General features: G+C 62.9%; 50 protein-coding genes and 1 tRNA gene (1 of these 51 only partly in view). 25 read left to right on the plus strand and 26 right to left on the minus strand.

Going from position 1 to position 56,575, the window contains the following annotated elements; all coding sequences use genetic code 11:
- Positions 1–101: the 5' portion of an ATP-binding protein gene (locus ACK4FH_RS07645; protein WP_409812373.1), read on the minus strand. The gene continues 2,437 nt to the left of window position 1, outside the view; 101 of the gene's 2,538 nt are visible here — the first part of the coding sequence; it begins with the start codon at positions 99–101; its stop codon lies beyond the left edge, outside the window.
- A gap of 278 nt (positions 102–379) precedes the next feature.
- Here ACK4FH_RS07645 and ACK4FH_RS07650 point away from each other — a divergent pair, with 278 nt between their 5' ends.
- Positions 380–3,064: a GNAT family N-acetyltransferase gene (locus ACK4FH_RS07650; RefSeq protein WP_409812375.1), complete on the plus strand. Its 2,685-nt coding sequence runs from the start codon at positions 380–382 to the stop codon at positions 3,062–3,064.
- 50 nt (positions 3,065–3,114) lie between these two features.
- On the opposite strand, the gene ACK4FH_RS07655 is transcribed toward ACK4FH_RS07650, so the two are convergent.
- Positions 3,115–3,579, minus strand: coding sequence for an Hsp20 family protein (locus tag ACK4FH_RS07655; protein WP_409812377.1), 465 nt, complete (start codon positions 3,577–3,579; stop codon positions 3,115–3,117).
- Positions 3,580–3,787: 208 nt separating this feature from the next.
- Between ACK4FH_RS07655 and ACK4FH_RS07660 the strand changes: the two genes are divergently transcribed.
- From ACK4FH_RS07660 to ACK4FH_RS07685, 6 genes are all read left to right on the plus strand, one after another.
- Positions 3,788–5,005 carry an amino acid ABC transporter substrate-binding protein gene (locus ACK4FH_RS07660; RefSeq protein ID WP_409812379.1) on the plus strand — a complete coding sequence of 406 codons (1,218 nt, stop codon included), beginning with the start codon at positions 3,788–3,790 and terminating at the stop codon, positions 5,003–5,005.
- Between the two features lie 12 nt (positions 5,006–5,017).
- Complete coding sequence (locus ACK4FH_RS07665; protein WP_409812381.1) at positions 5,018–5,920, plus strand: branched-chain amino acid ABC transporter permease; 903 nt, start codon at positions 5,018–5,020, stop codon at positions 5,918–5,920.
- On the plus strand, positions 5,917–6,867 hold the full coding sequence (locus ACK4FH_RS07670; RefSeq protein ID WP_409812383.1) for a branched-chain amino acid ABC transporter permease: 951 nt from the start codon (positions 5,917–5,919) through the stop codon (positions 6,865–6,867). Before ACK4FH_RS07665 ends, ACK4FH_RS07670 begins: the two co-directional genes overlap by 4 nt.
- A complete protein-coding gene (locus ACK4FH_RS07675) occupies positions 6,864–7,607 on the plus strand; it encodes an ABC transporter ATP-binding protein (protein ID WP_409812385.1) in 744 nt (247 codons plus the stop codon). The genes ACK4FH_RS07670 and ACK4FH_RS07675 overlap by 4 nt, the downstream gene beginning before the upstream one ends.
- Positions 7,607–8,464, plus strand: coding sequence for an ABC transporter ATP-binding protein (locus tag ACK4FH_RS07680; RefSeq protein WP_409812387.1), 858 nt, complete (start codon positions 7,607–7,609; stop codon positions 8,462–8,464). Before ACK4FH_RS07675 ends, ACK4FH_RS07680 begins: the two co-directional genes overlap by 1 nt.
- 136 nt (positions 8,465–8,600) lie before the next feature.
- The gene (locus ACK4FH_RS07685; protein ID WP_409812389.1) at positions 8,601–9,032 is read left to right on the plus strand and encodes a hypothetical protein; all 432 of its coding nucleotides are present in this window, start codon (positions 8,601–8,603) and stop codon (positions 9,030–9,032) included.
- Positions 9,033–9,086: 54 nt separating this feature from the next.
- Here the strand turns inward: ACK4FH_RS07685 and ACK4FH_RS07690 are convergent, their stop codons facing one another.
- Complete coding sequence (locus tag ACK4FH_RS07690) at positions 9,087–10,643, minus strand: acyl-CoA carboxylase subunit beta (RefSeq protein ID WP_409812391.1); 1,557 nt, start codon at positions 10,641–10,643, stop codon at positions 9,087–9,089.
- A gap of 90 nt (positions 10,644–10,733) precedes the next feature.
- On the opposite strand from ACK4FH_RS07690, the gene ACK4FH_RS07695 reads away from it, so the two are divergent.
- Both ACK4FH_RS07695 and ACK4FH_RS07700 read left to right on the plus strand, forming a co-directional pair.
- Positions 10,734–11,144, plus strand: coding sequence for an SCP2 sterol-binding domain-containing protein (locus ACK4FH_RS07695; RefSeq protein ID WP_409812393.1), 411 nt, complete (start codon positions 10,734–10,736; stop codon positions 11,142–11,144).
- Positions 11,141–12,082 carry an alpha/beta fold hydrolase gene (locus tag ACK4FH_RS07700; protein WP_409812394.1) on the plus strand — a complete coding sequence of 314 codons (942 nt, stop codon included), beginning with the start codon at positions 11,141–11,143 and terminating at the stop codon, positions 12,080–12,082. Before ACK4FH_RS07695 ends, ACK4FH_RS07700 begins: the two co-directional genes overlap by 4 nt.
- Here the strand turns inward: ACK4FH_RS07700 and hisN are convergent.
- From hisN to typA, 3 genes are all read right to left on the minus strand, one after another.
- Positions 12,073–12,873 carry a histidinol-phosphatase gene (gene hisN / locus ACK4FH_RS07705; RefSeq protein ID WP_409812396.1) on the minus strand — a complete coding sequence of 267 codons (801 nt, stop codon included), beginning with the start codon at positions 12,871–12,873 and terminating at the stop codon, positions 12,073–12,075. The genes ACK4FH_RS07700 and hisN overlap by 10 nt on opposite strands.
- A 33-nt stretch (positions 12,874–12,906) precedes the next feature.
- The gene (locus tag ACK4FH_RS07710) at positions 12,907–13,917 is read right to left on the minus strand and encodes an amidohydrolase family protein (protein WP_409812398.1); all 1,011 of its coding nucleotides are present in this window, start codon (positions 13,915–13,917) and stop codon (positions 12,907–12,909) included.
- Between the two features lie 73 nt (positions 13,918–13,990).
- Entirely contained in the window at positions 13,991–15,847 is a 1,857-nt protein-coding gene (gene typA / locus ACK4FH_RS07715; RefSeq protein WP_409812399.1) for a translational GTPase TypA, read from the minus strand.
- Positions 15,848–16,080: 233 nt separating this feature from the next.
- On the opposite strand from typA, the gene ACK4FH_RS07720 reads away from it, so the two are divergent.
- Positions 16,081–17,337 carry an MFS transporter gene (locus ACK4FH_RS07720; RefSeq protein WP_409812401.1) on the plus strand — a complete coding sequence of 419 codons (1,257 nt, stop codon included), beginning with the start codon at positions 16,081–16,083 and terminating at the stop codon, positions 17,335–17,337.
- A 9-nt stretch (positions 17,338–17,346) separates the two neighbouring features.
- Positions 17,347–17,895: a pyridoxamine 5'-phosphate oxidase family protein gene (locus ACK4FH_RS07725; RefSeq protein WP_409812402.1), complete on the plus strand. Its 549-nt coding sequence runs from the start codon at positions 17,347–17,349 to the stop codon at positions 17,893–17,895.
- A 78-nt stretch (positions 17,896–17,973) separates the two neighbouring features.
- Here the strand turns inward: ACK4FH_RS07725 and ACK4FH_RS07730 are convergent, their stop codons facing one another.
- On the minus strand, positions 17,974–19,050 hold the full coding sequence (locus ACK4FH_RS07730; protein ID WP_409815203.1) for a glycosyltransferase family 4 protein: 1,077 nt from the start codon (positions 19,048–19,050) through the stop codon (positions 17,974–17,976).
- A 124-nt stretch (positions 19,051–19,174) separates the two neighbouring features.
- The gene (locus ACK4FH_RS07735) at positions 19,175–20,152 is read right to left on the minus strand and encodes a UDP-2,3-diacylglucosamine diphosphatase (protein WP_409812404.1); all 978 of its coding nucleotides are present in this window, start codon (positions 20,150–20,152) and stop codon (positions 19,175–19,177) included.
- A gap of 226 nt (positions 20,153–20,378) precedes the next feature.
- Between ACK4FH_RS07735 and ACK4FH_RS07740 the strand changes: the two genes are divergently transcribed.
- From ACK4FH_RS07740 to ACK4FH_RS07760, 5 genes are all read left to right on the plus strand, one after another.
- The gene (locus ACK4FH_RS07740; RefSeq protein ID WP_409812406.1) at positions 20,379–21,050 is read left to right on the plus strand and encodes a response regulator; all 672 of its coding nucleotides are present in this window, start codon (positions 20,379–20,381) and stop codon (positions 21,048–21,050) included.
- Positions 21,047–22,435, plus strand: coding sequence for an ATP-binding protein (locus ACK4FH_RS07745; RefSeq protein ID WP_409812408.1), 1,389 nt, complete (start codon positions 21,047–21,049; stop codon positions 22,433–22,435). The genes ACK4FH_RS07740 and ACK4FH_RS07745 overlap by 4 nt, the downstream gene beginning before the upstream one ends.
- Before the next feature lie 73 nt (positions 22,436–22,508).
- Complete coding sequence (locus ACK4FH_RS07750; RefSeq protein WP_409812410.1) at positions 22,509–24,224, plus strand: phosphoethanolamine transferase; 1,716 nt, start codon at positions 22,509–22,511, stop codon at positions 24,222–24,224.
- On the plus strand, positions 24,221–24,946 hold the full coding sequence (locus ACK4FH_RS07755; protein ID WP_409812412.1) for a phosphatase PAP2 family protein: 726 nt from the start codon (positions 24,221–24,223) through the stop codon (positions 24,944–24,946). Before ACK4FH_RS07750 ends, ACK4FH_RS07755 begins: the two co-directional genes overlap by 4 nt.
- 97 nt (positions 24,947–25,043) lie before the next feature.
- Positions 25,044–25,925, plus strand: a complete 882-nt coding sequence (locus tag ACK4FH_RS07760; RefSeq protein ID WP_409812414.1) for a diacylglycerol/lipid kinase family protein — start codon at positions 25,044–25,046, stop codon at positions 25,923–25,925.
- On the opposite strand, the gene ACK4FH_RS07765 is transcribed toward ACK4FH_RS07760, so the two are convergent.
- The 3 genes from ACK4FH_RS07765 to ACK4FH_RS07775 form a co-directional block, all read right to left on the minus strand.
- Positions 25,922–27,511 carry an FMN-binding glutamate synthase family protein gene (locus ACK4FH_RS07765; protein ID WP_409812416.1) on the minus strand — a complete coding sequence of 530 codons (1,590 nt, stop codon included), beginning with the start codon at positions 27,509–27,511 and terminating at the stop codon, positions 25,922–25,924. The two genes, ACK4FH_RS07760 and ACK4FH_RS07765, sit on opposite strands and share 4 nt — an antisense overlap.
- A 30-nt stretch (positions 27,512–27,541) precedes the next feature.
- Positions 27,542–28,507, minus strand: a complete 966-nt coding sequence (locus ACK4FH_RS07770; protein ID WP_409812418.1) for a lytic transglycosylase domain-containing protein — start codon at positions 28,505–28,507, stop codon at positions 27,542–27,544.
- Positions 28,508–28,924: 417 nt separating this feature from the next.
- On the minus strand, positions 28,925–29,779 hold the full coding sequence (locus ACK4FH_RS07775) for an N-formylglutamate amidohydrolase (protein WP_409815205.1): 855 nt from the start codon (positions 29,777–29,779) through the stop codon (positions 28,925–28,927).
- A 323-nt stretch (positions 29,780–30,102) separates the two neighbouring features.
- Between ACK4FH_RS07775 and cpdR the strand changes: the two genes are divergently transcribed.
- From cpdR to ACK4FH_RS07795, 4 genes are all read left to right on the plus strand, one after another.
- The gene (gene cpdR / locus ACK4FH_RS07780) at positions 30,103–30,465 is read left to right on the plus strand and encodes a cell cycle two-component system response regulator CpdR (protein WP_409812419.1); all 363 of its coding nucleotides are present in this window, start codon (positions 30,103–30,105) and stop codon (positions 30,463–30,465) included.
- Between the two features lie 141 nt (positions 30,466–30,606).
- Positions 30,607–30,681 (plus strand) — tRNA-Val (locus ACK4FH_RS07785).
- Between the two features lie 217 nt (positions 30,682–30,898).
- Positions 30,899–32,029 (plus strand): efflux RND transporter periplasmic adaptor subunit, encoded by a 1,131-nt coding sequence (locus tag ACK4FH_RS07790; RefSeq protein ID WP_409812421.1) that lies wholly within the window; start codon positions 30,899–30,901, stop codon positions 32,027–32,029.
- Between the two features lie 14 nt (positions 32,030–32,043).
- Positions 32,044–35,115, plus strand: coding sequence for an efflux RND transporter permease subunit (locus ACK4FH_RS07795; RefSeq protein WP_409812423.1), 3,072 nt, complete (start codon positions 32,044–32,046; stop codon positions 35,113–35,115).
- 3 nt (positions 35,116–35,118) lie between these two features.
- Here ACK4FH_RS07795 and ACK4FH_RS07800 read toward each other — a convergent pair whose 3' ends face one another.
- The 5 genes from ACK4FH_RS07800 to ACK4FH_RS07820 all read right to left on the minus strand — a co-directional run bounded on the left by ACK4FH_RS07800 (position 35,119) and on the right by ACK4FH_RS07820 (position 41,225).
- Positions 35,119–36,312 (minus strand): hypothetical protein, encoded by a 1,194-nt coding sequence (locus ACK4FH_RS07800; RefSeq protein ID WP_409812424.1) that lies wholly within the window; start codon positions 36,310–36,312, stop codon positions 35,119–35,121.
- 126 nt (positions 36,313–36,438) lie between these two features.
- Positions 36,439–37,260, minus strand: a complete 822-nt coding sequence (locus ACK4FH_RS07805) for an outer membrane lipoprotein-sorting protein (RefSeq protein WP_409812426.1) — start codon at positions 37,258–37,260, stop codon at positions 36,439–36,441.
- 80 nt (positions 37,261–37,340) lie between these two features.
- Entirely contained in the window at positions 37,341–38,186 is an 846-nt protein-coding gene (locus ACK4FH_RS07810; protein ID WP_409812428.1) for a TauD/TfdA dioxygenase family protein, read from the minus strand.
- A gap of 20 nt (positions 38,187–38,206) precedes the next feature.
- Entirely contained in the window at positions 38,207–38,815 is a 609-nt protein-coding gene (locus ACK4FH_RS07815) for a glutathione S-transferase family protein (RefSeq protein WP_409812430.1), read from the minus strand.
- 49 nt (positions 38,816–38,864) lie between these two features.
- Positions 38,865–41,225, minus strand: a complete 2,361-nt coding sequence (locus ACK4FH_RS07820; protein ID WP_409812432.1) for an efflux RND transporter permease subunit — start codon at positions 41,223–41,225, stop codon at positions 38,865–38,867.
- Positions 41,226–41,361: 136 nt separating this feature from the next.
- Between ACK4FH_RS07820 and ACK4FH_RS07825 the strand changes: the two genes are divergently transcribed.
- Positions 41,362–42,750 (plus strand): DUF1329 domain-containing protein, encoded by a 1,389-nt coding sequence (locus ACK4FH_RS07825; protein ID WP_409812434.1) that lies wholly within the window; start codon positions 41,362–41,364, stop codon positions 42,748–42,750.
- 82 nt (positions 42,751–42,832) lie between these two features.
- Here the strand turns inward: ACK4FH_RS07825 and ACK4FH_RS07830 are convergent, their stop codons facing one another.
- The 4 genes from ACK4FH_RS07830 to ACK4FH_RS07845 all read right to left on the minus strand — a co-directional run bounded on the left by ACK4FH_RS07830 (position 42,833) and on the right by ACK4FH_RS07845 (position 45,749).
- Positions 42,833–43,519, minus strand: a complete 687-nt coding sequence (locus ACK4FH_RS07830) for a VOC family protein (protein ID WP_409812436.1) — start codon at positions 43,517–43,519, stop codon at positions 42,833–42,835.
- A 17-nt stretch (positions 43,520–43,536) separates the two neighbouring features.
- A complete protein-coding gene (locus tag ACK4FH_RS07835; RefSeq protein ID WP_409812438.1) occupies positions 43,537–44,679 on the minus strand; it encodes a thiolase C-terminal domain-containing protein in 1,143 nt (380 codons plus the stop codon).
- Between the two features lie 4 nt (positions 44,680–44,683).
- Positions 44,684–45,097, minus strand: coding sequence for a Zn-ribbon domain-containing OB-fold protein (locus ACK4FH_RS07840; RefSeq protein ID WP_409812440.1), 414 nt, complete (start codon positions 45,095–45,097; stop codon positions 44,684–44,686).
- A 130-nt stretch (positions 45,098–45,227) separates the two neighbouring features.
- Positions 45,228–45,749 (minus strand): hypothetical protein, encoded by a 522-nt coding sequence (locus tag ACK4FH_RS07845; RefSeq protein WP_409812441.1) that lies wholly within the window; start codon positions 45,747–45,749, stop codon positions 45,228–45,230.
- A gap of 198 nt (positions 45,750–45,947) precedes the next feature.
- Between ACK4FH_RS07845 and ACK4FH_RS07850 the strand changes: the two genes are divergently transcribed.
- On the plus strand, positions 45,948–46,295 hold the full coding sequence (locus ACK4FH_RS07850; RefSeq protein WP_409812442.1) for a hypothetical protein: 348 nt from the start codon (positions 45,948–45,950) through the stop codon (positions 46,293–46,295).
- 9 nt (positions 46,296–46,304) lie between these two features.
- Here ACK4FH_RS07850 and ACK4FH_RS07855 read toward each other — a convergent pair whose 3' ends face one another.
- Entirely contained in the window at positions 46,305–46,976 is a 672-nt protein-coding gene (locus ACK4FH_RS07855) for a nitroreductase (RefSeq protein ID WP_409812444.1), read from the minus strand.
- Positions 46,977–47,090: 114 nt separating this feature from the next.
- On the opposite strand from ACK4FH_RS07855, the gene ACK4FH_RS07860 reads away from it, so the two are divergent.
- Both ACK4FH_RS07860 and ACK4FH_RS07865 read left to right on the plus strand, forming a co-directional pair.
- Positions 47,091–48,212 carry a glutathione S-transferase family protein gene (locus ACK4FH_RS07860; RefSeq protein ID WP_409812446.1) on the plus strand — a complete coding sequence of 374 codons (1,122 nt, stop codon included), beginning with the start codon at positions 47,091–47,093 and terminating at the stop codon, positions 48,210–48,212.
- Positions 48,209–49,963, plus strand: coding sequence for an arylsulfatase (locus ACK4FH_RS07865; RefSeq protein ID WP_409812448.1), 1,755 nt, complete (start codon positions 48,209–48,211; stop codon positions 49,961–49,963). Before ACK4FH_RS07860 ends, ACK4FH_RS07865 begins: the two co-directional genes overlap by 4 nt.
- Here ACK4FH_RS07865 and ACK4FH_RS07870 read toward each other — a convergent pair.
- Complete coding sequence (locus tag ACK4FH_RS07870; RefSeq protein ID WP_409812449.1) at positions 49,958–51,193, minus strand: acyl-CoA dehydrogenase family protein; 1,236 nt, start codon at positions 51,191–51,193, stop codon at positions 49,958–49,960. The genes ACK4FH_RS07865 and ACK4FH_RS07870 overlap by 6 nt on opposite strands.
- Before the next feature lie 214 nt (positions 51,194–51,407).
- On the opposite strand from ACK4FH_RS07870, the gene ACK4FH_RS07875 reads away from it, so the two are divergent.
- Complete coding sequence (locus ACK4FH_RS07875) at positions 51,408–52,763, plus strand: MFS transporter (protein WP_409812451.1); 1,356 nt, start codon at positions 51,408–51,410, stop codon at positions 52,761–52,763.
- Here the strand turns inward: ACK4FH_RS07875 and ACK4FH_RS07880 are convergent.
- From ACK4FH_RS07880 to ACK4FH_RS07895, 4 genes are all read right to left on the minus strand, one after another.
- Positions 52,760–53,548 (minus strand): CPBP family intramembrane glutamic endopeptidase, encoded by a 789-nt coding sequence (locus ACK4FH_RS07880; protein ID WP_409812453.1) that lies wholly within the window; start codon positions 53,546–53,548, stop codon positions 52,760–52,762. The genes ACK4FH_RS07875 and ACK4FH_RS07880 overlap by 4 nt on opposite strands.
- 23 nt (positions 53,549–53,571) lie before the next feature.
- A complete protein-coding gene (locus tag ACK4FH_RS07885) occupies positions 53,572–53,772 on the minus strand; it encodes a hypothetical protein (RefSeq protein ID WP_409812454.1) in 201 nt (66 codons plus the stop codon).
- A complete protein-coding gene (locus ACK4FH_RS07890) occupies positions 53,769–54,764 on the minus strand; it encodes an alpha/beta fold hydrolase (protein WP_409812456.1) in 996 nt (331 codons plus the stop codon). Before ACK4FH_RS07890 ends, ACK4FH_RS07885 begins: the two co-directional genes overlap by 4 nt.
- A gap of 117 nt (positions 54,765–54,881) precedes the next feature.
- On the minus strand, positions 54,882–56,336 hold the full coding sequence (locus tag ACK4FH_RS07895) for a sensor histidine kinase (protein ID WP_409812458.1): 1,455 nt from the start codon (positions 56,334–56,336) through the stop codon (positions 54,882–54,884).
- Positions 56,337–56,575 lie beyond the last annotated feature (239 nt).

Genomic DNA, 56,575 nt, shown 5'->3' on the forward strand with positions numbered 1-56,575 from the left:
ACCACCAGCAACACGAACATCTTGAGGGCAAGGGCGCGCGCCGTCGGCCCTGTCAGCGAGCGCAAGTGGCGATAGTCGAATGCACGGAATATCGCGCGCATGGCCTCGTCGTTTCCGCCGGATGCAGCACCGGCCAGCCCAGATTTCCAGGGCCCATCCGGCCCCTGGCCATCCGCCCGGATGGTGATTTTTCATAACAGGTGGCGGGTTAAGAGGTTGCTAAACCGGGGCGCACACGCGGGGTGTTCCGGCCTAAAAACTGTAACGATTCCAATGTTTTGCCGATTTGTCGCGGGCGCGACAGATGGCCGTTATGTGTTTGCGGTGCAACGCGTTTAGGCTTGGGCCGCAATGAGGCAAGTTTTGAGGCAGTTCCCCCATGTCGATCCGAAATCTCGACCGCATGTATGCCCCCCGTTCCGTTGCGCTGATCGGGGCGAGCAACAGGCCGGGCTCGGTGGGCAATGTGCTTCTCGCCAATCTGCTCGGCGCGCGGCTCAACGGGCCAGTTTGGGCTATCAATCCGAAAGGTGGCGAGATTTTCGGGCAGCGGGTTTTCGCCGATGTGGCGAGCCTGCCGGAAGCGCCGGATCTGGCCGTTATCGCGACGCCGCCACAGGGCGTTCCGCAACTGATCGACGATCTCGGCAGGCGCGGCACCAAGGCGGCCGTGGTCATCACGGCAGGCTTCGGTGAACTGGGCGAAGCGGGGCGAAAGCTTCAGGCGGAGATGCTTGCCGCCGCACGGCCCTATCTCCTGCGCATTGCCGGTCCGAACTGCCTCGGCATCATGGCGCCGGGCAACGGGCTTAACGCCTCCTTCGCCCATGTGCAGCCCGAGAAGGGCCATGTCGCCTTCGTCTCGCAATCCGGCGCCGTCGTCACCGCCGTTCTCGATTGGGCGACGAGCCGCAGCATCGGCTTTTCGTATATCGCCTCGCTCGGCGGCATGTCCGATGTCGATTTCGGCGACATGCTCGATTTCCTTGCAGCCGATCCTCAGACGAAAAGCATCCTGCTCTATATCGAGTCGATCCGCGACGCGCGGAAGTTCATGTCGGCGGGTCGGCAAGCGGCGCGTCTGAAGCCCGTCATCGTCATCAAGGCTGGCCGCCACGAGGCAGGCGCGCGTGCCGCCGCCTCCCACACCGGCGCGCTGGCGGGCTCCGATTCCGTCTATCAGGCCGCTTTCCGCCGTGCCGGCATGCTGCGCGAATTCGGCATCGAGGATCTTTTCGATGCGGTGGAAACGCTGTCCACGCGCTCCGAGCGGCGCCCGATCCTTGGCGAGCGTCTCGGTATCCTCACCAATGGCGGCGGTGTCGGCGTTCTCGCCACCGACTTCCTGATCGACGAGGGAGGGCGGCTCGCAGAGATTTCCGACGAGACGATAGCCATTCTCGACAAGGTTTTGCCGCGCACCTGGAGCCGCGCCAATCCCGTCGATATTATCGGCGATGCCGATGCCGTGCGTTACACGCATGGCATGGAGGCTCTGCTCGCCGACAAGGGAACGGACGCGCTGCTCGTGATGAATTGCCCGACGGCTGTGGTGAACAATCTTTCTGCTGCCCATGCCGTCATCGAGGCGGCGGAAAAATCGAGCAAGCCCGTTTTCACAAACTGGCTCGGCGACAATGGCGCGCGCGACGCCCGTGCAGCCTTTCAGGAAAACGGCATTCCCACATATGATACGCCGACAGGCGCCATCCGCGCCTTCATGCTGCATGTCCGGCACAACCGCAATCAGCGTCTGCTGCTGCAGATACCGGAGGCGCCGGGGCCGGACCGTTCGAAGCATGAGCGCGCTTCGGCGCGGGCCCTCATCGAAAGGGCACTCGGCGAATCCCGCGAATGGCTGAGCGAGGCGGAGGCAAAGTCGCTGCTCGCCGCCTATGGCATTCCCGTGGTCGATACGCGGATCGTTTCGTCGGGCGAGGAGGCGGCCCGGGTTGCAGGTGAGCTCGGCTTTCCCGTCGCGCTGAAAATTCTCTCTCGCGACATCACGCACAAGAGCGATGCAGGTGGCGTGGCGCTCGGACTCGACAATGCAAAGGCAGTTGAGGAAGCTGCCGCGCTGATGCTCGCGCGCATATCCCGTGTTTACCCGGATGCCGCTATAGAGGGTTTCACCGTACAGCAGATGGTGCGCAAGCCCGGCGCCTTCGAGCTTATTCTCGGCATTGTGGACGACGCGACCTTCGGCCCTGTCATTCTCTTTGGGCAGGGCGGCACGGCGGTGGAGGTCGTGCGCGACAAGGCAATGGCGCTGCCACCGCTCAACCGTGTGCTGGCCGAAGATCTGATATCGCGGACGCGCGTGTCGCGCCTTCTGGAAGGTTATCGTAGCCAGCTGCCCGCCGACCGCGAGGCGATCGCCATGGCACTGATGGCGCTGGGCGATCTTGCCGCCGACCACCCGGAAGTCGCCGAACTCGATATCAATCCGCTCTGGGCGGATGCCGATGGCATCGTCGCGCTTGATGCGCGGGTGCGCGTATTGCCGGCGAAATCCTCCGGCACGGCGCGGTTTGCGATCCGGCCTTATCCTGTGTCGCTCGAAGGCGAGCTTCGGGATCGCGATGGCCGCGCCTATCCGCTGCGCCCGATCCGCCCCGAGGACGCACCGCTCACCGACGATCTCCTTGCGAGTACCGACCCCGAAGATGTGCGGCTCCGCTTCCTCTCGCCGCTCCGCAAGCTGCCGCGCCAGCTTGCTGCGCGCCTTACCCAGATCGACTATGACCGCGAAATGGCTTTTGTGATTTTCACCGATGAAACGCGAAAGGAATTTGCCGCGGTGGGCCGCCTCTCCGAAGACCCGGACCGCGAGCGCGCCGAATACGCGATCATCGTGCGCAGCGACCTTCATGGCCAGGGGCTTGGATATGCGCTGATGAAGAAGCTCATCGACTATGGCCGCTCGCGCGGCGTCGGCGAAATCTTCGGCCATGTGCTGCGCGAGAATCGCAGCATGCTCAATCTCTGCGACGATCTCGGCTTCACGCGCCATTCGATCGAGGGCGATCCTTCGCTGGTCGAGACGCGGCTGAAGCTTACTTGAAAACAAAAGGGGCGCCGGTTGGCGCCCCTCGGGTTCAAATCGTCCGCTCGTCAGTCGGCGGCGGTGGCAAGGTTGCCTTCGAGGTTTTTCGAGCCCGGCGCGGTCGAGGAAATCTCGATCCGGCGCGGTTTCAGCGCCTCCGGTACGCGGCGCACGAGGTCGACATGGAGGAGCCCGTTCTCGAGCCGCGCGCCCTTCACCTCGACATGGTCGGCAAGCTGGAAGCTGCGCTCGAAACTGCGGCCTGCAATGCCGCGATAGAGATAGGTTGCCTCTTCCGGCTCGGCGCGCTTGCCCGAAATGGTCAGCAGGTTCTGCTTCACCTCTATATCGAGGTCGTTCTCGGCGAAACCGGCGACCGCCACTGTGATGCGGTAGTCGTTTTCGCTGGTGCGCTCGATATTGTAGGGCGGGTAGGTCGGGGCGCTCTCATGGGTCACCGAATCAAGCAGCGACTGAAGCCGGTCGAAACCGACGGTCGAACGATAGAGCGGGGAAAAGTCGAAATTGCGCATGGGATACATCCTCTTGAAGCGATGTGTTGCCTGCGGACAAACCCTTTTGCCGCCATCTGGCCGGCCTTGCGGATTTCCGCGCCGGGCCCGATCCGTGGCGCCCGGCAGGTGTTATTTGGGAATTTCGCCTTCTCCGTTCAAGATGGGTATAAGGTCCGCGGGAGCGCTGGTTTTGGCCATTTTCGGCCATTTGTTGGGGGACGAGACGATGAAAAACCTGGTTTCGGGTCTTGTTCTGGCCCTGGGGCTCGTTTTCGGTGGGGCAGGCGCACAGGCCGAGCAGCTCCCTGTCATCAAGCTTGGCGCTGCCGTCTCGCTTACGGGAAAATATTCCTCCAACGGCAATTTCACGCGCAAGGGCTATGACCTCGCGGTCAAGCGCATCAACGAGGAAGGCGGCGTCAATGTCGGCGGCAAGCAGCACCTCCTCGACATCACCTACTACGACGATGAATCGACGCCCGCGCGCGGCGCGCAGCTTGTCGAGCGGCTGATCCAGCAGGACGGCGTGAAATTCCTGCTCGGGCCCTATTCCTCCGGCCTCACCGAAGCGATCGCTCCCGTCACCGAGAAATACGGCATCCCAATGGTCGAGGCGAATGGTGCCGCCATTTCGCTTTTCCAGAAGAACTATCGCTATCTCTTCGCGGTGCTGTCGACGACGGACGAATATCTCCGGCCCGCCGTCGATCTTGCCGCCGCGCTGAACGAAGACCCCTCGAAGCTTCGCGTCGCCATGGCTTTCGAGAACGATCCCTTCTCGCAGGATGTGCGCGCAGGCGTCATGGCCGATATGGAGCGGCATGGCATGAGGGTGGTGGTGGACGACAAGCTGCCGCCCGAGCTCAACGACATGTCGGCAACGCTCACAAAGGTAAAGGCGCTCCGGCCGGACCTGCTGCTTGTCTCGGGGCATGACAAGGGTGCCTCGCTTGCCATCCGCCAGCTTGCGGATCAGCGCGTCAATGTGCCGATGCTGGCGCTGACGCATTGTGATTCCGCGCGCATCGCCGAAAATTTCGGCGCCGCCGCCGAATATGCGCTCTGCGCCGCGCAATGGGCCTCGACGCTCAAATATGCCGACCCGCTGTTCGGCAGCGCCTCAGATTATGCGGCGCTTTACGAGGAAACCTATGGTGAGGTCGCGCCCTATCAGGCGGCGGAATCGAGTGCGGCGGTGCAGGTCTTTGCCGATGCTTTCGAGCGGGCAGGTTCGCTCGACCCCGATGCCGTGCGCGATGCACTGACCGAAACCGATATCATGACGTTCTATGGGCCTGTGAAATTCGACGAGACGGGCAAGAACATCAAGAAGCCGATGGTTCTCTTCCAGGTGCAGGACGGCAATTATGTCGTCGTCTATCCGCAGGAATTTGCGGAGGGCGAAATCCGCTGGCCAACGCCCGCCTGGTCCGAGCGGCGCTAGAAGGACACGCGCTTGCTCGATAATCTTTCGCTGCTCGTCGAATTTCCCGCTGTCACGCTTGATGTGGTGCTGAATGGTCTGCTGATCGGCGCGATCTTTGCGCTCGCGGCCTATGGGATGGCGCTTGTCTGGGGTGTGCTCAATATCGTCAACGTCGTGCAGGGCGAGCTTGTCGTACTCGGCGGCTACATCACCTTCGTTGCCGTGCAATATGGTGTCCATCCTCTATTCGGTCTGCCGTTGTCGGCGGGCGTCATGTTCTGCATCGGCTGGCTCATCTATCGCGGCGTCATTTTCCGGGTGGTGGACCGCGACATCTTCATCTCGATCCTCGCGACTTTCGGCCTGTCGATCCTCATTCAGCAGCTTGCCAATCTCGTCTTCGGTTCCGACGTGCGCAGCGTCGATGCGGCGCTTGGCTCCATACATTTCCTCGACGGTATGGTGACGCTTGCCAATGTGAAACTTCTTGCCTTCCTTCTCGCCATCGGTGCCGGCGCGGCCCTCTGGCTCTTTCTGCGCAAGGCGCGTCTCGGCCAGGCAATCCGTGCGACCGCGCAGAACCCGCGCGCGGCGCGCATTCTGGGCATCGACACGGACCGCGTATTCGCGGCGACCTATGGCCTCAATGCGGCGCTTTGCGGCGCGGCGGGCAGCCTCGCCGTCATGGCCTGGACGATCCATCCCTATATGGGCCTTCCCTATACAATCCGCTCCTTCATGGTCGTGGTGGTGGCGGGGGTGGGCAATGTGGGCGGCGTAGTGGCCGCAGGGCTCGGCCTCGGCGCGCTTGAAAATCTCGCGGGCTTCGTGCTCGGCGTCGAATTCCAGATTGCCTTCGTCTTCGCGCTGATGGTGCTCATTCTCGTCTGGCGCAATATCCGCGCCGCGCGCAAGCGGAGCTATCTCGAATGAGGCGCCTCTCCGACTGGCATATCGCGGCCCTGCTCTCGCTTCTCGGGATTGCCGGGCCGCTCCTCCTGCCCGCGCTCGTCACGCAGTTCGCCTTTCTCTGGCTGATGATCGTCTTCGCCGTGACATGGGACATGCTGGGCGGGCGCATGGGCTACAATTCCTTCGGCAATATCGTCTTCTTCGGCATCGGCTGTTACGCCGCCGCGGTCATCCAGCGCGATATGGGCCTTTCCTATTTCGAGGGGCTGGCGCTCGGGCTTGCGGCCGGTGCGGCGCTTGCCGTTTTTGCTGCCGCGCTGCTTGGCTCGGCGCTGCTCGGCATTCGCGGACATTATTTCGCCATTGCTACGCTCGGTCTCACTGTCGCTTCGGGCGAGATCGCCGCCGGGTGGAATTATGTCGGTGCTGGCTCCGGCATGGCGCTGCCGCTCTATCCCGGCGCGCTTGGCGAGAGGGAACACTTCTTCTCCTATTCGCTTTTTGCAGTGGCCGCCTGCTGCTTCCTTCTCTGCCGCTGGCTTTATTCGACGCGCTTCGGTCTCGCGCTCAATGCCATCCGCGACGATCACGACAAGGCGGATGCGATGGGCCTGCGCACTACGCCGATCAAGATATTCACCTGGTGCATCGCCGCCTTCTTTCTCGGCCTGTCGGGCGGGCTCGCGGCCAACATGATCGGCTTCATCGATCCGCGCGACGTCGCCTTTGCGGGCGCCACCTTTGGCGTCTGGATGGTGTTGATGGCGATACTGGGCGGCAAGGGCACGCTTTGGGGCCCGGTTCTCGGCGCGGTCGTCTTTCACATTACGCAGGAAATCTTCTGGACCTACCTTCTGGGCTGGCAGCGCGTTGCGCTCGGCGCGCTTATCGTCGTCATCGTTGTCTTCTTCCCGCAAGGCATCATGGGCTGGTGGGCGGAATGGCGCGCCAGGCGGGAGGCCGCATGAGCGCGCTTCTCGAAGTCAGGAATGTCACCAAATGCTTCGGCGGCGTCGTCGCCAACAGCGGCATCTCGCTCCGTGTCGAGCGCGGCGAGATTGCCGGGCTGATCGGACCGAACGGCTCCGGCAAGTCGACGCTCTTTGGTTGTATCGCTGGCGCCCATGCGGTCGATGAAGGCGATATTTTCTTCGAAGGCGCACCGGTCAAGCATTTGCGTACCGCGCCTATTGCCCGGCTCGGTCTCATCCGGACCTATCAGCAGACGCGCATCTATGGCGCGATGAGCTGCATGGAAAACATGGCGATCTCGGCGCGAGAGGCGCAGGGCGGGATCTTGTCACTCCTGCGCCCTGTGCCGCCCGCCACGCTACGCCGTGCGGAAGACCTTCTCGCATTTGTGGGCCTCCATGAAAAGCGCGAGGAAAAGGCTGCGCGATTGAGCTTCGGCCAGCAGAAACTTCTCGAATTCGCAATGGCGCTGATGAATGAGCCGAAGCTGCTGCTGCTCGACGAGCCGACGGCGGGCATCAACCCGACGCTCATCAACGGTCTTATCGACCGGCTCCGCCGCGCGAACAGCGAGCTTGGCGTCACGCTTCTCGTCATCGAACACAATATGCGCGTCATCATGAACCTCGCTCACCGCATCACCTGTTTGGCGCATGGGCAGGTGCTTGCCGAAGGCACGCCCGAAGAGGTGCGTGACGACGCCCGTGTACTCGATGCCTATCTCGGGGTGGCGTGATGGCTGACGAGGACAAGCGCGCGGGCGGCTATGGCCCGGGCAGCGTCGACACGGTTCTCTCCGCCGGCGATGTCGCGCGCGACGCGGAGGCCATTGCACGCGCCGTGCCGCGTGAGGAAATCCTGGCGCTCGCCAAGGGCGATCCCATTGTTGAGCTCGATGCGCTTCACGCAGGCTATGGCGCGATGGAAATTCTCCACGGCATCGATCTCGCGGTCGGTGCGGGCCAGAGCCTCTGCCTTGTCGGGCCGAACGGCGCGGGAAAATCCACCGTGCTTCACTCGATTTTCGGCTTCACGAAAATCACCGGCGGGCGCGTCGTCGCGCGAGGGCGCGACGTTACGCGGCTCAGCCCGAGCGAGAAACTTCGCGATGCGGGCATAGCCTATATCCTGCAGGACAATTCCGTTTTCCCCGATATGACGGTTGAGGAAAACCTGCTGATGGGCGGCTATCTTCTGGCCGATCAGGCAAAGGCAATGACGGCTGCCGAGCGCATCTTCGCGCGTTACGAACGTCTGGCGAAGCGGCGGCATGAGCGCGCCCGCGTGCTTTCCGGCGGCGAGCGCCGGCTCCTCGAAATCAGCCGTGCGCTCATCATGGAGCCGGAAGTGCTGCTGGTGGACGAGCCTTCCATCGGGCTTGAGCCGCGCATGATCGACATGGTGTTCGAAATCCTCGCCGATCTTCAGAAGGCACAGGGCAAGACGATCCTCATGGTCGAGCAGAATGCGAAGCGCGGGCTCGACTTTGCCGATATCGGCTATGTGCTGGTCGCAGGCCGCGTGGCGCTGGCGGGCGAGGGGCACGCCCTCCTCGAAAACCCGGATGTCGGCCGCCTTTTCCTTGGCGGCTAGTGTCCAAAATCCGCAGAAATCCCTGGTTGAACCTGAACGCCAGATGAACGGAGCGGCCATTAACCGTTCAGTCGGCGGCGCTCATTCTTGCTCTCAAGGGTACATGGATCGAAACAGGTTTTGAAAGGACAGCATCATGAAGAAGCTTGTAATTCTTGCCGGTCTCGCCGCTGCCCTTGGTCTTGCCGCGCCCGCGGCGGCGCAGGCGGTTTCGGTGAAGCCGGGGATCGGCGCGGATGCCCGAAGCGCCGTCGAACTCGTGCATGGCAAGAAGTACCATTACGACCGGCACAACGCGCATCGCCTCTACAAGCGCCATAACGCGCATCGCTACTACAGTCATCGCCCGCCGGTGGTGGTCTATCACCACCATCAGGTGCGGCCGTGGTCGCATTGGCGGCCTTATGTGGTGCGCCACCACTATCACGGCTTCGGTGCGCCGGTTTACTACTCGTCGCACCCGCATTACGGGCCGTACTATCATGTTCGTGCTTATGACCGGTCGAATGTCGCGCTTTGGCTCGGCATCAGTGCGATCACAGGTGCCATTCTCTTCTCGAACTACTGATCCGCGAGGGGAGCGGCGAGGGGAGGGCTCCGCCCGGGCGGAGCCCTTTTCCTTTCAGGGCCGCATCGTCGTCATGTAGGGGCCGAGTGCCACGGCGCGGCGCGGCTCCGTCCAGTCGAGCCAGTCGCAAAGTCTCGCCCGCGTTTCGCGCGGATCGATCAGCTCATGCACGGAGAAGCCTTCGGCGCGAGGAAATGGTGACTGCCCTGCCGCGAGTTTCGCTTCCAGTTCGGCGCGCAGTGCGTCCGGGTCCGGCGCTTCGGCGATCTGGCGGGCAAAGGCGACGGCCACGCCCCCTTCTACCGGCAGCGCGCCCGTTGCCGCGCTTGGCCATGACAGCACATAGCCATCGGGCCCGAAATGCGCCGCACCAGCAACGCCGAAAACCTTGTGCACGATCACACTCGCCCAAGGGACGCGGCTCTGCATCACCGCCGCGATCGCGGCCGTGCCGTGGCGGATCGTTGCAGCCTTCTCCGATGCCGAGCCGATCATGAAGCCCGGTTCGTCCACGAAGGACAGGATGGGCAGGTGGAACGTGTTGCACATGTCCACGAAGCGGCGGAGCTTCTGCGCGGCCTGCGCCGTCATGGCGCCGGCATAGAAGTGACAATCATTGGCGATCACGCCGACGCTTACACCGTTCAGCCGCGCAAGCCCGGTGATGAGGGAGGGGCCGAAGCGTTTCGTCATTTCGAAGAAACTGTCGCGGTCCAGCGCCGCTTTCAGGATTTTCCGCATGTTGAAGGGCTTGCGGCTGTCTTTCGGGACGATGGAGAGCAGCGCCTCGTCGGCCCGGTCGCGCGGATCGTCCGTCGCGATGCGGGGCGGCAACTGCCAGACATTGTCCGGCATGTAGGAGAGGAAGCGCGCGATCTCCTTCAGCGCCTCTTCCTCGTTTGCCGCGACATTGTCGATGACGCCCGAGCGCGAATGAACTTCGGCGCCGCCTAGCTCCTCCTTGGTTAGCTCCTCGTTGAGCGCGCGGGCGACAACCTTCGGTCCCGCAATCAGCACCTGCGCATCTTCCGCCATGACGGAAAAATGCGAGGCGACGAGGCGGGCGGCGGGCATGCCTGCGACGGCGCCGAGCGCGGCGGTCGCCACCGGTACTTCGCCCAGCACCTGCGTGATCGAGCGGAAACGGGGCGTGGCGAAAACGGGCTCGCCGAGCGGCCGCGCATTGCCCTTGCCGCCGGAACCCGCGACAGAGCCGCCGCCGCCTTCATGGAGCCGGACCAGCGGCACCTTGTAGGTGAGCGCGAGTTCCTCGGCATAGACGCTTTTCCTGAGTCCCGCCGGATTGGGCGAGCCGCCCTTCATGGTGAAATCCTCGCCGCCAATGGCGATCCGCCGCCCGTTCACCGTGGCAAAGCCCAGAACATAATTGGCGGGCTCAAAGCCGATCAGGTTCCCGGCCTCGTCGAATTGCGGCACACCGGCGCTTTCGCCCATTTCGCGGAAGCTGCCGTCGTCTGCGAGCGCGGCAATCCGCTCGCGCACGGTCAGGCGGCCCTTCTCGTGGTGGCGCTTCACGGCCTCCTCGCCGCCCTGCTGCTTTGCCAGCTCGCGGCGGCGCCGGACTTCGCCGGCTTCCTTTTCCCAGGTCATCGATGCGGGTCTCCCTGTCGCGGAACAGCAGGAACCCTAGAGGAAACGGGCTCCGGTCCAAAGACTCTTGGGGCGGCCCGCGGGAATGCTATGATCCGCAGGGACACAGGTGTGGACGAATCCGAGATGGCAAGCAGCAAGGCAGAGGCCTCCCAGGTGAGTGTGGCAAAGCAGGCAGAAGACGAGATCGTTGCGATCCTCAAATCGGCACTGACGCCGGATGTCTCGCTCGGGGCGGTACTGAAATTTGTCCATCCCGGCGCCGGTATCGTCGTGATCGACGGGCGGAAGAAGCCCAACGAGGTTCACCGGCGAGATGTCGAGGCCGATTGCACGGTGCATGTCGACCCCATGCTCAATCTCGCCATTCTCCAGCGCCATACCGACCAGAATACGGCCTTCCGGCAGGGCAAGATCCGCATTGTCGGCGATGTGTCCGTGGTGGCGCGGCTCCGGCCCATCATGCTGCGCCGGGCAAATGCCGAAGGATCGCACGATTGACGGCGCCTGTCGTTTTCCTTCCCGAAAATCCGGTGCCGGAAGGCGGCGAAGCCTTCTGGTTGCGCGCCGAGGACGGAGCGCGGCTGCGCTGCATCAAATGGACCGGCGGCGACTGCTCGCGAGGCACTGTTTTCCTGTTCGGCGGGCGTACCGAGTTTGCCGAAAAATATTTCGAGGTTGCGGGCGAACTTCGTCAGCGCGGTTTTGCCGTCGTCACAATGGACTGGCGCGGACAGGGCCTATCGGAACGGTTGCTCGCCGATCCGCGCAAGGGGCATATCGCCGATTTCGCGCAATTCGACCGCGATCTTTCGCGGCTCATGATTTCCGTTGCGCCTGCCATGCCCAGGCCCTGGATGGCGCTTGCCCATTCGATGGGCGGGCAGATATTGCTGCGTGCCGCGCATGATCATCCCGAATGGTTTTCGCGCGTTGCCCTTTCCGCGCCGATGTTCGGCTTGCGCTTCAGCCCCTGGATGGAGCGTGCCATACGCGGCATGACGGCACTGCTTCACACACTCGGCCGCGATGAGGCTTTCGTGCCGGGCGGCAATGAGAAGGCTGCGGATGAAACACCCTTCGAGGAAAATATCCTGACGCATGACGAGCGCCGCTATGCGCTCCTGCAAGCGTTGACGCGGACGGAGCCGGCGCTCGGACTTGGCTCTGCAACGGTCGGCTGGCTTCATGCCGCCTTCCGCTCGATGGACATGACCTCGGCGCCGGACTATCTCGCGCGGATCAGGGCACCGCTTCTCGTCTGCGAGGCGGCGGAGGATGCGCTTGTCTCCGCCCGCTCGCTCGCCCATGCCGCGCTTCATGCGCCCAATGCGCTTCTGGTCACGGTGCCCGCTGCGCGGCACGAAATCCTGATCGAGCGCGATGACGCGCGCGCCGTTTTCTGGGCGGCGTTTGACAGGTTTACGGCTCAGGCCTGAGACAGAATTTCCAGCGCCGCTTTGTGCAGTTCCGGCGTTGCCGCGGCAACGACATTGCCGCCCGCCTGCGGATCGCCGCCCTGCCAGTCGGTCACGATGCCGCCCGCATTCTCGATGATCGGGATGAGCGCCTGAATGTCATAGGCCTCCAGCGCGGTTTCGACCACTAGGTCGATCGTGCCCGCCGCGAGCAGGCAATAGAAATAGCAGTCGCCGCCGAAGCGCCGCAACCGGACCTTCGAGGAAAGCTCGCGGAAGGCGGATTTTTCCTTCGGGTCGGTGAACATGCCGGCATCGGTATTGCCGAGTTTTGCGTCCGCCAGCGCTTTGCAGCCGCTCGTTTTCAGAACGGTGGTGCCATGCGGGCTTGAGAGTGTGCTGCCGCCCGGTCGGCCGATGAAGCGTTCGCGCGTGAAGGGCTGGTCCATCATGCCTATGACGGGGCGGTTGCCGTCGTTCAACGCGACGAGCGTCCCCCAGAGTGGTACGCCGCAGATGAAACTCCGTGTGCCGTCGATCGGGTCGATCACCCAGAGATGATCGCTGCTGCCGGTTTCACGCCCATGTTCCTCGCCGAGAATGCCATGGGACGGATAGCGAGCGCCGATCAGCTTGCGGATCGCCGCTTCCGCATCGCGGTCTGCCGCCGTCACGGGATCGAAGGCGTGGCGGCCCTCCTTGTGATCGACGTCCAGCCCCGCGCGGAAATGCGGCAGCGTCACCTTCGCCGCCGCTTCGGCAAGCTCGTGCATGAAGGCTGTCAGTTCGTCGATGTCCTGCGGGGAGAGCATTTGTACCTCGTTACTGCGCGCCTTCTTATAGCCTCAGGCGGCGGCGATGCGATAGACCCGCGCGGCCGTATCGTGGAAGAGATGCTTCTTCTCCCCGGCGGTGAAGCCCGACGCGATCTTCTTGAAGGCGTTCCAGAGGACACCATAGGAGCAGGAAAGCTTGTCGACGGGGAAGTTGCTCTCGAACATGCAACGCTCCGGCCCGAAAACGTCGATCGAGTGCAGATACCAGTCGCGTGTCGCCGATACGAGTTCATCCGAAGTTGGCGGCAGCTCGCGCTTGTGCCAACCATAGCCGTTCACCGCCATGTTGATGCCGCCGAGCTTGGCGAGGACATTCGGGCAGCTTGCAAGGTTCGCCACATCCTTTTTCCATTGGGCAAATATCTCGCCGCGCTTTCCCTCATAAGGGCCGATGCCTATGGGGCCGCCGAAATGGTCGAAGATAATGGTGGTCTCCGGGTTGGCGCGGGCGAGCGATGTCAGTTCCGGGATCTGGCGGTGATAGAGCCAGGCATCGAATGAGAGGTTGTATTCAGCAAGCCGCTTGAAGCCTTCACGGAAATCCTTGAGCCCGAGCAGTCCTTCCGGCGGATTGGTGTGCGAGGGGCGCACCTCGGGGCTTGCGTCGAAGGCGGAGGCATGGCGGATGCCGCGAAAGCGGGCGGGAGCCGCCGCAAAATGGGCCTCGAGCACTTCATCCACGGCGCTGCCGAGGCGGAGATCGGCAAAGCCGACAATGCCGGCACAGGCGCGCATTTCGCCGAAGCCGCCGCTCGCCGATTTCGCGGCGATGCCGTTCACATATTCGGTTTCGCCGACGGGCTTCAGGTGTTCCGGCCCGTCAGCGCGATACATCGCCTTGCATTCGACGAAGACGGTGGCGCGGATATTGTGGCCCTGACCGGTGTCCTCCAGCAGCTCCTCAAGCTCGTAGCGCGAGCCCGGATGCACCCAGAGGTGATGATGCGGGTCGATGATCGGCAGTGCGGGTTCGATCGCCGCTTCCGTGACCTTCGCCAGCCATTCGGGATTGCCCGCCATCGTGTCTCTCCTCCCTGTTTCTTGTTGAGGAAAGAGTGGCACTCCGCGGCGGGGGAGGCAATGGAGGCGGGCCTCAGCCCGCCTTTGCGAATTTCTTGCGCTCGTTCGGATCGAGATAGCGCTTGCGCAGCCGGATCGACTTCGGCGTCACTTCCACCAGCTCGTCCTGCTCGATATAGGCGATGGCCTGTTCGAGCGTCAGCGGGCGCGGCGGCGTGAGGCGCACGGCCTCGTCCTTCGAGGTTGTGCGGATGTTGGTGAGCTGCTTCGCCTTCAGGGGGTTCACGATCAGATCGTCGGAACGGGCGTTCTCGCCGATGATCATGCCCTCATAGACCTTCACGCCCGGATTGATGAAGAGTACGCCGCGCTCCTCGATATACCAGAGCGCGTAAGGAACTGCGTCACCTGCGCCATTCGAGACCAGAACGCCGTTGCGGCGGCCTTCTATTTCGCCACGATAGGGCTCATAGGCATGGAAGATGCGGTTCATCACGCCGGTGCCGCGCGTATCGGTCAGGAATTCGCCGTGGTAGCCGATCAGGCCGCGCGACGGGCAATGGAAGATGATGCGTGTCTTGCCGGCGCCTGTCGGGCGCATGTCGATCATCTCGCCCTTGCGGTTCGAGATCTTCTCGATGACGACGCCGGTATATTCGTCGTCGACGTCCACCGTCGCTTCCTCGATCGGTTCGAGGCGGGTGCCGTTCTCGTCTTCGCGGTAGAGCACGCGGGGGCGCGAAATCGAAAGTTCGAAGCCCTCGCGGCGCATGTTCTCGATGAGAACGCCAAGCTGCAATTCGCCGCGGCCCGCGACTTCGAAGGCATCGCGCGACTCGCTGTCGGATACCTTGATCGCGACGTTCGATTCCGCTTCTTTCATCAGCCGTTCGCGGATGACGCGGGACTGCACCTTGGTGCCTTCGCGGCCGGCGAGGGGGCTGTCATTGATCGAAATGGTGATCGAAAGCGTCGGCGGGTCGATGGGCAGGGCGGCAATGGCTTGCGTCACCTGGGCGTCGCAGATCGTGTCGGCGACAGTGCCTTCCTGCAGGCCGGCGATGGCGACGATGTCGCCTGCCCTTGCCTCATCCACCGGAATGCGCTGGATGCCGCGGAAGGCCAGAACCTTGCTGAGGCGTCCCTTTTCGATGGTGGCGACTTCTCCACCCTTCGGCTGGCGCAGCACCTGCACGTTCATGTTCGGCTTCGCCGTGCCCTTTTCGATGCGGCCGGTGAGAATGCGACCGAGATAGGGGTCGCTCTCGATGGTCGTGACCAGCATGGCGAATGGCTCGGTTTCCGAGCCGTCGCTCAGTGCGGCGGGCGCCGGGAAATGGCTGAGGATCTTTGCGAAGAGCGGCTTCATGCCGTGGTCCTTCGCGTCTGGCGCGTTCAGGTCTTCGGTCGCCCAGCCTTCCTTCGCCGAGGCGAAGATGGTGGGGAAGTCGAGCTGTTCGTCGGTCGCGCCGAGGGCGGCGAAAAGATCGAAGGCTTCGATATGGACTTCGTCGGCGCGGGCGTCCGGCCGGTCGACCTTGTTGATGAGGACGATGGGCTTGAGGCCCAGCGCCAACGCCTTCGAGGTGACGAATTTGGTCTGGGGCAGCGGGCCCTCGGCGGCGTCCACCAAAAGCACCACGCCATCGACCATCGAGAGGATGCGCTCCACCTCGCCGCCGAAATCGGCATGGCCCGGCGTGTCGATGATGTTGATGCGGGTATGGCTGCCGTCCTGCTCCCAGTCGACGCTGGTGCATTTCGCCAGAATGGTGATGCCGCGCTCACGCTCGAGATCGTTCGAGTCCATGACGCGCTCGGCCACCTGCTGGTTGTCGCGGAAAGTGCCGGACTGGCGCAGGAGCTGGTCGACCAGCGTCGTTTTCCCATGGTCGACATGGGCGATGATCGCGATATTCCGAATAGACATATGACCGCCGGGGTAAAAGGGCCGCTCAACCGCGGACCCTCCAGGGGGCGCGGGGGCGGCCGGAAATTTGGCCGGTTTATAGCCGCTCGGGGGCCAACCCACAAGGTTTCCTTCGCACCTGCGGCAATGAGGGCGGGGCAGGGTTAATCCAAGGTGGCCGCGAGCCCGTTCGAGGTTTGCCGTGCGTAAATTGGGGCTGGCGGGGCGGGGGGAAATCGCCGTAAATCCCGGCCATGTCCAGCGTTCGGGCCTCGCGCCTCCATATCTTCCTGCTCGTCGGCATTTTATGTCTCGTCTATACGGTGAGCCAGTTCCTGCGCTCGTCCACGGGCGTCATTGCACCGAATCTCTCGGCCGATCTCGGGCTCCGGCCGGAGGGGCTTGGCATTCTGTCGGGGGCCTTCTTCCTGTCCTTCGCGCTGGCGCAGATTCCCGTCGGCATCCTGCTCGACCGCTATGGCGCCCGGATCACCATGATCGGCTCGGTGGGCATTGCCATCATCGGCTGTTTCGTCTTTGCGATGGCCGAGGGCGAGGCGGGGCTCACCTTTGCGCGCGTGCTGATGGGGCTTGGCTGTTCTGCCATGCTGATGGGTCCTCTCATGATCTATCGCTGGTGGTTCGCGCCGGAAAAGTTCGCCATGCTTTCCGGCTTGCAGATTTCCATCGGCACGATCGGCGCCTTGATGGCGACGGCGCCGCTCGCCTTTTCGACCGAGATGTTCGGCTGGCGGGCGAGCTTCGTGGGTGCGGGCGTCGTGACACTGGTCCTTGCCATTGCGATGGGTTTCATCGCGCGGGACACGCCGCCCGGCATCGTGCCGCCGGAACGGCCAAATGAAACGCTCCGCCAGAGTTTCGGCGGCATATTCGAGGTGATGCGCTGGCCGGGTGTGTGGCCGCTGTTCGTGATGATCTCCTGCGGCTATGCGAGTTTCGCGGCGGTGCAGACGCTCTGGGCCTCGCCTTATCTGGCAGATGTGCATGGGCTCGATCTTTCGGCGCGCGGCTATGTGCTGCTCGGCATCACGGGCGGGCAGGTGGTGGGCCTCCTCATCTGGGGCTATGCGGAGCGCGTGTTTGGCAGCATCAAGAAGCCGATCCTGGCGGGTGCGGCGCTTTCCGCCTCGATCCTCGCGCTGCTCGCGATTTTCGAGGCGCCGGGGCTCACGCTCGTCACTTCGCTCTTCATCATCTTCGGGCTCAATGCGGGCTATACGCCGCTGCTTCTCGCGCATGGGCGGCTCCTTTTTCCGGACAGGCTGGCGGGGCGCGGCATCACGCTGCTCAATCTCGGCAATATGGCGGGCGTTTTCGTGCTGCAGGCGCTGACCGGCGTGCTGATCGGGCAGTTGCAGCGGGCCGGTGTTTCGCCGGAGACAGGCTACCGCGCGACCTTCGGCGCGCTGGCGCTCGTGCTTGTCGCGGCGCTTGCCTTTTATTCGACTATCCCCGACACGAATTCGCGCAATGCCGCGCGGGAGGGGTGAGGACACCACATGGCCAAGCAGTTTCCCGGTCTGACGCCGGAATTGAAGGATTTCATCGGGCGGCAGCATATGTTCTTCACGGCGAGCGCTTGTGCGGAGGGCCGCATCAATCTCTCGCCCAAGGGGCTCGACGGTTTCCGCGTGACGGGCGACAACGAGGCCGTATTTCTCAATCTCACCGGCAGCGGCAACGAAACGGCGGCGCATCTGCTGGCCGACGGGCGGCTCACCATCATGTTCTGCGCCTTCGAGGGGCCGCCGATGATCCTGAGGCTCTACGGCCATGCGCGCTCGCTGCCGCGCGGCTCTGCCGACTATGGGCGCTATCTGGCGGACGCCTTTGGCGGCGAGGAACCGGCCGGTGCGCGGCAGATCGTGGTTCTCGATATCGATCTCGTGCAGACAAGCTGCGGTTTCGGCGTGCCGCTCTACGACTACAAGGCAGAGCGGCCCTCGCTTGTCCGCTGGGCGGAGCAGAAGGGCGAGGACGGCATCGCGGATTACTGGCGCGAGAAGAACCTCGTCAGCATGGACGGGCTGCCGACGGGGATGGACTAGGCGCTTCGGGCGCAATTCTGCAGATGGATCAGAAGTGGGGATCGAGCGTCACGCTTCAAGCGGGGATATCTTTTTTCTTCAGACCGCCGCTTCAGCCGTTTGCCTCTGGACAGGCGCGGCCGCCTCTTCCGGCATCTCCTCGAGCGCAAGGTTCGTGATGAACTGCTTGGCGCAGGCGTCCCAGGCGAAATTCATGGCATAGGCGCGGGCGTCTTCGCGGTTGAGCTTGAGGGCGTTCAGGCAGGCGGCTTTCAAATCGTCGTCGAGCGCGCCGGCCTTCATGCCGTCGGGCGTGAAGGCGAGGACATCGCCGGGGCCCTGCACGGGATAGCCCGCAACGGGGGTTCCTGCGGCCATCGCCTCGATCAGCACGAGGCCGAATGTGTCGGTCTTGCTCGGGAATACAAAGACATCCGCCGCCGCATAGGCCGCCGCCAGTTCCTCGCCGAAGAGGGACCCGGCGAAATGCGCATCCGGGAATTTCTTTTTCAGATAGTCGAGGCGCGGTCCATCGCCGACGATCATTTTCGAGCCGGGCAGGTCGAGTTCGAGGAAGGCGTCGATATTCTTCTCGACGGCGACGCGGCCGACATTGAGGAAGACGGGCCGGGCAAGGCCTTGCGGATGCGCTTCCATCAGCTCGGGGCGGGGACGGTAAAGCTCCGTATCGACGCCGCGCGACCAGATGACGGGTTCGCCGAAGCCGCGCTCTTTCAGTTCCGCCTGCAGCGAGGGCGTTGCTACCATCAAGGCGGTCGCCTTTGCGTGGAAGCGGCGCAGGAAGGCATAGCCCCATGAGAGGGGAATGCCGGTGCGGGCATTCAGATATTCGGCAAAGCGCGTGTGGAAGGATGTCGAGAAGGGGATGCCTTTCCTCACGCAGAAGCGGCGCGCGGCGATACCGAGCGGGCCTTCGGTCGCAATGTGGATCGCATTCGGGTTCGCGTCGCGGATCATCCGCGCGATCTTGCGGCCCGGGAAAAGCGCGAGGCGGATTTCAGGGTAGGTCGGCATCGGCACTGTCGTGAAGAGATCGGGCGTGATGAAAGTTACTTCATGGCCCATGCCCTTCAGATTTGCCGTGAGCTGCTGCAGCGTGCGGACAACGCCGTTCACCTGGGGCGGGGCTGCATCCGAGACGATGACGATGCGCAGCGGTTCGGAGAAGCGGCCGACATCCTTCGGCAGCGGGCGGCCGCGCAACCGGCCGAGAAGGCGCGCGATACGGCGCGTCTTGCGCGGGGCAAGAGGGGCGAGAGCCTGGGTTTCATGGGGCATTTCAGGCGGCCGTGGGCACGAGCGTTGCTTCATCCTCGTCCGCTGCCTCGCGCTCGATATGGGCGAGGTCGGTATCCCAGGAGAAGGTCTGCCAGGTGATGAGAGAGAGCTGACCGCCCTCGTCTTCGCAGAGCGCGGTGCAGCTTTCCACCCAGTCGCCGTCATTGCAGTAGAGCACACCGTCGAAGTCGCGGATTTCCGCGTGGTGGATATGGCCGCAGATGACGCCATCGACACCGCGCTCGCGGGCGGAACGGGCAACGGCATGTTCATAGTTCGAGATATATTCGACCGCGTTCTTCACCCGGTTCTTCAGATATGAAGAGAGCGACCAGTAAGGCAGATTGAAGAAGCGGCGGACTTCGTGCAGCCAGTTGTTGAGTGCGAGTGCAATTGTGTAGGCGCGGTCGCCGAGATGGGCGAGCCATTTCGCGTATTTCACGACGCTGTCAAACTGGTCGCCATGAAGCACGAGGAAGCGGCGGCCGTCCGCCGTTTCGTGGATCGCTTCGCCGATGACGTCGATACCGCCGAAATTGAGGCCGGTATAGTCGCGCAGCGCCTCGTCGTGATTGCCGGGGACATAGATCACGGATGAGCCCTTGCGCGACTTGCGCAGGATTTCCTGCACCACGGCATTATGAGCCGCGTTCCAGTACCAGGACCGCTTGATGCGCCAGCCATCCACAATGTCGCCGACGAGATAGATCGTCTCGGCATCGTTATGGCGGAGGAAGTCGAGCAGGAGTTCGGCCTTGCAGCCCGGCGTGCCGAGATGGATGTCGGAGAGGAAGAGCGTGCGGTGCTGCTTGCGGTGCTTGGGCCGGGGCCCCAGCAATCTTTCATCTAGCCCGCCGCGCCGCGCCTTGGCGCGGGCCGCTTCCTTGCGGGCTTTCTTGGCACTCTTTGTCGCGGGGGGCGAGGGCATTTCCGCCGCCTTTCGCGTCTTGTCGAGTAATGCCGTATCGAACAGGGTCATGTCCTCGTCGATCTGTTGCCGCGCCCATATCGAGCCGCGCGGTCGTTGCGAATCGTTTTCCTTTCATCTCTCACGCCGGGAATATGGGTGCGCTGCAAAACGCTCGCGTGACGTTTCAATGACGTTTATGTGACGGCGTGGGGTGCCGGTGCCAGGCGTTCCAAGTGCATGTAATTGAAGGCGTTTTTATTGTGATAGACTGGCGGCAACACGAACCGGGCCGGCCATGCGCATATTGATTGTCGAGGATAACCGCCGTCTTGCGGCGCTGATTGCCAAAGGATGCGGCGAAGCAGGCTTTGCTAGCGATGCCTGCCACGATCTCGACGGTGCGCGTGCGGCGCTTGCGGCGGCGCGTCATGACGCGATCATCCTCGATCTCGGGCTGCCGGACGGCGATGGCCTCCAATTGCTGGCGGCGCTGAGGGCTGAGGGAAACGAGGTTCCGGTGCTGGTGCTGACCGCGCGTGATGTACTTGAGGCGCGGGTCGAGGGACTGAACACGGGGGCGGACGACTACCTCCTCAAGCCGTTCGCCATGGAGGAACTCGTTGCGCGGCTGCGGGCGTTGCTCAGACGGCCCGGCAAGGCGCTTGGGCGGGTATTGAGCGCCGGCAATCTTTCGCTCGATACGGTTGCGCGGGAGGTTGCGATCGGGGGGACGCCGGCTGCCTTTTCGAAGCGCGAGACGGACCTTCTCGAAATCCTGCTGCGCCGGCAGGGGCGCGTCGTGGCAAAGGAAACGATCGAGCAGGGGCTTCATGCCTTCGATGACGAGATTTCCTCGAACACGGTCGAGGTGTCGGTGCATCGATTGCGCAAACGGCTGGCGGAGGCGGGCGCCGACATGGAGATCCATACGCTGAGGGGCATCGGATACTTGCTGGGGACGCCATGAAGCGGCTGGCGCAGGCACTGATGTCCGGCTCGCTCGCCGCCCGGCTTACCCGGCGGATGATCGCGATTGTCGTCCTGTCCTTCCTCGTCCTGCTTCTTATCCTCAAACTGCAGTATGAGACGGAACGGGATTCGCTGCGCGACCGTTCGCTGCTTGCGCAGGCGAGCGATATTGCCGCCCATGTCACGCTGGCGGATGGCGGCGTAAGCCTGTCGCTGCCGCAGAATCTCGACGAAGCCTATGATCGGCCGGACAGGCAGTTCATCTATGTCATCTCCGATGGAGAGGGCCGGGTTCTCGCTTCCTCGCATCGGCAGTCTGAGCTGCTGGCGCCGCTGCCCGGTGCCGGCGACGACCGATATTTCAGTCTTCCCGATCTTGCCGGGCGCGGCACCTATTACGGCGTGACCGTGGATCTCGGAAAGGGCGAGGTGCCGCCGCTCTTTGTGCAGGTCGCGCAGGGGTCGCTGCATGGGGATGTTCTTGCGGATTCCGTGGTCGAGGAATTCCTGGAACATTCATGGCCATTCCTTCTGCTTCTCGTCATCGGCATCGTTTCCGTGACGGTGTGGACGGTACGGCAGTCGCTTTTGCCCGTGACGGCGCTTTCGAAACTTGCGCAGCGTATCGGCCCTGCCAATCTCGACCGGCGCCTGCCGGATGATGGATTACCGCCCGAGATCCTTCCACTCGTTCATGCGGTCAATCGTTCGCTCGACCGCATTGAGGAAGGCTATCGCCGCGAACGCGATTTCACCGCCACTACCGCGCATGAGTTGCGCACGCCGCTCGCCGTGCTCAAGGCGAATGTCGAAACCATGTCTGACCTAGGGGAAGTGCCGCACCTTCTCGAAGAGCTGGACGGACTGGAGCGGCTTGTCACCCAGCTTCTCAGACTGTCTCAGGCCGACAATCTGGTGCTGCGCCGGGATGAGAGGGCCGATCTCGCCGCCGTCGCCCGGGGCGTTGCCGAGCAGCTCGCGCCGTTCGCGCTCAAGGAAGGAAAGAGCATCTCGCTTGCGCAGGGGCCTTCCGTCCTGGTGCATGGAAATGCGGATTTCCTTGCGCTTGCGCTTCGCAATCTGGCCGAGAACGCGCTGGCGCATACGCCACGCGGCGAAACGGTGGAGATCGTGACGGGACCGGGCGCTCGAATCTCCGTCATCGACAAGGGGCCGGGGGTCGCGCCGGAGGATGAAGCCCGGATCTTCGAGCGGTTCTTTCGTGCGCATCCCCAAGGATACAAGGGGGCGGGACTTGGCCTTTCCATTGCGCGGCGCATTGCCATGATTCACGGCGGCGGCATCGAGATCGGGCGCGGGGCAGAGAAAGGCGCCGTTTTCACGATCCGGTTGCCCGAATTGCCGCACCCCCCGCCGATGTAAGGTTGGTGTAAGGCGGTTCGTCTGGATTCCACATGGGCGGAATGTGTTGTCCGCCGTGAACCGGGAATCCCCTATGCCTCTTTCAATTCTCGTCCGGGGAATGCTGCAGCGCGCTGCCGCTGTCCGTCTGCCGCCGCTTCACCCTCTGGTTGTGGCCCTCGGTGCCGCGGCGCTTCTGGTGCTCTTCTATAACGGGCAGCTCTGGTCCGCTGTGCCGGGCTGGTGGCCCGGACGATCGGTGGCAGACATTGCCTTCATGGCGTCCATCGGTTTTGTTCTCTGCGCCGCCTTCTATCTTGTGATTCAGGCCTTCGCCTTTCCGCGCCTGCTGAAGCCGGTTCTCGCCACCCTGTTTCTGACCGCTGCCGGCGTTTCCTATTTCGCGTCAGCTTATGGCGTGATGATGGATCGCGGCATGATTGCGAATATCCTTGAGACGGACACGCATGAGGCGGGCGACCTGATGAGCCTGTCCTTCCTGCTGCATATGGCGGTTTACGGGCTTCTGCCTGCGGCGCTCGCGATGGCAATTCCGTTGCGATGCCACAGTCTCTGGCGTGAGGCCCTGCAGCGCGCGGGCGCCGTGGCCGCATCGCTGCTTGTGATCGCGGCAAGTGCCGCCTTTTTCTATCAGGACTATGCGGTGCTGGTGCGCAGTCATCGCGAAGTCCGCTTCATGATCAATCCGTCGGCGGCGATCTATGGTGCGTTCCGCTATGCGACAGCCGTTCCCAGCGCCATGGCGAGCGAATTCAAGACCATTGCCGAATATGCCGAGCGCGTGCCGGCGCTGGATGGCCGCAAGACCGTGATGGTGCTTGTCGTGGGCGAGACGGCGCGGGCCGATCACTTCTCGCTCAACGGCTACGACCGCGAGACAACGCCGCTGCTCGCTGTGCGCGACGTGGTGAGCTTTGGCGAGGTGCGCTCCTGCGCCACGTCGACGGCGGAATCCGTGCCTTGCATGTTTTCCGATCTCGGACGCAGCGGCTATTCACCGATGGAAGCGGCGTCGCGCGAAAACCTGCTCGATATTGCCGTTCGTGCCGGTGTCGATGTGTTGTGGCTCGAGAACAATTCGAGCTGCAAGGGCGTCTGTGCCCGGGTGCCGGTGAAAACGGCCTGGGAATTTTCGGACCCGGCCTATTGTTCGGGCGGGGAATGTCTCGACGATGTGCTGGCCGATCAGCTCAAATTCGCGCTGGCGCGGAACGAGAACGATCTGCTTGTCGTGTTTCACCAGATCGGCAGCCATGGGCCCGCCTATTACAAACGGTCGACACCCGACTACAACGCATTCGGCCCGATTTGCGAGACGAGCGAAATCCAATCCTGCTCGCAGGAGCAGATCGTCAACACCTATGACAATTCGATCCGTTACACCGATCATATTCTTGCAGACATCATCGACACGCTGACGCGCGCATCGGACCGTTTCGACACGGCGCTGCTTTATGTGTCGGATCATGGCGAGTCGCTCGGCGAGGGCGGTTTGTATCTGCACGGGCTACCCTACATGTTCGCACCCGACGTGCAGAAGCATGTGCCGATGGTGTTCTGGGCCTCGCCCGAATATCGCGACGCCGTTTCTCTCGACGATGGCTGCCTTGCGCGCGGCGCGGGCACGGAATACAGCCACGACAATCTGTTTCATTCGGTGCTCGGGCTTTTGGATATAAGGACCGATGCCTATCGCAGCGACCTTGACATCTTCGCACCCTGCCGCCCGGCGGCGCGGACTGCGGCCCTGACGGGTAAACCGGGGACCGGCGGGAGCATGGTGCGGTGAGCGAGATTTCCCCGGCTCTGCAGCATCGCCGTGATATGGCCCTGCCGCTGGAAATCGCCGCCGCTGCAGCTTTGATCCTGTTCTTCGCCTTCTGGCCGCCGGTCCATGCGCTCGATATCCGCCTGGAAAGCTATCTTTTCGACCAGGAAACGGGCCAGTGGCTAATGCCGCCCCAGAACAGGGATTTGCTCTACTGGCTGATCTATCGCGGACCTAAACTTGCGCTCTCCGTCGCGGGCGGTGCGGCTTTTATGTGGCTTTGCCTGCAGGCGCTGCAGCGGCGCTGGCAGCCGCGCCATACACAATATGCCCTGGGTCTTGCTGTTGTGGCGCTGGTGCCGCTGATATCGGGGCTGCTCAAGGCGGTGACGGGCGTCTCCTGCCCGGCGCAGGAAGCCCAGTTCGCCGGACCCTATCTTCATTCCGACATGGTTACGCGGCTTCTTCGCAATCTCCCCTATAATGAACATCTGCGCTGCTGGCCGGCGGGACATGCATCCGCCGGATTTGCGCTGATCGGCCTCCGGCTCATCGCGCCGCCGCTTCTGCGCTCGGCTTTCCTCTACACCATCCCAGGTGTTGCCGCGGGCTGGCTGCTGGGCGTTTATCAGATGGCGCGGGGGCAGCACTATCTCTCCCACACCTTCGTCACCATGGCGATTGCCCTCGCAATTTCCTCGCTCGCGTGCATGTGGCTTGCGCGGATCGAGGATCGCGGTTGACCGGGATGCCATTTTTCCTGCTAATCGCTTCGAGCGTTTCGGAACGCGCATGACGTTTCGATGACAAACCTGCGACGAGCAACCGGAAGACCCCGCATTGGCGCTTCGCCGTTTCATCCACATCATTCTCAATCCCACGGCAGGCAGGCGGAAACGCGGGCTGCTGGACGATGTCGTCGGGCGGCTGCGCGCGGCAGGCGCCGATGTGACCATAGAACTCACCGAGGCGCCCGGCCATGCGACGGAGCTGGCGCGCGCGGCGGCAAGGGCGGGACATGCGGATGTGATCGTCGCGGCGGGCGGCGATGGCACGATCAACGAGGTGGCGCGCGGGCTGCTTGGACAGGGCGTGCCGCTTGGCATCGTGCCGCTCGGTACGGCGAATGTGCTGGCCATCGAGATCGGACTTCCGTTGAGGGCCGAAAACATCGCCTCGATGCTGCTCGGCGGGCCGGCGGAGCTCATTGGCACCGGGCTCGTGCAGGGCGAGATTTTCCTGTTGATGGCGGGCATCGGCTTCGATGGAGAGATCGTGCATGGCATCGACCCGAAGCTGAAGCGGCTCTGGGGCAAGGGCGCCTTCATCTGGTCCGGCCTCAAGACATGGGTGCGCGGGCCGGGGCATGACATCCGCCTCGTAGCAGACGGGCGCGAGAGGCAGGCGGCATGGGTGGTCGTCACCAATGCGCGGCACTATGCGGGGCCCTTTGTGCTGGCACCCAGGGCGATGATTACCGAGCCGGGGCTCACGCTCTTTCTCTTCAAGAGCAAGTCGCGCTTCGCATTCGCTGTCTATCTCGCGGCACTGGGGCTCGGTCTTGTCGAGCGGCTGCGCATGGTGGAAGTCCTGCCTGCGCGCGTGATCGAGTTCAAGGGACCGGAAGGGCTTGCCGTCGAAATTGACGGCGATGACCGGGGCTTCCTGCCGCAGCGGATTGAGCAGGGCACGCAGTTTCTCAGGATGGTGGTGCCGGGCTAGGCCGCGTCGGCGCCGAAGCGGGGGCGGCCGAGGCCCTGATGCGAGGGAAGGGCAGCGGGTGCCGTCCAGCGGCCATAATAATCAGCCAGAGACATGGAGACGCCGTCAGAGCCCATGATGCGGGCGTGCCTGCGCGTCAGGCGGCGCGGCTCGGTCACGCCGCATGAATGGGCGATGACGCAGACTTCTTCCGTCACGCGCTCGGCATAGCGGCGGACGCGCTCTGCCTTGTCGGTCACGTCAAGACCGCGCTGCAGACGCTTGTCATGCGTGGTGATGCCGGTGGGGCAGGTGTTCTTGTTGCATTGAAGCGCCTGGATGCAGCCGAGCGAGAACATATAGCCGCGCGCAGACGACACGAAATCCGCGCCGACGCAGAGCGCCCAGGCGACTTCGGCTGGCGTGATGAGCTTGCCGCTCGCATTGACGCGGATGCGCGACTTCAGCTTGTGGCGCTCCAGCGCGTCGCAAAGCATGGGCAGGCTTTCCCATATCGGCAGGCCGACATAATCGATCAATGGCATGGGGGCGGCGCCCGTTCCGCCATCGGCACTGTCGAGCGTGATGAAATCCGGCGCGTGCTGGAGGCCGCGTGCGTTGATCTCGTCGCAGAGATCGTCGAGGAAATCATAGGAGCCCAGCACGAGCTTGAAGCCCACGGGCTTGCCTGTCACCTCGCGCACATGGGCGACCATGTCGAGGAGATCGCCCACGCTTTCGATTTCGGGATGGCGGTTCGGGCTGATCGAATCCGTGCCTTCGGCGATGCCGCGGATGCGGGCGATTTCCGACGTCACTTTCGCGCCGGGCAGGATGCCGCCCTTGCCGGGCTTTGCGCCCTGGCTCATCTTGATCTCGAACATGCGGATCTGCTCGATGGCGGCGAGCGCCTTCAGCCTGTCGTCGCAGAGCGTTCCATCTTCCTTGCGGCAGCCATATTTCGCCGTGCCGATCTGGAAGACGATGTCGGCGCCGCCTTCGAGATGGAAAGGCGAGAGGCCGCCTTCGCCCGTGTTGAGCCAGATGCCCGCCATGCGTGCGCCTTTCGACAGCGCGAGGACGGCGGGTTTCGAAATCGCGCCGTAGGACATGCCGGAAATATTGTAGATCGAAGCGGTGCGATATGGTGTTCGCGCATAGGGCCCAATCTCGACAATGGCCGTGTCGGTGGCGTTCGCGTCGAGCATCGGAAAGGGGCAGTTCGCGAAGGAAACGGTGCCGGCGGGGCGGAGATCCCGCGTCGAGCCGAAGGCGACGGTCGTGTCGACGCCTTTTGCGGCGCGGTAGACCCAGGCGCGCTGGGCGCGATTGAAGGGCAGTTCCTCGCGGTCCATCGCGAAGAAATATTGCCGGAAATATTCGCCGAGCGTTTCGAAGAGATAGCGGAAGCGGCCGATCACCGGATAGTTGCGGCGCACGGCATGTTTGGTCTGGGTGACGTCGATCACATAGATGACGGCGAGCGAGGCAACGAGGCAGCCGATGCCGACAATGAAGAGCGCCGACATGATGTCGACGAGCTGCCAGATGACCGAGCCATTGAGCGCTTCGGCAAGCCGTCTGGTCGCATCCGAGATGGAACTCATTATGCTTGCCCCTTCATCCCCAAGGCGCGGTCAGGCGCCTGGAATCGTTGCTTCCGCAATCTGTGTCGGCCCGCTCAAGGCGGGCAGCGGATCGAGAACGCGCGGCTCTTCGCGCGTCGCCGTTTCGGTCGTGCCGGCCACCTCATCCCCTGCAATCGACAGGCGAAGGCCGACGGCGGCGCTTGCGCGCACAGACTGAACGGGCACGGCGTCGAGCACCTTCGGTGCCGGACGATAGTCGGCAGCCGCGACGGTGGTGTGAATGGTGGCGGCTTCGCCGCGCAGGATCGCCGGCTTCAGAAGGCCGCTCACATCGACGCGCTCGGCGGCGCTTGCCGGTACGGGCGTATAGGCGATGCTGGCGACGCGGCTGCGTTCGTTTTCCCAGATGCGGATGACGCGGGCGAAATAGCGGCCGCCCCGCCATGCGGTCTGCGAGTGGTAATTGGCGACAGCCTGTTGCCATGAGCCGGTGCGCTCGCGCAGTTCCATCAGGAATTCGGCGCCATAGGCGACATTCATCATGGGGTCGAAAGCATCGTCGAGGCTTGCGAAAGCGTGCGGGTGGTAGCGCAGGTTCACCTGCATGCAGCCGACATCGATGGAGCGCATGCCGCCATCGAGAAGCTGCTGCGTCTTGGCGATCGCTTCCGCCTTGCTGCTGAAGTAATAGGGCTTGCCCTCGGCATTGATCGTCCAAGGCCAGGGGCGGGATTTCTGTTTCTTCGGGAGGTAGCGGCCCGACTCCGCCATCGCGACGGCGGCAAGCAGCGCGCGCGGCAGGGCGTTGGCCCGTTCGTGATGGATGGCGGCGGCCTCGCACAATGTTGAAGGGTCGGAGGCGGCGGACAGGTCCATGGTCTCAAGGGCGGCGGCGCGGTCCGGCGCGGAGAGTGCAACGATCAGCATCAGCAGGACGGCGGACAGAACGAGGTGGCCAGGGCGCGCCTGACGTTTGTCCGCCTCCGCGAAGTGCCGGAAACCCGATTTCATCATCCCGTCCCGTCCATGCCCCGTGCGGGGCGCCCCTTTTCCGGGATTCATGATGCAGACCAGGCATTAAGGAAGGCTTGAAGCGGCTATGAGGGTGGTGGCAGGCGCCGCCGCCCGGTCTGGCCGCGAGGCTTGCTGCGCTGCACATTCCAGCAGTTCACGGCGTGGGACTGATCAAAAAAGCTGCGTGTTGCCAATAGTTTGGGCGGGGTGTGGCAGTTTGTTGCACTGCATAAAAAATTCTTCGGGCGGGGTTGATTTATGTGCAGTGCAATGTCATCTTTTGCATCGCGGCATGGGTTGAGACTTTCTCCCCTTGCCGTAGCCCTTCCTGGGCGTTTCCTCCCTAAACTTGGGCCCTGGTTCGCCAGGGCCCCTTTTTTTGTGCCGGGTGTGAAGCTCGCGGGAATGACCGGCCTTTCAGAAGGCGGCACCGCGCAAGCCGGTGGCGAGGGCGGACCAGTCGCGATCCGCCAGCTCGGCAGCAAAGGCGCGCATGTCCTCACGTACCTGCGAAAAGCCTTCATTCCGCTCAAGCCGGGCCTCATCCATGTAGAGGGCGCGGTTGATCTCGATCTGCAGGGCGTGGAGGCCGCTTGCGGGCTTGCCGTAATGTTCGGTGTTGAAGCCGCCGGCATAGGGATTGTTGCGGACGACGGTGTAGCCGAGGCGGGTGAGGATGCGTTCGGCCTCGAGCGTCAGGGCGGCGGCGCAGGACGTGCCATAGCGGTCTCCCAGCACGATGTCCGGCCGGTCCGCGCCATTGTCGTCGTCGGCGGGTCCCCCCACGGAGGGCATGGAGTGACAATCGATCAGTACCGCGCAGCCAAAACCCGCCAACGTCTCTTCCAGCAGGGCGCGCAATGTTTCGTGGAACGGCATGTAGAGGTGACGGATGCGTTCCTCGGCCTCGGCATAGGCGAGCGGCCCGCGGTAGATCTCGGCCGAATCGGCAACGACGCGGGCAATGGTGCCAAGCCCGCCCGCGACACGCAGCGAGCGCGTGTTCACATGCGGCGGCAGCGGCTCGGCGAACATGGTCGGGTCGAGTTCATAGGGCTCCCGGTTCGCATCCAGAAAGGCGCGCGGAAAGCGGGCATGGAGGAGGGGGGCGCCGAGTTCCACGACGCTGCCGAACAGATCCTCAACGAAACAGTCTTCCGAGCGGCGCAGCGTAACCGGGTCGAGATTGGAAGCGCTGACAAAGCCGTCCGGGTAACAGCGGCCGCTATGGGGGGAGCTGAAAACAAAAGGAATCCGCTGCTTTCCCGGCATCTCGACGCTGAGGGGGCGCTCGAAAAGGTCGATCAGGTCCGCGCCGAAAGCGGCGCTGCCGCTTCTCTTCTTACGGACCTGTCTTTCGGGGGCTAAATCCATTGTGGAGGGTCGCCGGGCTCGAATTCCAAGATTTGGAGAGCATAACACGGCTGCGCCGCCGCATGCGACCGCGCCTTCAGGGAATCCCCCGGCGAGAATTCGCCGGTTCACATCCTGTTTACCGATGCCGCCCTATTGTGCCGCCACGGGCCCGAACTCGCGAATCAACGCAATTTGGGCCCAATATGGCGGGCATCTGGAATTTCGGGCGGGCGGCACCAATGGCACGTATTCTCCTGGCGGAAGATGATGAATCCATGCGCCGTTTTCTGGCGAAGGCGCTGGAGAATGCGGGGCATGACGTGGTGTCATTCGGACAGGGCGACGAAGCCCATCGCTGCCTGAAAAACGATGTTTTCGACATCCTGCTCACCGATATCGTGATGCCGGAGATGGACGGTATCGAGCTCGCCCGGCTTGCGGCGGAACTCGACCCGACGCTGAAAATCATGTTCATCACGGGCTTTGCCGCCGTTGCGCTCAATCCCGACGTGCCGACGCCGCGGGAATCGAAAGTGCTCTCCAAGCCCTTCCATCTGCGCGATCTCGTGGCCGAGGTGGACCGGCTGATGGCGGCCGCCTGAACCCTGTCTGCAGGCCAGGCTTCGCCTTTGATTCAGGCTTGGTTTCCGGCTTGTCTTTGGGGATTATCCCCGATATAGGAACGGCCTCCGGGACCGATTTCCCGGCGGGCACCCTTGGCGCTGCCCGCTCCCAATGGCAATGGGCGTGTAGCTCAGCGGGAGAGCACTTCGTTGACATCGAAGGGGTCACAGGTTCAATCCCTGTCACGCCCACCATTGCCAGACCCTTCCGCCCCGGCCTCCCCGCAGCCTGTCCTTTGACGGCGTTATGCCGAAAAGCATGGCAAATGCTGGCAAATTGCCATTTTAGCGCTGCGTCAAATGGCCTATTCCAGATAGCCCCATTTGCCTGTGCCTTGGCTTAGCGCCCGGCCAGGCCCGATACACATCCGGGTTGGCCGCGTCTCGGGCAACCCCGACAGAGCAGTGCCCCATGCCATTGAACCTGCAGTCGTTCAAGGAAATGCCGCCCCGCAAGATCGCGATGGTTGTGGCGATCCTGTTCCTCGCCTTTATCGTCGCCGTCTTCCTCTACCGGCTCTACGGGCGCATTGCGGGTCATGGCGGGTATGGCTGGCCGACGCCTGTGGTCGAAGTCGTGGAAGCGCAGACCGAGACGGTCGAGACCATCGTCACCGCGCTCGGCACGCTGCAGGCGGATCAGGCGATCACGCTGACGCCGGAGATCACCGGAATCGTTACCAGCATCGAATTCGAAGACGGACAGCGCATCGAGAAAGACGACGTTGTCATCCGCATCGACGATCGCGACCTCAATGCGCGCCTCATTCAGGCGGAAGCCCGGCTGACGCTGACGCGCGCGAATTATCAGCGCGCCGAGCGGCTGCTCAATCAGGGCTCCGGCACGGCGCGCGCGCGCGACGAGGCGCTCAACGATTTCAAATCGGCGGAAGCGGAAGTCGCAACGACAAAGACCGCGCTCGACAAGGCGACGATCACGGCGCCCTTCTCGGGCATCATCGGTCTCAGGCAGGTCAGCATCGGTCAGTATCTGATCGCCGGACAACCTATTGCGACGCTGGCCGATGTCGACAATCTCAGGATCGATTTCCAGGTGTCGGAAGTCTTCCTGACCCAGATCCGGCAGGGACAGGATGTCAGCGTCACTTTCGATGCGCTGCCGGGCGAGACCTATCGCGGCGTCATCAGCGCGGTCGATCCTGTGGTCAGCATCGACGGGCGCTCGCTCAGCGTTCGCGCGCTGATCCGCAATGAGGAAAACGAATTGCGGCCGGGCCTCTTTGGACGGGTGGAGATCGTCACCGCGTCGCGCGATTCAATCCTCCTGCCCGAAAGCGCCATCGTTGCCTCGCCTCGGGGCGGCAGCGCCATATTCGAAGTGGTGGACGGCACGGCAAAGATGACACCTGTGCGCATCGGTGAACGCCGCCCGGGCGAGGTCGAGATCCTCGAAGGCGTCACGGCAGGCGACGTCGTCATCATTGCAGGCCAGCTTCGCGTGCAGGATGGCAGCCAGGTTGAAATCGTCGAGCCTGCATGGGGCATTGCGCCTGCCGGTGCAAACGAAGCCACCGCGGAATAGGCGGGAGAACGGACATGCATATATCCGAACTCTTCATCCGCCGGCCGGTCTTCGCGACGGTGGTCAGCCTGATCCTGATGCTGATCGGCATTGTGTCCTATGACCGGCTTTCGGTGCGCGAGTACCCGGAAATCGACGAGCCTGTGGTGACCGTCACCACGGTCTATCGCGGCGCGAGTGCCGCCGTGGTCGAGCGCGAGGTGACGCAGCCACTTGAAGACTCGATGGCCGGCATCGAGGGCATCGAGGTGCTTTCGTCGACGAGCCGCGCCGAGGAAAGCCAGGTCACGGCGCGTTTCACGCTCGAAACGAACCCAGATGTGGCGGCGAGCGACGTGCGCGACCGTGTGGGCCGCGCGCGCGGGCTGCTGCCAACCGAGATCGAAGAGCCGATCATCGCCAAGGTCGAGGCCGATGCTCAGCCGATCATGTACATCGCCTTCAAGAGCGATCGCATGTCGTCGCTGGAGATTACGGATTATCTGGACCGGATCGTGACCGACCGGTTGCAAAACCAGCCCGGCGTTGCGCAGGTCGGGATTTTCGGCGGCCGCGAATATTCGATGCGCGTCTGGATCGACCGCGAACGTCTCGCCGCCTACAACCTCACGGTGCAGGATGTGGAGAATGCCATCCGCACCCAGAATGCCGAAATCCCTTCGGGCCGTATCGAAAGTCTCGACCGGGAGTTCACCGTCGTTTCGAAGACGGCGCTGCAAACGCCGGAGGAATTCGGCAATATCGTCGTCAAGGAAAGCGGCGGCTTTCAGGTTCGCCTCCGGGAAGTCGCACGGGTGGAAGTTGGCGCTGCCGACGAGCGGCGCTCGGCGACCTATAACGGCGAGACGTCGATTTCGCTCGGTATCGTAAAGCAGGCAACGGCCAATCCGCTGGACGTCGCCGCCAATGTGCGCCGGACGCTGGACGAACTCGCGCCGACACTGCCAGCCGGTATGGGCTCCTTCGTCGGTTACGACACGTCCATCTTCATCGCCGAATCCATCAAGTCAGTCTATGAAACGATTCTCGAAGCGGTGGTGCTTGTCGTTCTGGTGATTTTCGTCTTTCTCAGGACGGTGCGGGCGTCGTTCATTCCCGTGGTGACGATCCCGATTTCGCTCATCACGACATTCGGCATCATGCTGATGCTCGGTTTCAGCATCAATACGTTGTCGCTTCTTGCGATGGTGCTCGCCATCGGCCTCGTGGTCGACGATGCGATCGTGATGCTTGAGAACATCTACCGGCATATCGAGGAAGGAAAGACGCCATTCCAGGCCGCGATCGACGGATCGCGCGAAATCACGTTTGCCGTCATCGCCATGACGCTGACGCTGGTCGCCGTTTATGCGCCGGTGAGCTTCGCCGAGGGCCGCACAGGCAAGCTTTTCCTCGAGTTCGCGCTGACGCTCGCAGGCGCGGTGCTCGTCTCGGGCTTTGTTGCGCTGACGCTGACGCCGATGCTTTGCTCGAAGCTGCTGCGCCGGGAAGTGAACGAAACGCGCGTGCAGCGCTGGCTGCGCGAGCGGCTGGAGTCGCTTGACGAAGCCTACAAGAAATCGGTGCGCACGGCGCTGTCGCGGCAAGGGGCCGTCGTCGGCGCGGCCTTCGCGGTGGCACTGTCCTGCGTCGGGCTCTTCTCACTGCTGCAGCAGGAGCTGGCGCCGCTCGAAGATCGCGGTACGCTGCTTGTGGTCGGGCAAGCGCCGCAGGGATCGACGCTCGATTTCTCGCGTCGATATTCGAAGCAGATCGAATCCATCTATACCGATATTCCCGAAGTGGCGGGCTATCTCGTCGTCTCCGGCTTTCCGCAGATTACCGATCTCGTTTCCTTCTCGCGGCTGATCCCCTGGGGGGACCGCAGCCGGTCGCAGCAGGAAATCGTTCAGATGCTGCAGCCGAAGCTCAATCGCATTCCGGGCATCATGGCCTTTGCGGTGAACCCGCCGTCGCTCGGTCAGAGCGGAAGGTCGCAGCCAATCGAATATGTCATTCAGGCGTCGGGCACCTATGAAGAACTCGACGGCTATGTACAGGCGATGCTGAACGAGATCAGGGCCAATCCGGGCTTCACCAACCCGGATACCAACCTGAAACTGCAAAAGCCGCAGCTCGATATTTCCGTGAACCGCGAAAAGGTTGTCGATGCGGGCATCGACGTGGCAACGGTGGGGCGCACGCTCGAAACGCTGCTCGGTGGCCGCCGCATCACGCGCTATGAGCAAGGCGGCAAGCAGTATGACGTGATCGTGCAGGTTGCAGAGGAAGAGCGGCGGACGCCTACCGATATCAGCAATATCTATGTGCGCGGCGGCAAGGGCGAGATGGTGCAGCTCTCTAACCTCATCACGGTGGACGAAACAGTGGCGCCGAATTCGCTCAACCGTTTCAACCAACTCCGCGCCGCAACGATTTCGGCAGGGCTTGCGCCGGGCTATTCGACGGGCGAGGCGCTCGCATTCCTCGACGCGACGGCCGCGCGCATCCTGCCGCCGGTGGCGCAGACGGATGTCGACGGGCAGTTGCGCGAATTCGTGAAGTCTTCCGGCACGATCATGGTGACTTTCGTGCTGGCGCTGATCTTCATCTATCTCGTGCTATCGGCCCAGTTCGAAAGTTTCATCGATCCGCTCGTCATTCTGATCAGCGTGCCGCTCTCGATTGCGGGTGCGCTGCTGCTGCTGTTCCTCACAGACACGACGCTCAACATCTATAGTCAAGTGGGATTGATTACGCTGGTCGGCCTCATCAGCAAGCACGGCATCCTGATCGTCGAGTTCTCGAATCAGCTTCGGGCAAAGGGATTGTCCGTCTATGACGCGGTGATTGAGGCGGCGAGCCTTCGCCTGCGGCCGATTCTGATGACGACGGGCGCCATGGCGCTGGGTGCGGTGCCGCTAGCGCTTGCTTCCGGTGCGGGCGCGGAAAGCCGACGTTCCATCGGCTATGTGATTGTGGGCGGCATTACCTTCGGTACGCTGCTGACGCTGTTCGTCGTGCCGACGGTCTATCTTCTCATCGCTAGCTGGCGCGAGAAGCGCAATGCCGCGAAAGCCGCCGCGTCTCCCGCGCCTGCCGAATAGGCCTCAGAAGAAGCGCGCGATCCTGATCTGCAGGTAGTCGTCGTCCGAGACGCTGTAGACCGGATCGCGCTGCGGCACGTTCGAGAAGAAATGCCCTTCAAGCGAAAGGCGGAAATTATCCGCGATGCGGCGCTCCCCCTGCAGGCGGAAGCCGAGGGCGCCGGTTTCCGTGTCGACCGTGGTGCCTGCCAGAAAGTTCGTCGACGCCGCATCGTTCGCCGCCCAGCGCAGCGCGAAGAAAGCGTCATTCTGGTAGGGATTGCGCTGGTTCATGCCGCGTGTGTCGTAGGCATATTCGATGACCGTGCCGAGGTCGCTATCGGTGCCGAAGACGCCATAGAATGAATATTCGATGCCGCCGGTGACGGCGCCGTAGTTTTCGCCGAGTTCGCGGCGGCCGAAGCCTTCGAGCTTGTAGAGCCAGGGCCCGATGGTTGCCTGCAGGTCGAGCGAGGCCTGTTTCATCTGCGGATAGAGAGGTGCGAGAACGAGATTGCCGCCGCTGTCGAAGGCGGGGTTCAGCACGGGATCGCGCGCTGTTCCCTGGAAGTATGAAAGACCGAGGTCGAAATCGCCGAATGTGTTTGAGTAGCGTCCGGCGAAATCGGGGTGCCAGTCTTCGGCGCTGCTTTCATAGGCCGTCAGGTCGCGATCAACGGGAATGTCGGTCGCCGGGCGGCCATCGCGGCCAGGGAAGTTGCGCTCGCGGAACCAGGGCAGCAGGAAGGCTTCGAAAGTACCGAAGGATTGTATGGTGCGCAGCCGGATCATGGGCTGGCCGAGCTTCACTTCCTGCTTGATCGGGTCTTCGACGAGATCGACCTGATTGATGACGTCGACGAGATGGACGGCTTCGGTCACGCCCCAGAAGACCTTGTCGAAGCCAGCGCGCAATTCCCAGTCGCTGCCATACCAGGCGACGCGCGCCTCGCGGATGTCCCAATGACTGCGCTCGCTGTCGCGCTGGTCGAGGCGGGCGAAAGGCGTGAATACGAATGAGCGGTCGTTGCTTTCGGGGAGATATTGCACGGTGATCTCGCCCGCGACAGAAAGAGTCGTGTCCTTCTGGCGGGGGCTCGATGCGTTTTGTGTGAAGACGCGGACCTCGGGCTCGATATATCCGCGCAGCGTTATGTTGTCTGCCAAGACGGGGAGGGCGGACAGGGCGACGGCCGCCGCGCCGAGCGCGAGCGTCATTCCTTTCCTTGCTGAATTACGGCACCCCACGCGCAAAACCCCGAATGCAACCCAAGCAACAAACCAGTTGTCTTGCCTTAACCGTCCGCAAACGGAAGGACGTGAACCCTTAACAGATCCTCCCTGCTAGCGAGCCCGCTCGAGCGCGGCGGGCGTGAAATCGCTTTCCTTCAATCCGGTGCGGAACTCGTATTTCTGCCAGACGAGTTTCGTCTGCTTGCGGCTTTCGTGATTGACCATGTCGAGGTCGCGCGGCCGCCAGTAGCTGTCGAGATACTGGTCGTATTCGCCGGCCGTCAGCGTTTTCAGCAGCGACGACTTTCGGTCGTAATAGTCGATCTTGCGCAGCAGATAGTGCTCCGTGTCGATCCAGACGGTCTGGCGCGTATAGCCCGAGCCTTCATAGGCGGGTGTGCGGTCGATGACATGGCATGTGCGCTCGCCGCAGGGCTCGTCGCGGAGCCAGAGATAAGTGAACTTGCCGACTTCCTGCGGCGCGAGATCCTCGAAGGCGAATTCGCTGCCGACGAAGGGGCCGGACTGATTGGCGGAGGAAATGCGGCGCACGCGCTTCACGGCGGGCAGATAGAGCCACTGGTCGTCCGGCTTCGCGACATAGGCATGGGTGAGAAGGGCGGTGCCCGCTACATCGAGCGGGCGATCGAAGACGATCAGGCTCCAGTCGCCTTCGCCCGCGCCACCGCGCTCCATCATGGAGAGACGCAGCTCGCGCTCGCTGGTGGCGCCAGCGGCATTGGTGAGGATCATTTTCATCTCGGCTGTGGCATCGCCCCAGCCGCGGTCGCGCCGGTCCATCTCCTCGGCGATGGCGAGGCCGCGGGCTGCTGGGTCGCTTTCAGGCGGCAGCGAGACCTCCGCGAAAGCAGCGGTGCAGGCGAGCCATGCTGCCGCGGCAGCCCCGAGCAATCTTGCGGATGATCCGGTCACGTTTCCCCTCCCCGTTCCGATTCAACGCGGCGATGATGCCCGGAGCGGGGGATCGTTCCAAGGAAAAAGCTGCGTTTCGCTCAGAAGGGCCGGTCGCCGTTAACCGTAACGCGCTCCATATGGCGGCGATGGCCATGATAGTCGTTGAGCGCGAAATGCTGGGCGGCGCGATTGTCCCAGAAGGCGATGGCGTTTTTCGTCCAGCGGAAGCGGCAGGTATAGGGCTCCTGCGTGCAGTGCTCGAAGAGGAAATTCAGGAGCGGGCGGCTTTCGCGCCTCGTCATGCCGACGAATTTTTCGGTGAAGGCGGGGTTCACGTAAAGCGCCTTGCGACCCGTTTCCGGATGGGTGCGAACGACCGGATGTTCGAAAGACGGCGTGTCGTCGCCCGCCGTCGAGACTTCCATGCCCTTGCGCTTCTGGGCGGAGGCGCCGCGCTCGCTATATTCACCCTTCGCGGTGTGAACGGCTTTCAGCCCTTCCAGCATCTTTTTCATGCCGGAAGAAAGCGTTTCCCAGGCGAGATACTGGTTTGCCCAGAGCGTGTCGCCGCCATAGGGCGGGATTTCCTTCGCATAGAGGATGGAGCCGAGCGCGGGCTCTTCCAGAAACGACATGTCGGAATGCCAGCCGCCGCCGAAATTGATGCGGTCCTCCGGCTCCTTGATGATCTGCATGATTTCCGGGTGGCCATCCATGCCCTTCACATAGGGATGAATGTTCAGCGTGCCGAAGCGGCGGCCAAAGGCCTTGTGCTGTTCATGCGTCAGATGCTGGTCGCGGAAGAAGATGACGATATGGTCGAGGAAGGCCTGATGGATGTCGTCGAAGGTTTCATTGGAGAGATCCTTCGACAGATCCACGCCCTCGATCTCGGCGCCGAGCGCGCCGGAAATCGGCTTCACGGAAATGGTCTTGTATCCCATGTCAGGCCTCCCTCGCCCGATCAGGCGGTTGCCTTCTGGAATGCCGGGCGGCTGCCGAGACGCCCGAAATAGGCATTCACATTCTTCAGGTCGTCGCTCAACAGGCCGAAGAGCTTGCAGAGCAAGAGGTCGTAGCCGAGCATGATATCGGCGGCGGTGAATTCGGAGCCGCAGATATAATCCTTGCCCGCCAGCTCCTTTTCGAGAATGCCAAGCATCTTCTGCGTGCTTTCGACGGATTCGGCGGCGACCTGCGGAATGCGCTTGTCTTCGGGCCGGATGAAGGAATGCTGCGCGATATTGCCGATCGGCACCATCATCGTCGCTTCGGCGAAGTGGAACCAGTGCAGATACTTGCCGCGGCCTGCGCTGCCGGGCTTCGGCTCCAGCTTGCTGTTGCCGTGTTTTTCCAGAAGATACTGGAGAATGGCGCCGGACTCGTTCAGCACGAGGCCGTCATCGTCGATGGAGGGTACCTTGCCGAGCGGATGCACCGCCAGATATTCGGCCGACTGGAGATCGGTGGGCGAGAAGTTCAGCACTTTCGCTTCATAGGGGATGCCGAGCTCTTCGCAGAGCCAGACGACGCGCACCGAGCGCGTGTTCTTCGCGTGATAGACCTTGAGCATGATGTCTCCCTTTATACGCCTCTTTTGGGCGTTTTCGATTTTGCTCCTTTCACTGTAGCGGAGACGGACGACGCCCGCGAGAGGGCGCGCGGGGAAAAAGCCGGTCGAGTGTTGCCGCGAAGGCCGGCAGGAAGAAGATTGCAGCGACCATATTCGCAAGGAACATGAAGGCGAGGAGAATGCCCATATCGGCTTGCAGCTTGAGGCCCGAAAAGGCCCAGGTGGAGACGCCGACCGAAAGCGTGAGGCCTGTGAAGATCACAGCGACGCCGATCTGTTTCAGGGCGAGCGGATAGGCCTCCGCCATCGGTTTGCCCTCATCGATATAGGATTGCAGGCGGCTATAGATATAGAAGGCGTAGTCGACGCCGATGCCGGTTGCGAGCACGAGAACAGGCAGCGTCGACACCTTGAGGCCGATATTGAGCGCAGTCATCAGCCAGTAACCGAGGAAGGTCGCCATGAGGAGCGGCATGCAGCAGCAGATGATGGCGCGCCAGTCGCGATAGGCGAGGAAGACAAGCACCACGATCACGGCATAGACCCAGGCGAGCATGGGGAGTTCGCTCGCCTCGATCACATCATTCGTCGCCGCCATCACGCCGACGCCGCCCATGGCGAGGCGGAAATTCACGTCGGTGCGTGAAAGTGCCTCGCGGTCGGTGGAGCGGAACTCCTCGACTGCGGCGATGATGCGCTCGATCGTGTCCGCCTTGTGGTCGTCCAGATAGATGATGACGGGCAGGATGGTGCAGGCTTCGTTCAACAATCCGCTCGACGGCTCATAGATCGAGGTGGTCTGGATGAGGTCGGTTTCGGTGCGCGGCAGCGCCACCCAACGCAGGTTGCCCTCGCGCCAGATCGCCGCCGTCTCGCGGGCGGAAAGGGCGAGCGACTGCACCGAGTTCACGCCCTGTACGTTGTGCATCGCCCAGGAAAAACGCTCGATGAGGCGCATGGTCCTGTAGTCGATGCAGGCATCCGCCGGTGTTTCGGTAACGACGATCAGGGCGTCCGCCGAAATGGAGAAGCGGCTGACGATGTCGGCAATGTCGCGGTTGTAGCGCGAGGAGGGCCAAAGCTCCGAAAAGCCTTCGGTCAGATCGCCGATATGGCGATGGCGGGTTTCGAGGATCGCGGCGGCGAGGAGGCCTGCGAAGATGACGAGAGTGAATGCGGCCGGTGCGGGATGTGCGACGCGGCCGAGAACGCTCATCACCTTCTCGCGCGAGCGGCGCAGGCGGGCGAATGTTTCGGCGTAATTCCTGTCTGCCGGCAGATAGGAGGCGACGAGCGGCAGCATGATGAGGTTTGTCACGATCTTCAGCGCGACGCCGAGCCCCGCCATGATGGCGAGATCCTGAATGACCTCGATCGGAATGAGATAGAGCGTGCCGAAGCCGACAAGATCCGTGATGAGTGCAAGCGAGCCCGGCACGAGCAGGCGGCGGAATGTGGCGCGGGCTGCCTCGTCTGCGCTTTTGCCTTCGCTCAATTCGCTGCCGATCAGATTTATCTGCTGCACGCCGTGGCTGACGCCGATGGCGTAGACGAGGAAAGGTACGAGTACGGCGAGCGGGTCGAGCCCGCGGCCCATCAGATAGAGCAGGCCGAACTGCCAGACGAGGGAAACCAGCGAGCAGAAGACAGCGAGAAATGTAAGCTGTATCGAACGAGAATAGATGAATACCGACAGCGTGGTCAGCACGAAGGCCAGGATGAAAAAGATCATCACGTCGCCTGCGCCATCGGCAATATCGCCGATGAACTTGGCAAAACCGACGATCTGGATTTCGATGGTCTCGTCCTCGAATTGCTGGCGGATCTGCGTTTCGAGTTTCGAGGCAAGGTCGAGATAGTCGAGCTCCTCGCGCGTCAGCGGGTCGACTTCTTGCAGTTCCGCCATGACAAGCGCGGCGCGGTGATCGTTCGAGACGAGAAAGCCCTCATGCTTGCCGTTCAGCGCGCGGTCGCGGATCGTCTCGACATCGGTATCCGCGATCGTCGTCACGGTGACGCCTTCGGGGATCACGGGATAGGCGTTGATGCCCTCTTCGGTGTTTTCGGTGACGCGTGTCGTCGTCGACCAGAGCGAGCGGACCGTTGTGCGGCGCACGCCGGGCAGGAAGGTCACTTCCTCCGTGACGGCCTGCAGGTGGCGCATGAACTCCGCATTCCAGATCGTGCCTTTGCGGGCCTTTACGGCGACGAGAATGAGATTTGCGCCGGGAACCTCGTTTTCATATTCGAGGAAGGTCTGGACATATTCATGGCCTGTGGGCACCTGCTTCAGGAAGCCCGCTTCCATTCGCAGCTGAACCGCGTAGTAGCCCATGGCGAGTGTGAATATCGCAAGCGCCAGCAAGATGAGCGCCCGCGTCTTGAAGACGACGAACTCGACCGCGTTCACAGATTCTCCCCCTCATATCCCCCGGCTTCACATTCTGACGATTTCGTCCCGGCGTGGAATGGTGCTTTTGGGTAGCCGCCGCGCAGGAATTGGGTCAGGATTAGTAAAACCGCGTTACAAAATTGGGGGGAGGAGCATGAGTTTGTCAAAGCGTATCTGTGTGTCTGCAAGCGTATTGATGTTGTTTGCGGGGGCGGCATCGGCAGGCGTACCCGTGGCGCAGGCTGATCGTCTCGTCCGGGATCTGACACCGATGGGGGCGGAGCGGGCCGGAAACGCGGATGGCTCGATCCCGGCCTGGGAGGGCGGTCTTGCCGGTGTTCCCAAGAATGTGTCCTGGATGCCGGGGACCGGCCACTACAAGAATCCCTTTGCGGAAGATCAGGTTCTCGTCACGATCTCCAACGAGAATGCGGGCACGCATGAGGCGTTTCTGACGCCCGGCCAGCGCGCGATGCTCGCGACATATCCGAACTACAAGCTCAATGTCTATCCGTCGCGCCGCAGCTGCGCCCTGCCGGAAGCGGTCTATGAAGCGGTGATGAAGAATGCGGTCACAGGCTCGCTCGGCGGCAATGGCGACACATTGTCCGGTGTGCTGCGCGGCATTCCATTCCCGATCCCGTCGAGTGCGAATGAGATCGTCTGGAACCACAATCTGCGCTATCGCGGCTACAAGGTGTCGCGCACGTTCGTTTCGGCAGCTCCAACGCGCGAAGGCAATTTCACGCCGATCAAGGTGCAGGACGATCTGGTTTTCGATTATTCCTCGCCGGGCATCGCCTCGATCAACGAACTCAACAACACCTCGTTCCGCTATCTGCAGGAGACGATTTCTCCAGCGCGGCGCGCAGGCCAGCTTCTGCTCGTCCATGAGACGTTCGATCCTGCGATCGGCGAGCGGCGCTCCTGGCAATACACGACGGGGCGCACGGATTCGTCACCGCGTGTGCAGCGCACCAGCGCCATCAACTATGACACACCGCAAATCTACTCGGATGCGATGTCGACGGCGGACAGTTTCGACGTGTTCTCCGGCCCGCTCGACCGCTTCGACTGGACGGTGGCTGGGCGCGGCGAGCGCTATATCGCCTATAATTCCTATGAGCTGAGTTCGCCGGCGCACAAGTACGCCGACATCATCAAGCCCGGCCACATCAATCAGGATCTCGTGCGCTACGAGAAGCACCGGGTCTGGATCGTCGAGGCGACGCTGAAGCCGACGCAGCGCCATGTCTATAGCCGCCGCACCGCCTATTTCGACGAGGACGGCTACAACATGGTGGCGGGCGAGCTTTACGACGCGCGGGGCGGGCTCTGGCGCGTGCAGGAAGCGCATCTCATGCAGTATTACGATGTGCCGGCCTGCTTCAACGCGTCGGATGTCGTCTACGATCTCGTGGAGGGGCGCTATGTCGTGCAGAACCTCAAGAACGAGGAAAGCGGCATCAATTTCAATGCCTCGCACCTGAACGACATGATGTTCGTGCCGGAGGAGCTGCGCCGCCGCATCACGCGGCGGTGAACTCAATCCAGCGCGCCGACAAGAGAGGCGCGCCCGGGAAAACTAGTCCAGCGCGCCGACAAGCGAGGTGCGCCCGGGAAAACTAGTCCAGCGCGCCGACAAGCGAGGCGCGCTGGGACAGTTCGATCCAGTTGCCGTCGGGGTCGCGCACAAAGGAAATGCGCGCGACCTTGCCGAGCGTCTGCGGGGCGCGGCCTTCCGCGCCGCCGCGGGCGAGGATTGCGGCATGTTCTGCATCCGCATTGCGGATCTGGATGGTGATGTAGCGCCAGCCCGGCCCCTCGAAAGCGGCATCGGCAACGGCGTCCCTCGCTTCTTCGAGCAGGATCACGCTGTCTCCGCAGAGAAAGCTCAGACCGCCCTGTTCCGGCACGTCGGGCAGGCCGAGCGCGACGGCATAGAAGCGGCGATGCGCATTCACGTCGCGCACACCGAGGCGGATGCCGATGCGCTCTATGCCATGCGTGCCGGGCGGCACAAGCGTCACCTTGTTGCCGTCGGGATCGGTGAGGCGTTTGGGCGCGCGCAAACCCTCGCGCGCGATCAGCAATTCGCGGTAGCCGGAAGGTGCGGCGATCGGCAGTTCGTTGCGCGAATGATTGATCTTCAGCACCGAGCCCAGAAGGTCGTGGCGGTGCTGCTGCACGCCGCCACCGAGCGGCAGCATGTGATCGAAGGGAAGCCCCACTTCGTTCTGCCAGAAATCGAGCATGGGCTCGAGATTGGTGGTGAAGAGGCCGGTATCGATGCGCGGCTTTGCGAGATCCATGCCGGCCTCTCCTGATTTCAGGGTGCTTCGTTGGAGAAGACGATGGTGCCCGAGGCGGCGAACATGCCGCCGACACCATGCGCGATGGAAATTTTCGCGCCCGGCACCTGGGCAGGCGCAATGCCCCTCATCTGGCGCACGCTTTCCTGCAGCGCATACATGCCGTACATGCCGGAATGCATGTAGGAGAGGCCGCCGCCATTGGTGTTGAGCGGCAGCTTGCCGCCCGGCCGCGTGTTGCCCTCGCGGATGAAGGCCGCACCTTCGCCGCGCTCGCAGAAGCCGAGATCTTCGAGCCCATAGACCGGCAGATGCGCGAAAGCGTCATAGATCATCAGATGGTCGACATCGGCATGCTTGATGCCTGCCTCGTCGAAAGCCTTCCTGCCGGAGACGCGGAAGGCCTTGGAGGTGGTGAAGTCCTCCATCTGCGAGATCATCGGCGTTTCGCAGCTTTCGCCCGTGCCGAGGATATAGACGGGCTTTTGCGGGAAATCCCTTGCGCGCTCCGCGCTTGTGAGAATGAGCGCGCCGCCGCCGTCCGTCACGAGGCAGCACATGAGGAGCCGGAAGGGCCAGGCGATCATCTTCGAGTTCAGCACGTCGTCGACAGTGACCGGATCGCGGAAGGAGGCGCGCGGGTTCATCGCCGCCCATTCGCGCTGGACAACGGGGACATGGGCAAGGTCAGTCTCCGTCACGCCATATGTCTTCATGTAACGCAGCGCGGGGATCGTGAACATGGAGGGCGGATTGGTGATGCCAAAAGGCACCTCGAACTGGCCCTGCTGGCTTGCCGGGTCGCGGGCGAAGCGGCGCGCGCCGACGCGGGAGCGGCCCGATTCCGCATGGGTGATGAGAACCGTGTTGCAAAGCCCTTCATTGATCGCGGCCGCCGCATGGCGGACATGCAGCATGAAGGAGCAACCGCCGACGCTGGTGCCGTCGACCCATGTCGGCGTGATGCCGAGATAATGCGCGACTTCCACCGGGCTGTCGCCGGCGGTGGCGATGCCGTCGATGTCCTTCGCGGTCAGCCCCGCATCCCTCATCGCATTCAGCGCCGCATCGGCATGGAGCATGAGCTGCGATGTGTTGGGGATCTTGCCCATTTCCGTCGTTTCGGCGGCGCCGACGACGGCCACAGTTTTCTGCTTCATCGTCCTAACCTTTCGCCGGGCGGAATTTGGGGAGGCTGATCTCGTCGCTCGCCTTCTCGAAGGTGACTTCGAGTGGCATGTCGAGGACGAGAGCTTCCGGCGTCTGCGAGCAGTCGACGATGTTCGTCATCATGCGGGGGCCTTCGGCCAGCGCGACGACCGCGATCGAGTGCGGCGCCTCGCCGAAATCGGGGCGAGGGCGGTGATTGATGATGTAGGAGTAGAGCGTGGCCTTGCCGCTCGCCTTGTAGATTTCCACATCGCGCGAGCTGCAGGCGGGGCAGAAGGGGCGCGGGGGAAAGTAGCTTTCCTTGCAGGATTTGCAGCGCTGCAGCCTCAGTTCGCCGTCCCGGCAACCATCCCAGAAATGTTGTGTTTCGGGCGTCGGTGCGGGCAGCGGGCGATTGTATTCCGCCATGATCTTGCTCCCTGACATTTTGTCGTTTTCGTTGGCGGGGAGGATAACGGCGGCGGCGGCTTTGGCAAGAAGCTGGAACCGGCCCGGAACGGGAGGGATATCGCCGCGTCCGGGCCGGGCCGGTTTTTGGTTAGCGGCTGTCGCGCTTTGCCTGGGCGACGCTGGCCGCCTTGCGCTGGCGGCCTGTTTCCATGGGACGGACCAGCTTTTCCTGTTTCGGGTTCGCCACCTTGCGCATGCCTCGGCGGCTGTGACGGCTGTTGAAACCGGCATCGTCCTTGCCGCTCGCCTTTTTCAGGGCCAGCGCGCGCTGCGCATTTTCGATCAGCGCGCTGCTTGCGGCCATCCGGCGGCGGCGCTCGGTTTCCTTGTTGAGACGGCGCATGGCCATCGCCAGAACGGCCAGTTTGATTTTCGATCCGTCATCGGCCGCGGAAGGCGCGGCACCCCTCGGGGCGGCCTTGCCGCGCATTTCGCGGCGGCGCTGGTTCGCCCGGTCCCTGGCCTTGTCGCGGCGCTCGCGCAGCAGCTTCACCAGCCCGGCCAGATCCTTGTCCGACAGGTCCTGCAAAGCCGGATGATGGGATTTCTCCACCAGTTCCTGCTCGTCCTTGTCCAGGGCCCGTGCTTCTTGTTGCCGGGAAATCGCCATTGAAATCAATCCTTTTGCTGGGGAAAGCGGGTTTCAGTCCTGCCAGCCTAACCAATCGGGGAGCGGTATGTTCCCCTAATCGGCGCCGCCACACGCATAATGGCCGGGAATTAACACCTGCCGCGGGTATTTGCCCGGCATTGATCCCGTGGCGCGCGGTCACTATGTTTCAAAATGAAACAATTGATCGGACCAGGAATGATCGCGCACATTCTACTTTTTGGAAGCCTCGTGGCGGGCTTCGCCTTGCCGGCGGCGGCGGGCGAGGTGCGCTGGATCGATCCGTGGAGCCCCGAGGTCGAGCACGGCGCGCTTGCGGGCGGGCCGGAGGGCGTCGATCCCTTTGCAGGCGAGCGCGAGGCACCGAAGCGGGCGGAAGTCGCCTCCGTCGCGACGGCAGGCTTCGAGGGCGGTGTCGGCAACCGGCAGGGCTTCATCGCCATTCATAATGGCTTTTATGTGAAGCCTTCGCTTCCCGCCGGTCAGGCCGCCATGACAGGCGCCCGCGCCGCGCCTGTGCATCCGCGCGGCGGTGTGCGGTTCTGAGCTTTCGTCTCACTCAAATCCGTGAAACGTCGCGAAGTTTTCCACCGGCTCGCGCTCGGCGATGAGCGTGTTCACGAGCGCGGTTTCGTCGGCATAGCCGAGCGACATGCCGCAGATGATGTATTCATCGTCCGGCACATTCAGCACGCGGCGCGTGACGCTCCAGAAATTGTTCCAGGCGCCCTGCGAACAGGTGTCGAGGCCGCGCGCCTTTGCCGCCAGCATGATCGACTGCATGAACATGCCGATGTCGAGAAAGCTCATCGCATCGAGATCCTTGTCGATGGTGAAGATGAGACCGACAGGCGCGTCGAAGAACTGGTAGTTGCGGCCCCATTGGCGCCAGTTGGCGGCCTGGTCGCCTTTCGGAATGCCGAGCAGGCCGTACATCTCCTTGCCGAGTATGCGCATGCGCGTGGTGTAGGGCTCCTTGCGCTTCGAAGTGCGCGGGAATTCGGCGATCTTGTCGGCCGGGTCCGTCTCGCGGTGGGCGAGGACTTCCTCTTCCAGACGGCGGCGCACTTCGCCCGCTGCCACATGCACCTTCCAGGGCTGGATATTGGTGCCCGACGGCGACCAGCGCGCGATCTCAAGTATTTCCTTCACGAGTTCGAGCGGCACGGGATCGGGCTTGAAGGCGCGCACGGATTTCCGCGCTTTCAGCGCTTCGTCGAGTAGCATGAGAGGCTCCGCAGATGAGAAAATGGCGATGGCGGATTGTTAGCAGGCCGGGCGCTGCGGGCAAGGCGTTTCGGGAGGTCTTGATTATTGCACTCGACGTGCCATATTCCGGCGATGCTGGATCAAACCGCCCTGTCTTCCGACGGCATGATGACCGTCCACGGCCTTACGCTTTCCTATTTCACGGGGAAGCTTGAGGCCTATTTGCGCGTGAAGGGCGTGGCTTATCGTTTTGCCGAGATGGACACCGCCGCCTTCCGCCGCGCGGGCCGGGCAACGGGCGTTCTGCAGATGCCGCAGATCGAAATGGCGGACGGGACATGGCTCACCGATACGACGGCGATCATGGCGGATTTCGAGCGCCGATTTCCGTCGCCTTCGCTCTCGCCTACCGACCCGCTGACGCGATTTGCGAGCCTGCTCCTCGAAGACTATGGCGATGAATGGCTCTGGCGCCCGGCGCTCCACTATCGCTGGTCCTTCGATGAAGACATGACGCTGATGAGCGCGCAGATTGCGCGAACCATGCTCCGCGATGTGAAGCTGCCTTTCTGGATCAGGCGGCAGATGATCCTCAGGCGGCAGCGCCGCGTCTATCTCGCTCAGGACGGCGTGAGGCAGGAAACGATCCCGCAGATCGAGGCGCTTTATCTCGCTACGCTCGATGCGATGGAGGCTGTGCTGGCAACACGGCCTTTCCTCATGGGCGAGCGGCCGGTGGAAGCCGATTTCGGATTTTTCGGTTCGATGTTCCGGCATTTCTCGTCCGATCCAACGCCCGCCGCGATCATGAGGGCACGGGCGCCGCATGTGATGTTGTGGGTGGCGCGGCTCTGGGCCACGCGACCGGAGGACATCGCGCGGGCGCCGCTTCCCGGCCATGTGCCCGATGACCTTGCGCCTTTCTTCGCGCGGATCGCGGGCGAGTATATTCCCTATCTCGCCGCAAACGAGGCGGCGCTTGCGCTAGGCGAGGCCGTCGTTTCCTATCGTCAGGATGGTGTTGGCTGGCGGTTTCCGGCAAGCCCCTACCGGGCACATTGCCTGGCCGCGCTGAGGCGGCATTTCGGTGCGCTAGAAGCCGAAGCGAAGGCGCAGGCCGCGGCGCTGCTCGGCAGCGGCGCGGATGTGCTCGCAGATGAAAATTCATATGCGGTGCCGCCACTTTCCGGCAGCGCAAACGGCAAGCCGCTCGATCGTCACTGGAGCGGTACGGCATTGGAGGACAAGACATGAAATTTCTTACCGCAGCCGTCACGGCCACATGCCTTGTCGCGGCAGCGCCCGTCATGGCGCAGGAAGCGCGGCCCAATATCGTCGTGATCCTTGCCGACGATGTGGGCTTCAGCGATCTCGGCGCCTATGGCAGCGAGATTTCGACGCCGAATATCGACGCGCTGGCGGCGCGCGGTGCGCTCTTCTCGAATTTCCATGCCTCGCCGGTCTGTGCGCCGTCGCGCGCGATGCTGCTCACCGGCATGACGAGCCATCTCGCGGGCGTCGGCAATCTGCCCGAAACGCTGCCACCGCAACACCAGGGGGCGCCTGGCTATCTCGGCCGCCTCGCCGACGATGTGGTGACGGTCGCGGCGTTGCTGCAAAAGGCCGGCTATCGAACGGCGGTGACAGGCAAGTGGCATCTCGGCCATACGCCTTCCGCGCTGCCGCCTTCGCATGGCTTCGACCGCTCCTTCGTGCTCGATGCGTCGGGTGCCGACAATTGGGAGCAGCGGTCCTATCTGCCGATCTATTCCGACGCGCCCTGGTTCGAGGATGGTGAGGCGGCGAGCCTGCCTGAGGATTTCTATTCCTCGCAATTCATCGTCGACAAGGCGATCGACTATATCGAGGAAGGCGAGGGCGCGAGCACGCCCTTCTTTGCCTATCTCGCCTTTCAGGCGGTTCATATTCCGGTGCAGGCGCCGCGCGAGTTCGTCGAGAAATACGAAGGCGTCTATGCGGAGGGCTGGGAGGTGCTGCGCCGCGCGCGTTTCGAAAACGTCGTGGCGCGCGGGCTCATGCCCGAAAGCATGGAACTCGGGCCGATGCCGGACGGGCTTCGCGCCTGGGAGGCGCTGAGCGATCGGGAGCGCGCGCTGTTTGCAAAGAGCATGGCGGTGAATGCGGGCATGCTCGAAGCGATGGACCATCACATCGGGCGATTCATCGAGCATCTGAAGAAGCGCGGCGATTTCGAGAACACGGTTTTCTTCGTGCTCTCCGACAACGGGCCGGAGCCCAACGCGCCGACGGATATTCCCGGCTTTGCGCAATGGCTCTGGTGGGAAGGCTATAGCCGCGATCTCGACACGCTGGGTGAGAAGGGAACCTATGCTTTCATCGGGCCGGAATTTGCGAGCGCGGCGGCCTCGCCCGGCGCCTTCTTCAAGCTTTATGCGGGCGAAGGCGGCATTCGCGCCCCCTTCATCGTTGCGGGTGCGGGCATCCCGGCAGCGGGCCATGTCGGCGATTTCAGTTTCATCACCGATATTGCGCCGACCATTCTCGATCTTGCGAATGTGGAACAGGTGACAGAATTCGACGGCCGCGCGGTGAAGCCGATGACGGGCCGCTCGCTCATGCCGCTCCTTGCCGGCGTCACGCCGCATTACGGACCGGAGGATTCCGTCGGGCTCGAAGCGGCCGGCAATGCGGCGCTCTTCCGCGGCAACTACAAGCTCGTGCGCAACATGCCGCCCTATGGCGACGGCGCGTGGTATCTCTACGACATTGCGATCGACCCCGGCGAGGCACGCAATCTTGCGGCGGAGCGGCCCGCGCTTTTCGCCAAAATGCGCGCCGAATATGACCGCTTTGCGAGCGATGCAGGCGTGCTGGAGATTCCCGAAGGCTATGAGCAGATGGCGCAGCTTTCGAAGAAGTGGATGGAGGAGAACGGCTGGTACATCGCTGCCGTCCTCCTCGCGCTGCTCTATCTCCTCGCCGCTGCGGGCTTCGGCGTGAAGAGGCTTATCCGCCGGTCATAATCCGAGCACGGCCTTTGCCATGATGTTGCGCTGGATCTCGTTCGTGCCGGCATAGATCGAGCCCGCACGGTCGTTCAGATATTTCGACGTGACAGGCCAGGCATAGTCGGGTCCGGCAGGCGTTTCGTTCGGCGAGACTTCAGGTGCGCCCGGCACGGGACCGCCCGGTGCCGTCGCATGCGGCTGGAAGGGCACGGCATAGTAGGCGACGGCTTCCAGTGCGATTTCGGTGAGGCGCTGGCTCAGCTCCGTGCCGCGCGTCTTCAGGAGCGAGCTTTCAGCGCCCGGCGCCTCGCCGTTCGACAGCGCCGACATGATGCGATGCTCGGTATATTCGAGCGCCATGATCTCGCTTGCGGCATCGGCGATCTTCCGCGCAAATGACGCATCCGAAATGAGCTTCGCGCCACCATCGCCGGTTTCCTGCGAGGCCATGCGGCGGATACGATCGAGCCGCACCTGCAACCCCGGCGCATAGGCGTGGCCGCCGCGTTCGAACTGCATCAGATATTTCGCCACCGTCCAGCCTTCGCCTACCTTGCCGACGACATTCCTCTTCGGCACGCGCACATCGGTGAAGAAGATCTGGTTCTGGATATGCTCGCCCGAGAGCATCACCAGCGGCTCCACCTTCAGACCCGGCGTGTCCATGTCGATCAGGATGAAGGTAATGCCGCGCTGGGGAATGTCCTCTTTCGAGGTGCGGACGAGATTGAAGATGCGGTTGGCGTAGTTTGCATGCGTCGTCCAGATTTTCTGGCCGTTGCAAATGAAGTCGTCGCCATCCTCGCGCGCGCTCATCTGGAGGCTTGCAAGGTCGGAACCCGAGCCCGGCTCCGAATAGCCCTGGCACCAGAAATCCTCGCCATTGAGTATACGCGGCAGGTAAAACGCCTTCTGCTCGGGCGAGCCATAGCCGATCAGCACGGGTCCGCACATGCCAAGCCCCATGGGCGAAAGGGGCGGGGCGCCGGCGGCCGCAAGCTCGCTCGAGAAGATGTAATGCTGGATGACGCTCCAGTCGCAACCGCCATATTCGACCGGCCAGGCAGGGGCGACCCAGCCCTTCGCATAGAGTTCCTTGTGCCAGGCCATGGTGGTTTCGTAGTCGGCATAGACGCTCGTCATGCGCTTGCCGACGGCGCGCAGCTCCGGCGTCAGCTTCTCGTCGAGGAAGCTGCGCACCTCATCGCGGAAAGCGGCGTCCTTCGGACCAAAGGCGAGTTCCATGATTTCCTCCCGTTCGAATGTCGTTTCCGGGAGTAGGCATCCCGTCCGCGCCGGGTGTCAAACGGGGGCCAGATTCGCCTGTCCGTCGCTGGGGCAGGGTGAGAGCGGGCGAACGGCAATTTGCGAAAGCGCGGGCTGGAAAGCCAATCCGGTTTGACGTAAAGGAAGGGCCATCCCCGAGGCAGGGGCCAGCGCAGACCGGAAAGCCAGTTCCATGTCGGCAGATGACGAAAAGACGGCGGAGACGACCGCCGCGCAGCCCGAGCCCGGGCAGAAGCCGGTTTCCCTGTCCGAGGCCAATCGCAAGACGACGCCGAAAGAGCGCCAGCGCGCCTTCTTCATCCTCTTCGTCTGCCTGCTTTCGGTCGGCATGGGGCAGACGCTCGTCTTCGCCGTGCTGCCGCCCATCGCCGTCGATCTCGGCATGACCGAATTCGAGACGACGATGATCTTCTCGCTCTCGGCGGCCTTGTGGATTCTCACCAGTACCTTCTGGGGGCGGCGCAGCGACGTGATGGGCCGGAAGCCCGTGATCCTGATCGGCGTCTTCGGATTTGGCATTTCAACGTCGCTTGTCGGCGTGGTGCTGCTTGCGGGCTATCTCCACTGGATTTCGATGGCGCTCATGTTCCCGCTCGTCATGGGCGCGCGGGCGATCTTCGGCATTTTCGGTTCGGGCTCCATGCCCGCCTCGCAAGCCTATGTGGCCGACCGTACCACGCGGGCGGAGCGCGCGGGCAGCATTGCGCAGATCGGCGCCGCTTTCGGCCTTGGCACGGTGGTGGGGCCGGGCGTTGCCGCAGCGTTTGCGGAAATTCACATTCTCGCGCCCTTCTTCGCTGTCGGCGCGCTGGCGCTGCTGAGCGGCATTGCGATCTGGATTCTGCTCCCCGAGCGCACGGCGCCTGTGAAACTTCTCAGCGAAAAGCAGCAAAAGCGCGCGGCGCTCAAATGGACGGCGCCCAATGTGCTGCCCTGGCTCACCATCGGCGTGATCCTGAGCCTCAGCCAGTCGATCATGATGCAGCTTTTTGCCTTCTATCTGATGGCGGAGCTTGCGCTTGGCGGTTCGGCGGCGACGCAGCTTGTCAGCGTCGGCATGATGGCTATGGCGATGTCGACACTGGTGGCGCAGCTTGGCCTTATCCAGCGGTTCGATCTCACCGTGCAGTTCCTGCTGCGCTGGGGCGCGGTTGCGACGCTTCTCTCCTTCGCGATGCTGGTGATCGGCGGTTCCTACGGGATGCTGGTCTCGGCGCTGGCGCTGGCGGGGCTCGGTTTTGGCTTCCTGCGCGCGGGGCTCTCGGCGGGAGCGTCGCTATCGGTGTCGCTCAAGGATCAGGGCGCTGTGGCGGGGCTTATCGGCTCCACGGCGGCGACGGGGCATATTCTCAATCCCGCCATCGGCATCCCGCTCTTCTGGATGCTGCATTCGGCACCCTTCATGCTCGGCATGGTGCTGATGGTCATCATCCTCTGTTTTGCGATTTTCCATCCAGTGTTGAAGAACCTTCGCAGCACCGATGCGAATATCGCCGATGACGAGGAAGAAGAAATCGGGCTGCACTAGGACGGATCGCGGCCGCGCGTCAGCGATGTGCCGTAGACGAGAAGGATAGCGCCGGCCGCCGCCGCCATGACCCAGATGAAATATGCCGGGTCGTAATGCGAGCCGAAATTCGGAAACATGAAGAAAGCGACATTGCTCATCGCGTGGAAGATCGCGGCGATGAAGACGCTGCGCCGGCCGTTCACATAGAACCAGACGGTGACGATCCGCAGCAGCATGGTGACGCCGCAATGCCACGCGACCCATGTAGCGCCACGCCCGGTCTGGAAGTAGGGAATGAGGTGCCAGAGCGTCCAGATGGCGCCGAGGAGGAGCGCGGCGGCAAGCGCGCTCCAGCGCATGGTCATGCGGTCGAAAGCGTAGCCCTGCCAGCCGAGTTCCTCGCCAAGCGCGGCGGCGAAGAACATCACGAAAAAGATGGGGAGCACGAGTATCGGGAGATGCGGTTCCGGAAGGGCGGCGCCCGTCAGCGTCATTGCGAGCCATGACAGGAAAAGGGCTGAGGGCATGAAGAGGGCGGCACCCGCGATCCAGCCCCAATGCGGGATGCGATCCCAGTCGAAGGACCGCTTGAGAAAGTCACGTGCGGCAGCGCCGCCATCATGCCGCCAGACGAGGTAGAGCGCGGCGATCGCGGGCGTGAGGGCCATGAGCGAGCTCACGGGAAGGTCGATCGGGATGTAATCCGAAAGACCGCTCGCTGCATGGCCGAGCAGCCAGAAGGGCGCAGAAAGGGCGAAGGTGAGTGCAAAGAAGGGAAGAAGTGCAGGATGCGATTTTCTCACCGGCAATATCCTTCCGTTGGATTCTAGCGCCCGGTCACATAGCCCATCAGGTTCACCACATGGACGATCATCAGGATTGCGACCATGAGGGAGAGAAAAATCAGCGGCGTTGTCGGCAACAGCCGGATGCGGCCGATTTCCGTCGGCCGCTTCTCGAGCCAGACAAGAAGCCCCGTGCAGGCGATGCTCGCCGCAAGAAGGACGAGCGTCAACTCGAGGCTCACCCGAGTGCGCCTTCCGCTTGCCACTGCGCCATCAGCGCGCCGACGGCGGCTGCGAAAGCCTGGGGCTGGTCGAGCATGATATGGTGCTGCGCGCCGGGCACCGTGAAGACAGGCTTTTCCGGCGTCAGCGCACGCAGGAAGGTGATGGTCTTCGGGTCGTAATCCTTGCTTTCGAGGCCGAACATCACCGCGCCCTTGCAGGCGAGGTTCTTGTAGATTTCGGCATGGTCGTTGCCCATGCGCAGCCCGTTGAAAATCGAGGCGTCGAACTTCCAGGTCCAGCCCGTTTCCTCGAAGGTGCGCTTGCCGCGCGCCTCGCCCTTCGTCACTTCGCGCAGGCTGAGCGGGCCGATGTAATCGAGAATGAAGCCATTGGCGCAGGGCTGCAGCGGCGCAAGGCGGAAGCGCGATACGGCTTCGTCGAAGTTCTTGTAGATTTTCGTCGGGCGCCGTTCGGGATCGTTCAGAAACCACTCATGCGCATTATCGGCCGGGCGCACAGTGAAGTCGCACAGGATGAGGCCGCCGAGCCTGTCGCCGTAATGCTTGCCGGCGATCAGGGAGACGAAGCCGCCGAAGGAATGGCCGACGACGACGGGCTTCGGCCCGAGGCCGGCCGCCAGCGCCACCTCGCCGATCTCGCGGGCGAAAGTCTCGCGCGAATAGCCGATCCGCCAGCCGCTGTCGCCCATGCCGCCGAGATCCATCGAAGCGACGTTGTATTGTTCGGTCAGCAGCGGCGCGATGAAATGGAACCAGTGTGCATGGGCGCCATTGCCATGCACGAAGAGAAGACCTGGCCGAGTTGCGTCGTCATTTCCCCAGCGCAGGTAGTGAATGTCGTTGCCGTCGACATCAAGCGTCCGGCTCTCGTAAGGCGCGGCGAGCGCCTGCCGGAACCAGAGTGGCCGGTGCATGATGATGTCTTCATCCGGGATCGTGACTGGGCCGGATTCAGGCTGCCGTTTTACAGTGCCGCAGGTCGTGTTCATTGCTCTTGCTACTCGGTAAGGGTTCGAAACTCGATATCAGGTGGCGGGTAAAAGCGCCCGCAGAAGTGCACGCGCCGAAGCGGATTTGCCGAGTCGGGGGATCGATGCTATTCGCCGTCACTGCAAACCCCGTTCGTCATCAATGGCAACCTGCACCTCCGCGATCTGCAGCTTCGGCAACAGAATCTGGATTGTAGTGCCGCCCTTCTCGTTCTTTCGTCTCACGATCTCGCCGCCATATTGCCGCGAGAGGTTTTCGACAATCATTGAGCCTAGGCCAGTGCGCGCCTGCGATGCCTCGGCGCTATCGTCATAGCCGGTCCCGTCATCCTCGACCGCCAGAAATGGCGTGCCGTCCGGCTTGCGGATGAAGGATGCCTTGATCCTGCCGCCGTCACGACCGTGGAAGGCGTGCTTTATGGCGTTTGATACAAGCTCTCCGAGTAGGACTGCAAGCGTCGTGGCGTCGCGCGAGGAGACGATCATCGGTTCGAATTCGCTTTCGATGACTATTGCTGTGCCCTCAAGGGCTGTGTCGGCGAGGTCCATCGTCACGGCTTCGAGAAGGCCGTCCACGCGGGTGGACTGCAGGTCGTCGCCAAGCCGCAGGCGGCGTTGCGCCGTGCTGATCGTCTGGATGCGGCCGCGCGCCGTTTCGAGGGCAGAGCGGGCGGCACCGTCGTCGAGCTTGGCCTGCTGCATTCTCAGAAGCGAGGAGACCATTGCAAGATTGTTGCCGACGCGATGCGTCACTTCCCGCAGCAGCAATTCCACGCGGCCGCGCTCATATTCGGCGCGGTTTGCTTCCGCTTCGGCCATTTCCCGCGCCATTTCCAGTTCGCGGGTGCGGTCGCGGACGCGGGCTTCCAGTTCCTCGTTGAGCGCGAGAAGCTGGTCGCGCCGGCTTCTCATGCTGGCGAACTGACGCCTGGTCAGCTGCGCGGAGAGAATTGCAAGAACGAGGGCGGCAGCCAGCGCGCCGATGAGGGAGGCAGAAAGCCAGGTACGCGAAGCGATGGCGCGGGTTTCCCGGTCGCCATGCTTGGCGTACTCGGCGGCAAGTCCTGCCTCGACGATCTCGCGCACCTCGTCCATGAGGTCCTTGCCGCGGTTTTCGGCGACGATCGCCAGCGCCGCATCGAAGGCACCTTCGCGGCCAAGCGCAATGGTCGTGTCCGCCTCTTCCAGACGGCGCATGGCCGCCTTGCGCAACTGGTCGACGCGTACCGCCTGCTGCGAGTTCGGATCGACCAATGTTTCGAGGGATGACAGGCGCCGGGTTATTTGAAGGCGGCTTGCATTATAGGGTTCGAGATATTGCGTATCCTGCGTGAGCAGAAAGCCGCGCTGGCCGATCTCTGCATCCTGCAGGAGGAGGAGTACCTTGCGGAACTCGGCGCGCACTTCGAGCGTATTGACCACGTCGTCGATATTCTGACGGGTGCGGTCCGACAGCAGCAGCGCAGACACGGCTGCGCCAAGCAGCATCGCAAAGCCGAGCGCCATGACGATGGCATTCGCCTTGCGCATATTGTCCGTCTCTGCGAGCTCGCCGTTGAAAAACCGTATCAAATTACTCAACTTTCCGATTGAGCGGTCTTTCTCCGCTCCTGGCTGCCCCGGCCCGGAAGCGGGCACCATAACAAAGGTGAAACTCGATATGTACCTTCATAAAACCCCGGTTTCGGGGCCGAGCAGGCTGTTGACAGGCAAGGGTCTGGCGCTTAGGTTCCGCGCCAATTCAAGGGCGTTCCGGCATCGGGCCGGAAGCGGCGCGCGAGTATTGCGCGAGGCTGCTTGCCCCCGATCCG

The sequence above is a fragment of the Parvibaculum sp. genome (genome assembly GCF_046297875.1).
GTDB lineage: Bacteria > Pseudomonadota > Alphaproteobacteria > Parvibaculales > Parvibaculaceae > Parvibaculum.

What these genes read in the sequence shown, in the direction of transcription:
- ACK4FH_RS07650 (WP_409812375.1), top strand. Translation starts at nt 380, where the DNA reads ATGTCGATCCGAAATCTCGACCGCATGTATGCCCCCCGTTCCGTTGCG.
- ACK4FH_RS07655 (WP_409812377.1), bottom strand. Translation starts at nt 3,579, where the DNA reads ATGCGCAATTTCGACTTTTCCCCGCTCTATCGTTCGACCGTCGGTTTC.
- ACK4FH_RS07660 (WP_409812379.1), top strand. Translation starts at nt 3,788, where the DNA reads ATGAAAAACCTGGTTTCGGGTCTTGTTCTGGCCCTGGGGCTCGTTTTC.
- ACK4FH_RS07670 (WP_409812383.1), top strand. Translation starts at nt 5,917, where the DNA reads ATGAGGCGCCTCTCCGACTGGCATATCGCGGCCCTGCTCTCGCTTCTC.
- ACK4FH_RS07675 (WP_409812385.1), top strand. Translation starts at nt 6,864, where the DNA reads ATGAGCGCGCTTCTCGAAGTCAGGAATGTCACCAAATGCTTCGGCGGC.
- ACK4FH_RS07680 (WP_409812387.1), top strand. Translation starts at nt 7,607, where the DNA reads ATGGCTGACGAGGACAAGCGCGCGGGCGGCTATGGCCCGGGCAGCGTC.
- ACK4FH_RS07685 (WP_409812389.1), top strand. Translation starts at nt 8,601, where the DNA reads ATGAAGAAGCTTGTAATTCTTGCCGGTCTCGCCGCTGCCCTTGGTCTT.
- ACK4FH_RS07690 (WP_409812391.1), bottom strand. Translation starts at nt 10,643, where the DNA reads ATGACCTGGGAAAAGGAAGCCGGCGAAGTCCGGCGCCGCCGCGAGCTG.
- ACK4FH_RS07695 (WP_409812393.1), top strand. Translation starts at nt 10,734, where the DNA reads ATGATCCGCAGGGACACAGGTGTGGACGAATCCGAGATGGCAAGCAGC.
- hisN (WP_409812396.1), bottom strand. Translation starts at nt 12,873, where the DNA reads ATGCTCTCCCCGCAGGACATCGACGAACTGACAGCCTTCATGCACGAG.
- ACK4FH_RS07710 (WP_409812398.1), bottom strand. Translation starts at nt 13,917, where the DNA reads ATGGCGGGCAATCCCGAATGGCTGGCGAAGGTCACGGAAGCGGCGATC.
- typA (WP_409812399.1), bottom strand. Translation starts at nt 15,847, where the DNA reads ATGTCTATTCGGAATATCGCGATCATCGCCCATGTCGACCATGGGAAA.
- ACK4FH_RS07720 (WP_409812401.1), top strand. Translation starts at nt 16,081, where the DNA reads ATGTCCAGCGTTCGGGCCTCGCGCCTCCATATCTTCCTGCTCGTCGGC.
- ACK4FH_RS07725 (WP_409812402.1), top strand. Translation starts at nt 17,347, where the DNA reads ATGGCCAAGCAGTTTCCCGGTCTGACGCCGGAATTGAAGGATTTCATC.
- ACK4FH_RS07735 (WP_409812404.1), bottom strand. Translation starts at nt 20,152, where the DNA reads ATGACCCTGTTCGATACGGCATTACTCGACAAGACGCGAAAGGCGGCG.
- ACK4FH_RS07740 (WP_409812406.1), top strand. Translation starts at nt 20,379, where the DNA reads ATGCGCATATTGATTGTCGAGGATAACCGCCGTCTTGCGGCGCTGATT.
- ACK4FH_RS07745 (WP_409812408.1), top strand. Translation starts at nt 21,047, where the DNA reads ATGAAGCGGCTGGCGCAGGCACTGATGTCCGGCTCGCTCGCCGCCCGG.
- ACK4FH_RS07750 (WP_409812410.1), top strand. Translation starts at nt 22,509, where the DNA reads ATGCCTCTTTCAATTCTCGTCCGGGGAATGCTGCAGCGCGCTGCCGCT.
- ACK4FH_RS07765 (WP_409812416.1), bottom strand. Translation starts at nt 27,511, where the DNA reads ATGAGTTCCATCTCGGATGCGACCAGACGGCTTGCCGAAGCGCTCAAT.
- ACK4FH_RS07770 (WP_409812418.1), bottom strand. Translation starts at nt 28,507, where the DNA reads ATGATGAAATCGGGTTTCCGGCACTTCGCGGAGGCGGACAAACGTCAG.
- ACK4FH_RS07775 (WP_409815205.1), bottom strand. Translation starts at nt 29,779, where the DNA reads ATGCCGGGAAAGCAGCGGATTCCTTTTGTTTTCAGCTCCCCCCATAGC.
- cpdR (WP_409812419.1), top strand. Translation starts at nt 30,103, where the DNA reads ATGGCACGTATTCTCCTGGCGGAAGATGATGAATCCATGCGCCGTTTT.
- ACK4FH_RS07790 (WP_409812421.1), top strand. Translation starts at nt 30,899, where the DNA reads ATGCCATTGAACCTGCAGTCGTTCAAGGAAATGCCGCCCCGCAAGATC.
- ACK4FH_RS07795 (WP_409812423.1), top strand. Translation starts at nt 32,044, where the DNA reads ATGCATATATCCGAACTCTTCATCCGCCGGCCGGTCTTCGCGACGGTG.
- ACK4FH_RS07800 (WP_409812424.1), bottom strand. Translation starts at nt 36,312, where the DNA reads ATGACGCTCGCGCTCGGCGCGGCGGCCGTCGCCCTGTCCGCCCTCCCC.
- ACK4FH_RS07810 (WP_409812428.1), bottom strand. Translation starts at nt 38,186, where the DNA reads ATGGGATACAAGACCATTTCCGTGAAGCCGATTTCCGGCGCGCTCGGC.
- ACK4FH_RS07815 (WP_409812430.1), bottom strand. Translation starts at nt 38,815, where the DNA reads ATGCTCAAGGTCTATCACGCGAAGAACACGCGCTCGGTGCGCGTCGTC.
- ACK4FH_RS07825 (WP_409812434.1), top strand. Translation starts at nt 41,362, where the DNA reads ATGAGTTTGTCAAAGCGTATCTGTGTGTCTGCAAGCGTATTGATGTTG.
- ACK4FH_RS07830 (WP_409812436.1), bottom strand. Translation starts at nt 43,519, where the DNA reads ATGGATCTCGCAAAGCCGCGCATCGATACCGGCCTCTTCACCACCAAT.
- ACK4FH_RS07835 (WP_409812438.1), bottom strand. Translation starts at nt 44,679, where the DNA reads ATGAAGCAGAAAACTGTGGCCGTCGTCGGCGCCGCCGAAACGACGGAA.
- ACK4FH_RS07840 (WP_409812440.1), bottom strand. Translation starts at nt 45,097, where the DNA reads ATGGCGGAATACAATCGCCCGCTGCCCGCACCGACGCCCGAAACACAA.
- ACK4FH_RS07845 (WP_409812441.1), bottom strand. Translation starts at nt 45,749, where the DNA reads ATGGCGATTTCCCGGCAACAAGAAGCACGGGCCCTGGACAAGGACGAG.
- ACK4FH_RS07850 (WP_409812442.1), top strand. Translation starts at nt 45,948, where the DNA reads ATGATCGCGCACATTCTACTTTTTGGAAGCCTCGTGGCGGGCTTCGCC.
- ACK4FH_RS07855 (WP_409812444.1), bottom strand. Translation starts at nt 46,976, where the DNA reads ATGCTACTCGACGAAGCGCTGAAAGCGCGGAAATCCGTGCGCGCCTTC.
- ACK4FH_RS07860 (WP_409812446.1), top strand. Translation starts at nt 47,091, where the DNA reads ATGCTGGATCAAACCGCCCTGTCTTCCGACGGCATGATGACCGTCCAC.
- ACK4FH_RS07865 (WP_409812448.1), top strand. Translation starts at nt 48,209, where the DNA reads ATGAAATTTCTTACCGCAGCCGTCACGGCCACATGCCTTGTCGCGGCA.
- ACK4FH_RS07870 (WP_409812449.1), bottom strand. Translation starts at nt 51,193, where the DNA reads ATGGAACTCGCCTTTGGTCCGAAGGACGCCGCTTTCCGCGATGAGGTG.
- ACK4FH_RS07875 (WP_409812451.1), top strand. Translation starts at nt 51,408, where the DNA reads ATGTCGGCAGATGACGAAAAGACGGCGGAGACGACCGCCGCGCAGCCC.
- ACK4FH_RS07890 (WP_409812456.1), bottom strand. Translation starts at nt 54,764, where the DNA reads ATGAACACGACCTGCGGCACTGTAAAACGGCAGCCTGAATCCGGCCCA.